Below are 57,671 nucleotides of genomic sequence, written 5' to 3'. Positions count from 1 at the left end.
CAAAGCGCACCGCTATCGATTCCGGCTGGAACACCAGACTGACCGCGTGCTGGAACACAACAGAGTCGGCCCAGGCTGCAAACGACGCGGTGATCATTTCCTGACCTTGCGGAAAGAACGCCGGTAAGGCTTTTTCCTGTTCCAGTCGCCGGGCAATCAATGCCGTATCGCAATAAATATCTGCACCGACCTGCAACACCGGTGTCTTGCGGTAGCCACCGGTCAACGCCGTAAGGTCCGGTTTGGGCATCACTGGCGAGATCTTCACCGAGCGCCATGACAAGCCCTTGAAGCCCAGCAGCAGGCGGGCCTTCTCGGCAAAGAGGGACGTCGGGTAATGATGCAGAATCAACTCGGACATGCTCGGCTCCGCCGCACAAATTAGGAATCCGCAGCTTAGCGCGCAATCGGTTGGCAGCCTACAGATGTGCCTGATGGGAGCCGATCAGCCAGATTGATAAGACGCGACCAGACATTCCTTGGCGCTTTTGCGCAGTTTCTTGATCAGCCGTTCCTGGCGCAGCGCATCGCTTTTGTCGCGACAAAGTTCGGTGTAGACCAGCGCCATGGCCGGGCTGGAAAGAAAGAACCGTGCCCCCTTGCCACTTTGATGCTTGGCGAAGCGGCGCACGGGATCATCGCTGACCCCGCAATACAGCGAACCATTGGCCGCGCGAACGAGGTAGACGAACCAGGGCTTGCTGACGGGAGACTCGCTTGGGGTGGTCACGGCACGATCAAGGCTTGAAAGGAAACAAGCCGCGATCTTATCAGCGACCGGCCTGAAATGCCTTCAGCCCCTTCAATGCCTGGGCGCGAACGGCGTTGCGCACCAGTGGCGTCCAGCCCAGCAGCAGACCTTTGAAACCCAATGCCTGACGTGACCAGGTCCACAGATCAAAGCTGTCGTGATGCTCGCAAATCCTGCCGTCACGGAAGATAAAACGCGCCTGGATATCATTGACCACGGTGTTGCCGGTCTGGCTGAACAGGTAGGTCGCCACCCAATGGGCGCCACCGGTGCGCCCGTCGGCGTGAACATGATCGAAAGTCAGGGAAAAATCCTTGGCCCGAGTCGTCAGCATGCGCCACATGTCACCGGCATCGCGACCGCGAAGCTCACCGAACGCCGGGTCACTGAACACCACGTCGTCGGTGTAGCAGGCAGCCATGGCTTCGGCATCCAGGCGCTGGAAAGCCTGGTAGAAACGGGTGATCAAGGCGCTATGGGCTTCACTCATCTGCGGGGTCCCCCGGGTTTGCATAATGATTTCGAAAGAGTGCCCGCACGATAGTCTGCAAATGCATCGAACACTATCGGCATTCACGATGAAAATAACGCGATGACTATTCAGGTCATTCCGCTGTCCCGAGCGTAGGAAAAAAGATCAACGTCCGTGGAAATACCTAACCGGAGCATAGCCATTTTCTTTTGCTTACTGATGGTCGACACGCTGCGATTGAAGTGAGCGGCGATTTCGCTGACGGTCATGCCACTGGCGAGCATTCGGACCACTTCGTGCTCCTTGGCTGACAAGGGTGATTCGTGAAACTGATCGCGGGTATTGGCCAACAGCGTGCGCAGGGACTTGCTGAGGTAACGGCGTCCTTCCTGCACCGCATTGATTGCCAGGGGCAACTCCGTCGCCGATGCGGTTTTGGCGACGATGCCCATTACCCCTTGCGCCAGCGCAGCCCTTGCCGTCACCACACTGGTAAACATCGTCACCAGGATGATTGGCAAGGTCGGGTAATGACGCTGAATCGTACTCAACATTTTCAAACCATCGGCCTGTAGCCCTCCCGGCATGGAGAAGTCGGTGATCAGCAGTTCGCAGGACGTACTTGAAAGCAGATTCATCAAGTTGTCGACACTGTCGGCCTCACCGACGATCACGCATCGTCGACTGGCGTTGATGAGAATGCGTAGGCCGACACGAACGACGGAATGGTCGTCAGCAATAACGACTCGCATTGTGGGATACCTCCTGCTGGTGGCGCAAAAGCGCGGAAAGTAGCGCCGTTCCTGCCCCCTCCACAACGCCTCGAAAAACCCTCTGACATCGCATCCCCAATGTATTCAATGAGCTAACTCTTTGCCCATCCAACAAATAGATGGTTCCTACATTGAGGCGCGCTGAAGACTACGCAGGAGGACTACAACTGAAAGAGTCCTCGTGAGAAAACGTTGCGTAGTCCGCAACACTCTTTCATACACGCCCGCTCTCTTTTCGTATTAGTTGCATACCACCCAGTGACTTCGACCGATAAATTGAATCCTGTCCGCACCACCCCCGGCATTTACTTTTTACGAAACGCTCAACGAGACACGTCATGACGATGTTTTCAACAATCGCACGCCACCTGCTCAATTCCGGCATCGGCACACTCTCTCTCCTGCTGACCGTACAGGCCCAGGCCGATGGCATGGTGCCGAATACTTCCGTTGTCATCGTCAACGAAGCTGATGGCGAAGCGTCCGTTTCAGTAACCAACACTGATTCCACACTGGCGTTGATGCACGTCACCATCGAAGACATCCCCGAAGACACCGAGCCCCTGGCATTTGTCACGCCACCGCTGGCGCGCGTCGAAGCGTCGAAAACGCAATTGGTTCGGTTCATTCTTCAAGCAGAAAAACCCCTGCTCACCCAGCGTCTGAAGCGGGTGATCTTCGAAGGCATTCCCCAAGGCAAACCCGCAGTCGAAGCCGGGCATGCCCGCGTGGGTGTGACAGTGCGCCAGAATCTGCCGCTGATCCTTCACCCCAAAGGCCTGGCGCCTAATCGCACGCCCTGGACCGACCTGCAATGGTCGTTGAAGGACGCGCAACTGACCGTGCGCAACGATACGCCCTACGTGGTACGTCTGGGCCAGGAAGTGACATTGTTACCTTCTGCCAGCAGCGTCCTGCTACCTAAAACCTATGTATTGCCCGGTGAACACATCAGTGTTCCGGTGCCAGCAGGTGCCGCCACGCAAGTGCGTTTTCAGCCGGCCACCGTCTACGGTTTCAGCGTGCCTCACCATGAGGCGCCCATCAAACCCTGAAATCACAACCACTCCACAGCGCCCTCTGAAGAACAGTGAGCGCTGATGTTTCAAGGCAACGGCCCTCTAGCCATTGCCAAGAGCGTGTCTGAAGCCAGAGCAAAACAGGCGAGCACGCCGACCTCACCCAAGCGAACCCAATGAACACAGCATTAATTTACCGTGATGGCGAAGCCGTGCCCGCCATTCAAGCCGCTGCTCACCCTCGTCTGTTATGGCGACCGGCCCCGCTGGCGCTGCTGCTGACCAATGCGTTGATGGTACTAAACGCCCAGGGAGATGTTTCCTTGCCTACTTCATTCGACAAAAGCACGTTGCTGCAGCGAGGCATTGACCCAGCGCTGGCCACGTCGCTGATGCAAGCGCCGCGATTCACGGCCGGAATGCACCCGGTCACCCTCACGGTCAATGGCCAGCGCCATGGTCGGGTAGACGTCAGATTCAACCGCGAGGGAGCGTTGTGCTTCGATCGCACCCTGCTTGATGCGGCCAGTCTGAATGTACCCAGTCAGATGCTGGGTGACAGCCAGTGCCACGATTTTCTCGGCACCTCGCCGCAGACCATCATCGAACAGGATCCGGCGAACCTTGCCTTGGCATTGATCGTGCCCACCGACGCAATACGTTCCACTGCCCGGGATTTTTCCGGCTATCGAACCGGCGGCTTCGCCGGCCTGCTCAATTACGACATCACCGGTCTGCACAGCCGTTTTGGCGATCGATCGAGTCGCTACGCAGCGGCCAACACCGAACTCGGTTTCAACGCCGGGGACTGGATCGTGCGCAGTCGCCAGGTGCAGAGCTGGCAGGACGACCGTTCTCGAACGACTCATATCGCGGCGTATGCCCAGCGCACGTTCGTCAGCCAGGAGGCCGTGCTGCAAGCGGGTCAGATCAACCTCTATAACCCGGTCCTCGCCGGCGCGCAGATCACCGGGGTGCAGATACTCAATGAGCACGCCTTGCAGGTGGAAGGACAAAACGCCGTCATCGAAGGCATTGCCCACAGCCAGGCGCAGGTCGAGATTCGGCAGAACGGCTCACTGATTCATTCGACGGTGGTTCCCGCCGGCCCGTTTGCCTTGAACAACGTGCGCCGCCTCAACAGCCGCTCCGATGTGCACGTCACGGTCAGGGAATCCGATGGCAGCGAGCGCAGCTTTACCATTTCCGCGGCAATGCTCGGCATCGACTTGCCGGCGCCCGGTTATTCACTGGCGGCTGGCCAGGTCCGCAGTACAGGCGCCCAACAGGGCGATGATCCCTGGGTGATCAGTGGCGGCTGGAGCGCTGCAATCGCTCCGCAAGCACTGTTCAGTGCAGGACTGACCGGCGCGGCCGACTACCGCGCGGCAGGTGTCGGCGTGGGTCTGCTGCCCTCGCCCGGCACCCAGGTTCAAGCCACACTGACAGCTGCTGACGCCACTGGCAGCAAAGCCAGTCAGGGACTTCAAGCCGACCTTAACGTCACCCACCGCTTGAGCGATCAATGGGCGCTCAATGGAGGAAGTGCCTACCGAACCTTTGGTTACCGTGAGCTGGAAGATGCGGTCTTCGACCGCACCTCCGACTTCAGTCAATCCCGTTACCGCGACCAACAAAGCGCCAGCCTCTCCTGGTCGCATCCCTGGCTCGGAGCCCTCAGCGGTGGTTTGAGCAGGTCAAGCACGTTTGACGGCCAAAGCAGCAGCCGCGCCATCGCCTCCTGGGGCACCCGCATTGCCAGTGTGTCGGTGTCGACGACCGCCGAATGGCAGATCAGTGGCATGAACCGCGCAGACAACAGTGTCTACCTGAATCTGAGCATCCCTTTGGGGGAGAACCGCCAGGTGAGTACCTGGGTGCGCAGTTCTGCTGGCGAATCCCGCAGCGGTGTGGGCTTGAGTGAGCAGATCAGCGATCAACTGGCGTATCGGGTCGGCGTCGAACGGGACACGCGCGACAGGCAGGTGGAATCCACCGCCGGTGTTTCGCTGCTGCCGCGCTACACCCAACTGGACCTGAATTACACCCGCGCCGATGCCGAGCGTTCCAGTTATCAGGCCAGCGCCCGAGGCGGTGCCGTGCTGCACGGCGGTGGCCTGACGCTGTCGCCTTACCCGGTGAGCGACACCTTTGCACTGCTCTCGGTCGGAGACATGGGCGCCATCAAGGTGACGACGCCCAGCGGCCCGGTCTGGACCGACTGGCAAGGTCAGGCAGTGATCCCGCAAGTGGCGGCTTACGGCCGCAGCAAGGTGGAAGTCGACCCCAAAAGCCTGCCGCGCAACGTCGACATCCACAACGGGCTGGCGATGATTACTGCCGGTCGCGGTGCCGTCGACAGCGTCGAGTTCGGCATCAGCCTTACCCGCCGGGCATTGCTCAAGGTCACCACCGCCAACGGCGTGCCCCTGCCGCGCGGCGCCGCGGTGAACACCGCGGATGGCGAATTCATCACCCTGGCGCAGGACGGCGGCCTGGTGTTCCTGCCCAACGCCCTTGACTCCCGCACGTTGTGGGTCACCGCGCCGGGGTTGGAGCGCTGCGAACTGAGCTTCGAATTGCCCCAGGACGTCGACCCCCAGGCGTACTACGAAACCGCCCCCGCCAAGTGCCAATCCCTATGAGGAGGACTTCATGAATCTATCCGGTTATTGGCTACCGACCCTCGCGTCCCTGGCAGCGAGCGGATTCACCTCGCTCGCCTCGGCGTCCGCTGACGACTGTCAATTCAACCTGAGCCAGCCCTTGCTCGATTACGGACTGATGAACCGGGCGCTTCGCCCCGATTCGGCACCGGAGCGAAACCTGGGCGAGCGTCAGCTGAGTCTGAGCCTGAACTGCTCACATCCCACCGACATGAGCCTGTTTTATCGAGCCCTGGCCGCGACTGCCGAACGTTTCCACTTTGCTGAACGCGGCAGCTATCAGATCCGTATTCGCGAAGCGGTGCTGGATGGTCAACCGGTAGCGATCGGGTTGATTGCCGGCGTCGGTCAATCACCCGCAGAAACGGCGTCGAGCCTGATTTGGCGACCGGCGCACGGGATCGTTCCCGTACTCGCAGGCATGCCATTACAGGGCCGTCAATTCTCGGCGCAGCTTGAGCTGACTGCGTGGGTTCAAGAGCGCGGGCTGCAAGTGCGCGACGCGGTCACCTGGCAGGCCTCCGGTGTATTTGATGCTGTGGCTATCGGGCGCACCCCGGAGATTACTTTGCGTGCCCGTTTCGCGCCGGCGGCTTGTGAGCCGACGCTGTCCGACGGTGGCGTGGTCGACTTCGGCACGCTGTCCAGAAACGACCTGAACACTGACACAAGCACTCGCCTGCCGCCCAAGTCCCTGACGTTGAGTGTCAATTGCGATGCGCCCACCGCATTCGCCCTGACCATGCACGACAACCGCTCAGGCTCGGCGACGGTCAGCAGCGAAAGTACCTACGGCCTGGGCACCGACTACCGCAACAACAAGATCGGCCTGTATTCAGTGAGCGTCGAACCCGCCGGCGCCAGGGCCGACAGTTTTGCCAGGCTCTTTCAAACCCACTCCACTACCGGTGGCGTGGCCTGGAATACGTCCAGCATCAACGCGCGCTCAATCGGAACAACCAGCTACCTGGGCTTTACCGACACTGTCGGCACTAGCTCGGGCCCGATCCCGATCCAGAACCTCAGCACCACCTTGACCGTCGACGCCGTCATTGCGCCGACCAGCAGCCTGGACTTGAGCAGCGCCATCGACCTCGATGGCGCGGGGACGATCGAGATTATCTATTTGTAACACCCAACCCAATCCTGCTGAAAACGGGGCGAAACAGGCCTCTCGGACTAGCCAGGAAAACAACCACAGAAGTGAGTAAAAAATGAAAAAGTACTTTGCAGCACTTTCAACCACCGCACTGATCTGCGTCGCACCGCATGCCCTTGCGGCGTCGAATACTCCCCTGAAAGTCACAGGCTTCATCACGCCGGCCGCTTGTGATATCAACTTGAGTCGTGGGGGGCTTGTCGACATCGGCAAGAAATCGGTGAATGACCTTCATCCCACCAGCAACACCTTGGTGGATACGACAAAGATTCAACTGACCATGGCGTGTAGTGAAACGATGCCATTCATGCTGAACCCCATCGATCACAGGCCAAATACTGCAGCAGGAGCAGGCGATTACTTTGGAGTGGGATTGACCCCTGACAATGAAAAACTCGGCTTCTTTGATATAGCGATCACAGCATCCACGGCAGATACAACCCCAGTACAGGCGATTGGCTCTTCTGATGGCGGGGCAACCTGGGCCAAGCAAGACCGCATCAAGTTAGGCAACCAGTCATCGGTTGCCGCTACTAGTGATCACGCCACGCGGATTGAGGTCAAGGATCTCACCATGGACCTGGAAATCAAAACCTACATTGCCGGTACCGACACCTTGACCATAGACAACGAAATCCCTATCGACGGCCTCGCAACGATTGAGGTTTGGTACAAGTAAAGTCATGACACTGAACCGCTCGCAGCGCAAGCGAACGTGAGCGGTTCAGCGCCTGCAGGGACAACCCGCTCAAACGAATGAGCATCCATGGATGAAAAATCACTTCGCAGCACTCTCGCTCACCGGGTTGATTGGCCTGGTGCCTCATGCCCTCGCCGCGTCGTCCGATGAATTGACCGTCAAAGGCCTCATCACCCCACTGGCCTGCACACCCAGCCTGTCCAACAGCGGCCTCGTGGAATTCGGAAAAATCCCCCGGCGGGATCTGAATGTCGATAAGCGCACGCGGCTGCGTGACCAGACACTCGACTTCAGCATCCAGTGCTCGGCCCCCGGCCGCTTCGCCCTGCTCATGCGTGACGACCGCGAGGGCTCGGCCATCGTCAACAGTCAGATTTATTACGGTCTGAACTACGACGGCAGCGGCAACAAAATCGGCTTGTACTCATTGAATTTCAATCCTGAAAATACGGTCGTGGACGACCTGTCGCAGGTCTTTAGCACCGATTCGACCACCGGTGGCGCGGCCTGGAGTACATCGAGCAACCGCGCCATACCCATTGCTGCCAGGAGCTATCTGGGCTTCACCGACAGAGCAGGAAGCAACGCCGGCCCGATCGCCATTCGCCATCTGACGAGCCGGGTCATCGTCGAAACCGTTATCGCGCCAACCTCCGAGCTGGACCTGAGCACCCTTGTACAACTCGATGGCTCGGCGACGCTGGAGATTGTTTACCTGTAGCGCCGTACTTCAGACTTTCTCGCTTTGTACTTGGACGTACAGCGAACGACCGGCACCCAGGCCGGCGATGATCGCACCCAGGCCGATGACGCCGAAGATCCAGCCCACCGCCGTCCAGCCACCGGTCCAGTCATGCACGATACCGACCGCGAACGGCCCCATGGACGCCAGGGTGTAACCAAAACCCTGGGCCATGCTCGACAGGTTCGCCGCCACATGGGAGTCCCGCGAGCGCAGCACGATCAGGGTCAAGGCCAGGCTGAACGTGGCGCCCTGCCCCAGCCCCAACACGATCGCCCAGCCCCACAAACCTTCGATCGGCGCATACAGACAACCGAACAGACCGCCGAGGGTCATAACCATCACGATCACGATCGCCAGGCGCTGGTCCTTGCCGCGAGTCGCCAGCCAGGGTGCCGCGAGGGAGCTGATCAGTTGCACGATCACCGAACCCGACAGCACCAGCCCGGCCTGGGTCGGGGTCAGGCCGCGCCCGATCAGGATCGACGGCAACCAGCCGAACACGATGTAGGCCAGAGACGATTGAAGGCCCATGTACAAGGTCACCTGCCAGGCCAGCGGATCGCGCAGCAAGCCTCGAACGCGGTAGGCAACGTTGTGCGCGCCGTGTTTCTGGCCGACTTGCGGCAACCAGAACAGCGCCGCGGCCAATGCCGGAATAACCCAGAAGCCGAGGCCCAGCGCCCAGCTGTTGTCGAAGTGCTCGCTCAGCGGCACGGTCGCACCCGCCGCCATCGCCGCGCCCAGGCACAGGGCCATGGTGTAGACGCCGGTCATGGTCCCGGCCTGTTTCGGGAAATCGCGCTTGACGATGCCTGGCAGCAACACACCGATCACGCCAATGCTGGCACCGGCCAGCACACTGCCGGCAAACAGGCCGATCCCACCGAATGAACTGCGCAGGATGATGCCGCCAGCCAAGGTCAGAAGAATGCCCAGCACCACCCGCTCAGCCCCAAAGCGTCTGGCCAGCAGTGGTGCCAGCGGCGCAAACAGGCCAAGGCAAAGCACCGGCAACGTGGTCAGCAATCCTGCCGCAGACGCCGACAAGCCGAGGGACTTCGAGACCTCGCTGAGCATCGGCGCCATGCTCGACAGCGCCGGGCGCAGGTTCAGCGCCACCAGAATCAGGCCCAGCAGCAACAGCCATGGCCGGCGCAGAACCGGGTGGGTTTGCTGAACCTGTTCGTCATCAGCCTCGGCGTCGATCAGCAGCTCTTCCAGCTCTGCCGAGCGTTTTGCGGCTGTGGATAAATCACTGCGCGGTATCGACTTCTCGGTTTCAAGGTTCATTGATCAACTGCCTCGACAAGGATTTGGCCCGCTCCGGATCGCGTTGTTCGACGGCATCGAGCAATTCGATATGCAGGTCGAACACTTCCTGGCGGCGCGGGACGATGCTCAGGGTCTGGCGCAACTGCGCGCCGACGATGCTGGAGAAATAGCGATACAACTCGCTGAGGGTCGGGTTATGCGCGGCGTCCACCAGACGGCGGTGGAACACCAGATCGCAGGCAATGTAGGTGTCGAGATCGCCATGGTAGTGACTGCCGCTGACACCCAGCGCCTCGCGCAATGCCACCAGGTCTTCATCGGTGCGGCGCATGGCTGCCAGGCCGATGGCCTCGACTTCAAGGATGTGCCGGGTTTCCCGAGCCTGCTCAAGGGAGCAACGGGACAGCGCCTTCAGGGTATCGAGCGGATCGACCACCGCCCGCAGGTAACTGCCGTCGCCCTGACGGATTTCGATCAACCCGGAAAACGCCAACACGCGCATGGCTTCGCGCACGGTGTTGCGGCTGATGCCCAGTTCCGCCGACAACTCGGGCTCGGTGGGCAAACGCTGGCCAACGACCCAGATGCCCTGGTTGATACGCTGGCGCAGTTGGTCCAGGGCCTGATCGACCAGGGATCGTTTTACCAATGGAGAGATTTCTGACATGGAATTCGCCCTCTCATCCAATCATAGGATGAATTTTCTGACATGTTAGTCAACATATTCCAAGAGGGCAACCGTTCAGAATTGGCGCGTAGCACACCCCCTGTGGGAGCGGGCTTGCTCGCGAAGGCGGCTTAACATTCAACTTGTATGTTGCCTGACACTCCGCTTTCGCGAGCAAGCCCGCTCCCACAGTTTTTTGCATTCGGACGTTAAATCGCGGGCAAAAAAAACCCGGAACATGTCCGGGTTTATTTCAGTGCCTGGGTTCGATCAATGCAGGATCTGGCTCAGGAACAGCTTGGTGCGATCATTCTGTGGGTGATCGAAGAAGTCGTTCGGCGCGGCCTGTTCGACGATTTCGCCCTTGTCCATGAAGATCACGCGGTTGGCCACGGTGCGGGCGAAGCCCATTTCGTGGGTCACGCAGAGCATGGTCATGCCGTCTTCGGCCAGGCCGATCATGGTGTCCAGTACCTCTTTCACCATCTCCGGGTCGAGTGCCGACGTCGGCTCGTCGAACAGCATGATTTTCGGTTTCATGCACAGCGCGCGGGCGATCGCCACACGCTGTTGCTGACCGCCGGACAACTGCCCCGGGTATTTATGCGCCTGCTCCGGAATGCGTACGCGTTCCAGGTAGTGCATGGCGATTTCCTCGGCCTTGCGCTTGGGCATCTTGCGCACCCACATCGGCGCCAACGTGCAGTTCTGCAGGATGGTCAGGTGCGGGAACAGGTTGAAATGCTGGAACACCATGCCGACTTCGCGGCGGATCGCTTCGATCTGCTTGAGGTCGTTGGTCAGTTCCACGCCATCGACCACGATGCGGCCCTGCTGGTGTTCTTCCAGGCGGTTGAGGCAACGGATGGTGGTGGACTTGCCGGAACCCGACGGGCCGCACAACACGATACGCTCGCCCTGCTTGACGTTGAGGTTGATGTCTTTCAGCACGTGGAACTGGCCGTACCACTTGTTCACGCCCTGCATCTGAATAATGCCTTCAGGGCTCACAGGCTTTTTATTTGCTTCGCTCATAAAAGAACTCCTAACGCTTGTGGCCTGTGTCGAGCTTGCGTTCCAGATGCATGGAATAGCGCGACATACCAAAACAGAAAATCCAGAACACCAGGGCGGCGAACACATAGCCTTCGGTGGCCATGCCCAGCCACTTCGGATCGGCGGCGGCTTGCTTGACGCTGTTGAGCAGGTCGAACAGGCCGATGATGATCACAAGGCTAGTGTCCTTGAACAGCGCGATGAAGGTGTTGACGATACCGGGGATCACCAGCTTCAGGGCTTGCGGCAAAATCACCAGGCCCATGCTGCGCCAGTAGCCCAGCCCCATCGCTGCAGCCGCTTCGTACTGCCCCTTGGGAATCGCTTGCAGGCCACCGCGCACCACCTCGGCCACATAGGCCGACTGGAACAGGATCACGCCGATCAGGGCCCGCAGCAGCTTGTCGAAGTTCATGCCTTCAGGCAGGAATAGCGGCAGCATCACCGAGGACATGAACAGCACCGTGATCAGCGGCACGCCGCGCCAGAACTCGATGAAGGTCACGCAGACCACCCGAATCGCCGGCATGTTCGAACGACGCCCCAGGGCCAGGACAATCCCCAGCGGCAGCGCACCGGCGATGCCGACAGTGGCGATCACCAGGGTCAGCATCAGGCCGCCCCACTGGCTGGTCGCTACCTGGGTCAGGCCGAAGATGCCGCCGTGCAACAGGAAGTAGGCAATGATCGGGTACAACACCAGGAAGCTCAGGCCATACACCGCTTTACGGTGAAAGCGCGAGATGAACAACGGTGCCACGCCGATGACCGCCAACCACACGGTCAGGTCCACGCGCCAGCGCAGTTCCGGCGGGTAGTAGCCGTACATGAATTGGCCGAAGCGCTGCTGGATGAACACCCAGCAGGCGCCCTCCTTGGTGCAGTCGGCGCGGGTCGTGCCCACCCAGTTGGCGTCGAGGATGGCCCACTGCAGGATCGGCGGCACCACCAGGTAGATGAGGTAGAACGCAAACAGGGTCAGCAGGGTATTGAGCCAGCTGGAGAACATGTTCGCGCGCATCCACGCCACCACACCGATACTGCTGCTCGGTGGGGGCATGTCGGGTTTGAAAGTATGAGTGCTCATGCGCTTTTCCTTACCGCTCGATCAGCGCAATGCGCTTGTTGTACCAGTTCATCAGCAGGGAAATGCTGATACTGATCGCCAGGTACACGCTCATGGTGATCGCAATCACCTCGATCGCCTGGCCGGTCTGGTTGAGCACGGTCCCGGCGAACAGCGAGACCATTTCCGGATAACCGATACCGGCCGCCAGCGAGGAGTTCTTCGCCAGGTTCAGGTATTGGCTGGTCAGCGGTGGAATGATCACGCGCAGGGCTTGCGGGATGATCACCTTGCGCAGGGTCGGGCCGTTACGCAGGCCGAGGGAATGCGCCGCTTCGGTCTGGCCGTGGCTGACCGACTTGATGCCCGAGCGCACGATCTCGGCGATGAACGCCGCGGTGTACACAGTCAGGGCCAGTGTCAGCGCCAGCAGTTCCGGGATCAGTACCCAGCCACCGACAAAGTTGAAGCCTTGCAGCTTCGGCATTTCCCAGTGCAGCGGCGCGCCGAAGATCAGTGCGCACAAGGCCGGGATCACCAGGAACAGTGCCAGGCCGGTCCAGAACTTGTGGAACGGCACGCCGGTTTCTTCGAAGCGCTTGGTGGCCCAACGACTCATCAGCACGATGGCGACGATGGCGACTACAACGCTGACCACAAACGGCCAGAAACCCTCTGCCATCAACGCCGCCGGCATGTTCAGGCCACGACTGCTGACAAAGAAGGTGTCGCCGAAATTGTGACTGTTGCGCGGCCCCGGCATGGTCAGGAACACCGCGAAGTACCAGAACAGGATCTGCAGCAGCGGCGGAATGTTGCGGAAAACTTCCACATACACCGTCGCCAGCTTGGCAATGATCCAGTTCTTCGACAGCCGCGCCACACCCACGATGAAACCCAGGATCGTCGCCAGGATCACGCCGATGAAAGTCACCAGCAGGGTGTTGAGCAGGCCGATGACAAACACCCGGGCGTATGTGTCCGCTTCGGTGTAGTCGATCAGGTGTTGAGCGATGCCGAAACCGGCACTGCGCTCCAGAAAGTCGAAACCGGAGGTAATGCCCCGGTGCTGCAGGTTGGTCTGGGTGTTATCGAACAGATACCAGCCCAGCGAGACCACCCCGATAACCGTGATGATCTGGAATACCCACGCACGCACTCGTGGATCGCTGAGGCTGAGCCTCTGCTTAGGTGCGCCGATTGAATTTTGCATGAAGTGCCCCGGAAATAATGGAACAGAACATCACCCGGTGGTTGGCCCACCGGGTGATAGAACCATCAGCGCACTGGTGGTGCGTATTGAATGCCGCCAGCGTTCCACAGAGCGTTCAGCCCGCGGTCGATTTCCAGCGGAGTGCTCTTGCCGAGGTTTTTCTCGAACACTTCGCCGTAGTTACCCACTTGCTTGACGATCTGCACGACCCAGTCTTTCTTCACTTTCAGGTCTTTGCCGTATTCACCGTCGGTACCCAGCAGACGGGCAACATCAGGGTTCTTGGTGCCCTTGGCTTCGGCTTCGACGTTCTTCGAAGTGATGCCGGCTTCTTCAGCGTTGAGCATGGCGTAGCCAGTCCAGCGCACGATGGCCAGCCACTCGTCGTCGCCATTACGCACGACCGGGCCCAGAGGTTCCTTGGAAATGGTTTCCGGCAGAACCACGTAGTCCTTCGGCGAAGCCAGCTTGCTGCGCTGGGCGAACAGCTGGGATTTGTCGGAGGTCAGTACGTCGCAACGACCGGATTCCAGCGACTTGGCGCTTTCGTCGGAGGTGTCGAAGGTGATCGGGGTGTATTTCAGGCCGTTGCCGCGGAAGTAGTCGGAAACGTTCAGCTCGGTGGTAGTACCGGCCTGGATGCAGATGGTTGCGCCGTCCAGCTCTTTAGCGCTTTTCACGCCCAGCTTGTTGTTTACCAGGAAGCCGATGCCGTCGTAGTAGGTGATGAAGCCTGGGAATTTCAGGCCCATGCCCGCGTCACGGGAACTGGTCATGGTGGTGTTGCGCGACAGAATGTCGATTTCGCCGGACTGCAGCGCGGTGAAGCGCTCCTTGGCGTTCAACTGGCTGAACTTGACCTTGGTCGCGTCGCCGAAGACAGCCGCCGCCACTGCACGGCAGTAGTCAGCATCGATACCGACGATCTTGCCGGTGGAATCCGGAACCGAGAAGCCTGGCAGGCCATCGCTGACGCCACACTGCACGAAACCTTTCTTCATCACTGCATCCAGGGTTGCACCCGCCTGGGCAAACCCGCTGACACCGAGTACCGCGGCTGCAGTCACGATAGCCAGGGTGGATTTCAACATCTTCATTCAAACCTCCAGTTTTGCTCTTGTTGTGTCGGAGCGTGAGTCCTGTCGCACCCTTTTGAGGCGTAGTCGACCCGTGTTGGCTTGTTTTTGGGTCAACCGACGTAAGACGTTAGCTATGAGTCTAGTAGGAGAAAATCCACATCATGGAAAACTCACCCTCACCAGTCGGCCGAACGGGCTGTAGCCCTTTCACGTTCGCGAAGCCCCGTAGCGGCCATTGGCGAACATCCATCACCGGATTCATTGCTATCCCACAGTCGGCAGTACACTGATAGTGTTACCGCTGGTCGTAGGATTTTTCATACAGCCTTCGACATAGCAAAGGCCGTACCACACAGCCCGCCAAAGCGGTTCAGCTGCGCGTCAATAGCAAAACTTGTACGCTTGCGACATCTTCTTAACAGATCAACCTGACGCGCTTTTGGGTCACGCACTTAATAGGCGCGCACGCACAACATTGGAGCAGACATGACCGCCCCCCTGATTCTTGAACCCGTCAAGCCCGCAGACGCCTGCGTCATCTGGCTCCACGGCCTGGGCGCCGATCGCTACGACTTCTTGCCCGTGGCCGAAGCGCTGCAGGAAACATCGCTGACCACCCGCTTCGTTCTCCCTCAGGCCCCCACCTGCGCCGTCACCATCAATGGCGGATACGAGATGCCGAGCTGGTACGACATCTTGGCCATGAGCCCCGCGCGCGCAATCAACCGCGAGCAACTGGAAGAGTCGTCGGAGCGGGTCATTAAATTGATCGACACCCAGCGAGCCATCGGAATAGACGCCTCGCGGATTTTTCTGGCTGGTTTCTCCCAGGGCGGTGCCGTGGTGTTCCACACCGCGTTTCTGAAGTGGCAGGGACCGCTGGGTGGCGTCGTTGCCCTTTCTACTTATGCACCGACCTTCAGTGACGATCTGGAACTGTCCGCCAGCCAGCAGCGCATTCCGGTACTGTCGATGCACGGCCAATACGACGATGTGGTGCAGAACTCGATGGGACGCAGCGCCTACGAGCACTTGAAGCATCGTGGTGTCACCGTGACATGGCAGGAATACCCAATGGGCCACGAAGTGTTACCCGAGGAAATTCGCGACATTGGCACCTGGCTCACCGAACGCTTGCGTTAACCCTTGAGGTTCCTTTCTTTGTTTAAAAGGCCCCTTTGATCCATCCCACTACGCCGCGCCCGATTCTTGCATTACACTGGCCGGCGTACATTCCTTAACCAATTGATGAGATGACCGTGCTCAAAGCACTCAAGAAAATGTTCGGTAAAAGCGAGACTGAGCAACTCGCGCCAGTCCCCAGCGCTCCGTCTCACGCTCCCAGCCACCGCACCGACGGTAATCAGCCTGAACGGGCCGTCACCACCGCGGCACCCAAGCATGAGCCGAAGTCCGCCCCCGCTGCCCAGCCTGTGGCAATAGCAGCCCCGGAACAGCCGCTCAGCGAAACGCCGAAACCCGCCAAACCGCGCCGCGAACCCAAGCCCAAGGCGCCGGTCATCCCATGGAAACTCGAAGACTTCGTTGTCGAGCCCCAGGAAGGTAAAACCCGCTTCCACGATTTCAAGCTGGCCCCTGAACTGATGCATGCCATCCAGGACCTGGGCTTCCCGTATTGCACGCCGATCCAGGCACAGGTGCTGGGTTTCACCCTCGCCGGCAAAGACGCCATCGGCCGCGCCCAGACCGGTACCGGCAAAACCGCTGCGTTCCTGATCTCGATCATCACCCAGTTGCTGCAAACCCCGCCGCCGAAAGAGCGCTACATGGGTGAGCCACGGGCGCTGATCATCGCGCCGACCCGCGAACTGGTGGTGCAGATCGCCAAGGACGCCGCCGACCTGACCAAGTACACCGGCCTCAACGTCATGACCTTCGTCGGCGGCATGGACTTCGACAAGCAGCTCAAGCACCTCGAAGCCCGCCACTGCGACATCCTGGTGGCCACACCGGGCCGCCTGCTGGACTTCAACCAGCGCGGCGACGTGCATCTGGACATGGTCGAAGTGATGGTGCTGGACGAAGCCGACCGCATGCTCGACATGGGCTTCATCCCGCAAGTGCGCCAGATCATTCGCCAGACGCCGCCCAAGGCCGAGCGCCAGACGCTGCTGTTCTCCGCGACCTTCACCGAAGACGTGATGAACCTGGCCAAGCAATGGACCACTGACCCTGCCATCGTCGAAATCGAAGTCACCAACGTGGCCAACGAAAACGTTGAGCAGCACATCTACGCCGTGGCCGCTGCCGACAAATACAAACTGCTCTACAACCTGGTCAACGACAATGGCTGGGAACGGGTGATCGTGTTCGCCAACCGCAAGGATGAAGTGCGGCGCATCGAAGAACGCCTGGTGCGCGACGGCATCAACGCCGCGCAACTGTCCGGTGACGTGCCGCAGCACAAGCGCATCAAGACCCTCGAAGGCTTCCGCGAAGGCAAGATCCGCGTCCTGGTCGCCACCGACGTGGCCGGTCGCGGTATCCACATCGACGGCATCAGCCACGTGATCAACTTCACCCTGCCGGAAGTGCCGGACGACTACGTGCACCGCATCGGACGGACCGGTCGTGCTGGCGCCGACGGTGTGTCCATCAGCTTTGCCGGTGAAGACGACTCCTACCAGTTACCGTCCATCGAGGAAAAACTGGGGCGCAAGATCAGTTGTGAAACACCACCGACGCATCTGTTGCGGGCGGTTGAGCGCAAGCGTCCGCACTAAACGACGCTGAAAAGACAAGCGCAGCCGGAAACGGACTGCGCTTTTTTTTCGCCCGGATATTGTGAGATAAAACTAAAAGTCCATAATGGACAAATTAGTTTACTTCCAGCTCCGGAGCCGACCATGTCCAATACGCCCCAAGTGATCAACCAACACCAGGCTCGCGAGTTGCTGGCGCAGGTCGACGTGCCGCAGATCCTGCGCAAAATGTTCCGCGACCTGGCGGCCGGGCAAGCCGTGCAACCGGCACAACAACTGGTGGAATTTCCCCGGGGCGCCGGCGACTTCATCAACTACCTGGGGGTATTGGCCGAAGACGGCGTGTACGGCATCAAGACTTCGCCGTACATCGTCCGTGAGCAGGGCCCCTTGGTGACCGCGTGGACTGTGCTGATGTCGATGCAGACCGGCCAGCCGCTGTTGCTGTGCGACGCGGGCGAACTGACCACCGCACGCACCGCCGCGACCACCGCCGTGGCGGTCGATGCCCTCGCGCCGCTGGCTGCCAAGCGCCTGGCCATCATCGGCAGCGGCAAGGTGGCCCAGGCGCACCTGCATTACGTGAAAAGCCTGCGCGAATGGCAGAGCATCAGCTTGTACGCGCCGAACCTGAACGTTGATGCTCAGACCATGAGCCTGCTGAAAAACATCGAGCCACGCCTGAACATCGTCGAGAGTCGCGAAGCAGCCGTGCAGGACGCCGACGTGATCATGCTCTGCACCTCATCCGCAGGTCCGGTGATCGATCCGTCGAGCTTGCGCAAACCGGCGCTGATCACCTCCATCAGCACCAACGCCCCGCGTGCCCACGAAGTGCCGCCGCAAAGCCTCAATGCCATGCAGGTGTTCTGCGACTATCGCCTGACCACCCCCGGCGCGGCTGGTGAAATGCTGATCGCCGGCGAACAACACGGCTGGGACAAGGGCGCGATTGTCGGCGACCTGCCCGACCTGCTCAGCGATAAAGTCCAGCGCCCCGGTTACGATCGACATGTGTTTTTCCGCTCCATCGGCCTGGGTCTGGAAGATATTGCGCTGGCCAATGCCATCTACCGCCTCACGCACTAACACCAACAGTCACCTGTGGGAGCGAGCTTGCTCGCGATAGCTATCTGTCATTCAGAAATGATGTTGACTGATACACCGCCATCGCGAGCAAGCTCGCTCCCACAAAGGCACCGACTTCATTGGCATTGGCGCTCTAAAGGAGACATTCATGAGCCAGGCAGATTTCATCATCATCGGCGGCGGTATCGCCGGCGCTTCCACCGGTTTCTGGCTGTCGCAGCATGGCCGTGTGATCGTACTCGAACGCGAATCCCATCCGGCCTACCATTCCACCGGACGTTCGGCGGCGCTGTACACCGCCGCCTACGGCACCCCGCAGGTTCGCGCATTGACCCTGGCCAGCCGGGACTTTTTCGACAATCCGCCCAGCGGCTTCTGCGAACACCCGCTGCTAACCCCACGCGGCGAAATGACCGTGGATTTCACCGGTGACCCGGACGAACTGAACAGGCAATACCTGAGCGCGAAGGCCACGGTGCCGGAGATGCAATTGCTCAGCACCGACGAGGCCTGCGCGCTGGTACCGATCCTGCGCCGGGAAAAAGTCCACGGTGCGATCTACGATCCGACCGCTACCGACATCGACACCGATGCCCTGCATCAGGGATACCTGCGCGGCATCCGCCGCAATCAGGGCGAAGTCCACACCGATGCCGAAGTCGTCAGCCTGAGCCGCGATGACCAGGGCACATGGCACGTCCAGACCGGCACCCAGACGTTCAGCGCTCCGGTCATCATCAACGCCGCCGGCGCCTGGGCCGACAAGATCGGCGAACTGGCCGGCGCCAGCCCCCTGGGCCTGCAACCTAAACGCCGTGCCGCGTTCATCTTCGCCGGCCCGGAGGGCGTGGACATCCATCATTGGCCAATGCTGGTCAGCCTCGACGAATCCTTCTACATGAAACCCGACGCCGGGATGTTCCTCGGTTCGCCGGCCAACGCCGACCCGGTGGAACCCCATGACGTACAGCCCGAAGAGCTGGACATCGCCATGGGCATCTACCAGATCGAAGAGGCCACGACCCTGACCATTCGCCGCCCGACCCGCACCTGGGCCGGCCTGCGCAGCTTCGTCAGCGACGGCGATTTGCTGTCCGGCTTCGATCCACAGGTGCCAGGGCTGTTCTGGGTCGCAGCGCAAGGCGGGTATGGCATCCAGACCTCGCCGGCCATGGGCCAGGCCAGCGCCGCACTGGTGCGCGGTGTCGCGCTGCCGGAGTCGCTCGGCCGTTTCGGCCTGAATGCCGACATGCTCTCCCCTGCCCGCCTCGGCTGAACCTGATCCTCAGGTGACGTGCCCACACGATTACGGCACACTTTCAGCGCCCCTTTGATGGGGCGCTGACGCTGCCTGGAGTTCCACTGTATGAACGCCCCCGAAAAAGACTCGGCCCTGGACGACACGTCCCTGGATAACTTCCACGCGATCGCCGACGCCATCGCCACGTTGTTTTTCCCCCACGCCGAAGTGGTGCTGCATGACCTGCGCACGCAAAAGGTCGACTACATCGCCAACAACCTGTCCAAGCGGGAAATCGGCGACGACTCGGCGCTGGAGGACATGCTCAGCGACGATGTCAGCGAACGAAACATCGGGCCGTACGAAAAGCTCAATTGGGATGGCCAGAAGATTCGCAGCCTCAGCACGGTACTGCGCGACAGCGAAGGTCATCCGCTGGCGGTGCTGTGCATCAACCTGAACATTTCGCTGTTCGAGAATGCCAAGGCCGCTTTGGACCTGTTCCTGTCGCCAACCAAGCTGATCCCGCAACCGGATGCACTGTTCCGCGATGACTGGCAGGAGCGGATCAACACCTTCCTCCACGCCTGGTTGCGCGAGCGTCAGTTGAGCCTGAACCTGCTGACCCGCGACCACAAGCGCGAGCTGGTGCTGGCGTTGCACGCCGAAGGCGCGTTCAAGGGCAAAAGCGCATCGAACTATGTGGCGAATGTGCTGAACATGGGGCGGGCGACGGTGTACAAGCATTTGAAGGAATTGAAGGGCTGAGCCCCAAGAGATGTATTGGCTGGCAGGGCCTCATCGCGAGCAAGCTCGCTCCCACAGTGTCCGAGTCGTGCGCAAGAGATATGTACACCACTGAACCTGTGGGAGCGAGCTTGCTCGCGATAGCGGACTATCAGTCGCCGTAGATATCCGACTTGAAATACTTCTCGGAAATCTTCTGGTACTCACCACTGGCACGAATGCCATCAATGGCCGTGTTCAGCTCGCTGACCAACTCGGTGTTGCCCTTGCGCACGGCAATCCCCGCCCCCTCGCCCACATACTTCGGATCTTTCAGCTCAGGCCCGACAAAGGCGTAACCCTTGCCACGCGGCATCGACAGGAAGTCATTCAATGGAATGGTGTCGGCAAAAATCGCGTCGAGGCGACCGGCTGCCAGGTCCATGTAGATTTCTTCGTTATTGCTGTAGCGCTTGACGTTGATGCCCTTGGGCTCGAACACCTCGGTGGCGTAACGGTCGGTGGTGGTGGCGCGCTGCACGCCGACGGTCTTGCCCTTGAGGCTGGCGTACTGGTCATCCACCACCGCGCCGTCCTTCATCACCAGGCGCGACGAGGTGAAATAGTACTTGTGGGTGAAGTCCACCGACTTCTTGCGGTCTTCGTTGATGGTCATGGACGACAGCGCCATGTCGATTTTCTTCACCTTCAGGGAAGGAATCAGACCGTCGAACTCGCCTTCGACCCACACACACTTGGCCTTCATCTGGGCGCACAGGGCATTGCCGATGTCATAGTCGAAACCGACGATCTCGCCTTTATCGGTTTTCGAAGCGAACGGTGGATACGCGGCTTCGATGCCGATGCGCAGGGTTTTCTCGGCGGCGAATACAGAACTGCACGCCAACAGGCTCAGGGCCAGACCGGTGATGAGGGGGAACTTCTTCATGTTCGTTTTCTCGCGGTTGTTGTTGGTTTGGCAAGACAGAAGAAAAAGCTGAAACGGGGTGGAAACCTTTTTTTGTACTTATAATTCCATCTTGGACTTTTATGTATTGGTCGTCAATCGGGCAAATGCAGACCGTGCCGGCCGATGGTCGGGTGGTGAATCCAGGAGTGATTGGTTGAATCGAAAGGCCTCATCGCGAGCAAGCTCGCTCCCACAGGTTCTTCGTCGTACACAAAATTCATGTTCGACCAGATCCACTGTGGGAGCGAGCTTGCTCGCGATGACTGACTAAAGAACGCAGAAGGAACTACTGCTTCCAGCGATCTGCCGCCGCATGGTCACTGTCACGCCCCTCGACCCAACGCGGCCCGTCGCTGGTGTTTTCTTTCTTCCAGAACGGCGCGCGGGTTTTCAGGTAATCCATGACAAAGGCGCAGGCGTCGAATGCCGCCTGGCGATGAGCGCTGGCCGCGCCGACGAAGACAATCGGCTCGCCCGGTTCCAGGGCGCCGATGCGGTGCAGCACTTCCAGCTTGAGCAGCGGCCAGCGCTGCTCGGCCTCGACGGCGATCTTGCCCAGGGCCTTTTCAGTCATGCCGGGATAGTGTTCGAGGAACATCCCGGCGACGTCCAGGCCATCATTGAAGTCGCGCACATAGCCGACAAAGCTCACCACCGCCCCCACACCGACATTGGCGTCGTGCATGGCGTTGACCTCGGCGCCCGGATCGAACGGCGTGGACTGCACGCGAATGGCCATGGTTCAGCCTCCGGTCACAGTCGGAAAGAACGCCACTTCATCGCCCTCGCTGACCGGCTCGTCGAGCTGGCAGAGGTCTTCGTTGCGGGCGCACATCAGGTTCTGCTCGCTCAATACCTCGGCACCGTCACGTTGGGCCAACAGCGCGCGGACATCGTCGACGGTGGCGAAGTTGCCTTCAACCTTCATCGAGTCCAGCCCCAGCGCTTCACGATAACGGGCGAAAAACTTCACGGTCACGTTCATGGCTGCTCCGCCTGGAAATGCCCGCTCTTGCCGCCGACCTTCTCCAGCAGACGCACGCTTTCGATGGTCATGCCACGGTCCACGGCCTTGCACATGTCGTAGATGGTCAACGCGGCGACACTGGCGGCGGTCAGGGCCTCCATCTCGACGCCGGTCTGCCCGGACAGCTTGCAGCGCGCCACGATGCGTACCGAATCGTCGCCTTCGGCACTGAGCTCGACCTTGACGCCGGTCAGCATCAGCGGATGGCACAGGGGAATCAGATCACTGGTTTTCTTCGCCGCCTGAATGCCGGCAATGCGCGCCACGGCAAACACATCCCCCTTGGGGTGGCCGCCGCTGACGATCATCTGCAGGGTCTCGGGCAGCATGCGCACCAGCGCTTGGGCCGTCGCCTCACGGAACGTCACGGCTTTTTCAGTGACGTCGACCATGTTGGCGCGGCCTTGGGAATCGAGATGAGTCAGCACGGGATTACTCCTGATCAGGAGCGTCGATTGTAAACCTGTGGGTCAATTTTTCGCACGCACGATTATCGGTCCACACATCCCCCTGTAGGAGCGAGCCTGCTCGCGAAAAACGCAAGGACAACGCGGTCATTCAGGCAACACGCATTATCGTTCACGTCCATCGCGAGCAGGCTCGCTCCTACAGGGGTTATGTGTCGGGCATAAAAAACCGGGCGGCTTTTGAGGCCGCCCGGTTTCGATGAAGCGATTACAAGTGCGATTCGGCGTATTCGGCCAGGATCGAACGTGGTACCCCTTGCAAGGTGATGTGCACCCCGTTCGGGAAGTCCTTGAAGCGTTCAGTGAGGTAGGTCAGCCCGGAGCTGGTCGCGGACAGGTAAGGGGTGTCGATCTGTGCCAGGTTGCCCAGGCACACCACTTTGGAACCGGCGCCGGCACGGGTGATGATGGTTTTCATCTGGTGCGGCGTGAGGTTCTGGCATTCGTCGATCAGGATCAGGCTCTGCTGGAAGCTGCGGCCCCGGATGTAGTTGAGGGATTTGAACTGCAACGGCACTTTGCTGAGGATGTAGTCGACGCTGCCATGGGTGCTTTCGTCATCCATGTGCAAGGCTTCGAGGTTGTCGGTGATGGCGCCCAGCCACGGCTCCATTTTTTCCGCCTCGGTGCCGGGCAGGAAGCCGATTTCCTGGTCCAGGCCCTGCACGCTGCGGGTGGCGATGATGCGGCGATAACGTTTGCTGACCATGGTCTGCTCGATCGCAGCGGCCAGCGCCAGGATGGTTTTACCCGAGCCCGCGGCACCCGACAGGTTGACCAGGTGGATGTCCGGATCGAGCAAGGCGTACAACGCCAGGCTCTGATAGATATCACGCGGCTTCAGGCCCCAGGCCTCCTGGTGCAGCAGCGGTTCCTGGTGCAGGTCGAGGATCAGCAAGCGGTCCTCTTCGATCTCCTTGATCCAGCCGACAAAGCCCTGTTCATCAATGATGAATTCATTGATGTGCACCGCCGGCAGGTTGTCGATCAACTGCACCTGATGCCAGGTGCGGCCGTGGTCCTGACGGGTTTCGACCTTGCTCACGCGGTCCCAGAAAGAGCCGGTCATGTTGTGGTAGCCGTTGGGCAGCAGGGACACGTCATCGACCAGTTGGTCGGTGCTGTAATCCTCGGCCGCGATCCCGCAGGCGCGCGCCTTGAGGCGCATGTTGATGTCTTTGGTGACCAGCACCACGGGCTTTTTCGGGTCGCGTGTGTGCAGATCGATCAGTTGATTGATGATTTTGTTGTCATTCAGGTGCTCGGGCAGAATCAGGTTCGGCTCGGCATGCTTGCTCATCAGAATTGACAGCAAACCCTTGGGTCCGCTTTTGCCACGCTGGATCGGCACACCCTGCTCGACGTCCTCGGGTGAGGCATCGCCCAGGGTCTTGTCGATCAGGCGGATGGCCTGGCGGCATTCAGCGGCAACGCTGTGATGCCCGCTCTTGAGCTTGTCGAGCTCTTCTAGCACGGTCATCGGGATTGCGACGTGGTGTTCTTCGAAGTTGAGCAGGGCGTTTGGATCGTGAATCAATACGTTGGTATCGAGTACATAAAGGATTGGCTGGTTGGAAGAAGAGCTACGTCCGTGATCATCCATACTCGGTCACCTTTGTGGGAGCCATTCGACGCAATACCCTGACGGTGCTGCGCCTCGAAGTGACTGCCGAATACACCTGCGGGGACTCAAGTGTTTTGCCTGCATAGCGGGGTCTTGGGAGACGCCACCTGTGTTGCAGGTTTCGGCGGTCTGTCTTCGTAATACTCCAAAACGTGTGACAGAAAAAAGTACTTTGACGCTTTTTTGAAGTTTATTTTTCAGAGTGACCAATAACACTTGGCGGACTGCCATCACCCGTTTACAGTCGGAAGTCAACCTGCAACGAATTCTCCTGCAAATTCGCAAAAAACCCAATGTTTACTGGATTTGGCCGTTTCAGCGAAACGCATCCTGGCAATCCTCCCAACCGATCCCGACCGGCGCCGTTTGCGTGACCAGCCACGGCAACGCCGTTTTCACCCCATCCTGCTTCACATTGAAATTGATGACCCCGTGCCGCCACAGCAGCATCAGGGTCAGCACCCGTTGCGCACTCGGGTTGCCCTTGAGTTTGCCGGCGCCGTCCTGGGCGTCGATGTCCCACAGCGCTACCTGCAAACCCTGAGCCTTGAAGAAACCTTCGGCATCGGAACGGCGCTGGCCATCGGGCGGACGGAACAGTGGCACGAAGTTCTCCGGCAGCTTGCTTTTGACCAGTTCGGCACTGCGGCGCACCGAGTCCTGCCAGTCCTGCCAGTGACTGTGGGAGCGAAACTCCCAGCCTTGCACGCCGATGCACTGGGTCGAGTAGGTCGCTTGCAGGTGACTCACCGATTGCTCGACCAAACGGGACTGGATGTCCTTGCCGAGGACGAAGAACGTCCCGCTCATGTTCGACTTGCGCAGGTACTCGGTGACCCAGGCGGTATTGTCCGGCGCGGCGTTGGCAGCACTGTCGAAGGTCAGCAGAAACAGCCGGTCGTGCATCCCGTCGCCGGAGCGCTCATAGTCGCCAAAATGATCGACTTCACTGCTGGTTTGCGGGAACAGCGCGGCCTTGCGCAATTGTTCGTCCAGGTACTGGGTGTGGAACACACGACTCGGTTCGGCCCACTTGATGTAGTAGCTGTCTGCACTGACCTGGAACTTGGCGGCTTGTTCGCGCAGGGTGGGCATGTCTTCGACCAGAAAACAGAACGAGGCATCCTGGTCGCAACTCTGTTGGGCGTAGTTATAGTTGGCCAGCAGCCGCTGCCACATACGTTGGCGAACCCGGTTGACCGACTCCAGGTTGATGGTGCGCAAGCCCAGGCGCTGGGCCAGGGCGGGTTCGTCCAGCGCTTCACTGGCCAACAGCACACTGGAAAACATCAGGATCTCGGCCCTCGACGCTACGTCGAACAGCGTTGGACTGACGAGTTTTTCTGGCCAGGTGCTGCGATCAAGCGTCGCCACATCGCCGGGTGCCGCGAGGGCAGCGACGCTCAGTAGCCAGATCGAGATGAGAAAAGCGATACGCAATGGGATGTCTCCATAACAAAACCCGCGCGGCACTATAGCTGATAGCGGCCCTCATTCCCGCAGCAACCCCAATCTCCTGTGGGAGCGAGCTTGCTCGCGATGACGGTGCATCAGCCAACATCTTTTCCGAATGTCAGACCGCTATCGCGAGCAAGCTCGCTCCCACAGGGTTTGGTGCAAGGCCACCGGCCATCACCTATTACCCCGATAGCTGGAGTCAAGGCCGACAACCCCCTAGAATCGCGGCCACGATTAAAGGAGACGACTTCATGCTGATGGTGATTTCACCCGCCAAGACCCTCGATTATGAAACACCGCCGGCGACCCAGCGCTTCACCCAGCCGCAGTACCTCGACCACTCCCAGGAGCTGATCCTGCAGTTGCGCGAGTTGTCCCCTGCACAGATCAGCGAATTGATGCACGTTTCCGACAAGATCGGCGGGCTCAACGCCGCGCGTTTCGGCAGCTGGACGCCAGCCTTCACCCCGGAAAACGCCAAGCAGGCGCTGCTGGCCTTCAAGGGCGATGTGTACACAGGCCTGAATGCACAAACCTTCAGCGAAGCCGATTTCGACTATGCCCAGCAGCATCTGCGCATGTTGTCCGGCCTGTACGGCCTGCTGCGACCACTGGACCTGATGCAACCCTATCGCCTGGAAATGGGCACCCGGCTGGCCAACGCCCGGGGCAAGGACCTGTATGCCTTCTGGGGTACACGCATCAGCGAATGGCTGAACGAAGCTCTGGTCGATCAAGGCGATGACGTGCTGCTCAACCTGGCTTCCAACGAGTACTTCTCGGCGGTCAAGCGCAGCGCCTTGAACGCACGCATCATCAATACCGAATTCAAGGACCTGAAGAACGGCCAGTACAAGATCATCAGCTTCTACGCGAAAAAGGCTCGCGGCTTGATGAGCCGCTTCGTCATCGAAGAACGCATCAACGATCCGGCCACCCTCAAGCAATTCGACGTTCAAGGCTATCGCTACAGCGCTGAACAGTCCAAACCGGACAACCTGGTGTTTCTGCGCGATCACGCACCAGAGTGATGCAGCCGGTCGGCGCATGAGCGAACAACCCCTCATGCGCTGCCCATTGATCGTCCGACAATTCCCCCTCTGATCGCCAACCTATTGGCGTCAAAAAACCATTGATCGTTTTCCTAACTTTAGTTTCACTCGACTTCAATGATTTTTTTGCGTAGTGGCACTGACTTTTTTTAACAGTAGTGGCAAAAAACTATCCGCCCCAATTATACGCCTATATATAAAGGGCCAAACGGCAAGTGCTATCAATATGAGAGCAGTGCCATCTTTCTCAATATTTCAAGAAATTTCAGATTTCACGATGAGCGGACTGGAACTATGTCCAAACGCGCCGTTCATACCACTGGCAACGATTCTCGCCGAGCCTGTACGAGATAACTTACGCAGATAAGCGATTCTTGTAGCGAAGTTGCAATATTAACTTGCGCTGGCTAATCACTGATTTGAACAACGGCAAGCGGACAGGAGATAACGCAGTATGACTATCCCCTACAAGGCCACGGCTGCGCCCCTATAAACGTGCTCACCCGAGCACCCAACCGCTTGATCTACGGGCTTCCGGCCTGAGATCAAGCGTGCAAGGCCGTTGCACCTGCATCCTTCGAAAGGAGGATCGGCTGCATAACAGGGCAAATCATAACAACAAGGCCTAGTTGCGCACCCCTTGAGTGCATTTATTTAGACACTCGTAACTTATATGCCAGCACACGGCATTGCTGCGCCTGCAAGGCGCACTTGCGAGTGCACTAAAACACGCTGAAAACCATTAACTCCGGCCATCTAATGGCTTGATCAATACAGAGGTAATTGCGATGCGCATCAGCATATTTGGTTTGGGTTACGTTGGCGCAGTATGTGCCGGTTGCCTGTCTGCACGGGGTCATGACGTCGTTGGCGTCGATGTGGCAAAAGACAAGATCGATATGATCAATGCCGGCAAATCGCCGATTGTTGAACCAGGCCTGGGCGAACTTCTGGCCCAGGGCATCCAGACCGGCCGCCTGCGTGGCACCACCAACTTCGCCGAGGCGATTCGCGACACTGACCTGTCGATGATCTGCGTGGGCACGCCGAGCAAAAAGAACGGCGACCTGGAACTGAACTACATCGAGGCAGTGTGCCGCGAAATCGGTTTTGTCCTGCGTGACAAGACCACCCGCCACACCATCGTCGTGCGCAGCACCGTGTTGCCGGGCACCGTGGCCAACGTGGTCATCCCGATTCTCGAAGACTGCTCCGGCAAGAAGGCCGGTGTTGATTTCGGCGTGGCCGTGAACCCTGAGTTCCTGCGCGAAAGCACCGCGATCGCCGACTACGACCAGCCGCCAATGACCGTCATCGGCGAGTTCGACAAAGCGTCCGGTGACGTTCTGCAATCGCTGTACGAAGAGCTCGACGCGCCGATCATCCGCAAGGACATCGCGGTCGCCGAGATGATCAAGTACACCTGCAACGTGTGGCACGCCACCAAGGTCACCTTCGCCAACGAAATCGGCAACATCGCCAAGGCGGTCGGCGTTGACGGTCGCGAAGTGATGGACGTGGTCTGCCAGGACAAGACCCTCAACCTGTCCCAGTACTACATGCGCCCGGGCTTCGCCTTCGGCGGCTCGTGCCTGCCAAAGGACGTGCGCGCACTGACCTACCGCGCCGGCTCCCTGGACGTGGAAGCACCGTTGCTCAACTCGCTGATGCGCAGCAACGAATCCCAGGTGCAGAACGCTTTCGACATCGTCTCCAGCCACGACAAACGCAAAGTCGCCCTGCTGGGCCTGAGCTTCAAGGCCGGTACCGACGACCTGCGCGAAAGTCCGCTGGTTGACCTGGCGGAAATGCTGATCGGCAAGGGCTACGACCTGAGCATCTACGACAGCAACGTCGAGTACGCCCGCGTTCACGGCGCGAACAAGGACTACATCGAGTCGAAGATCCCGCACGTCTCGTCCCTGCTCAACGCCGACTTCGACGCGGTGATCAACAACTCCGACGTGATCATCCTCGGCAACCGTGACGAGAAATTCCGTGCCCTGGTGCAGGACGTTCCACACGGCAAGCAGGTGATCGACCTGGTGGGCTTCATGTCCAAGGCCACCAGCGTCAAAGGTCGCACCGAAGGCATCTGCTGGTAAGCCCCCTGTAGGAGCGAGCTTGCTCGCGATGCACCTGAGAACACCGCTGGGTATCAGATACCCAGCGTCATCGTTGGCGACCATCGCGAGCAAGCTCGCTCCTACAGGTTTGTACGCCTGCGTTAACCCGAGATCTAGACGGATGCAGATTATGCACAGGCTAAAGCACGGCCTACTCCAGGCCGCCGGTTGGCTGTTCTACCTGAGTTTACTGATGGGCCTCGCCATGGCGCTGCCCGTGTCCACGTTCGACTCCGAGTCGAAGGACTTCATTTTCCTGATTGGCGCCGTGGGTATCTGGCGTTACTCGATGGGTGCCACGCATTTTGTGCGCGGCATGATTTTTCTGTACATCGTCTACCCGCACCTGCGGCGCAAAGTGCGCAAGCTGGGCAAAGCGGCTGACCCGTCCCACGTGTTCCTGATGGTCACCAGCTTTCGTATCGATGCGCTGACCACTGCGCAGGTCTACAGCTCGGTGATCCGCGAAGCCATCGACTGCGACCTGCCGACCACCGTGGTCTGCTCCATCGTGGAAATGTCCGATGAGCTGCTGGTCAAAAGCCTGTGGAACCGGATGAATCCACCGGCCCGGGTCAAGCTCGACTTCGTGCGCATTCCCGGCACCGGCAAGCGCGATGGCCTGGCCTACGGCTTCCGCGCCATCTCCCGACACCTGCCGGACGATCGCGCCGTGGTTGCGGTGATCGATGGCGACACCGTGCTCGGCGAAGGCGTGGTGCGCAAGACCGTGCCGTGGTTCCAGTTATTCGGCAATGTCGGTGGCCTGACCACCAATGAATTCTGCGAAGTGCGCGGCGGCTACATCATGAGCGAATGGCACAAGCTCCGTTTCGCCCAGCGTCACATCAACATGTGCTCGATGGCCCTGTCCAAGCGAGTGCTGACCATGACCGGGCGCATGTCGGTGTTCCGTGCCACCGTGGTCACCAACCCGGAATTCATCGCCGATGTGGAAAGCGACTCGCTGCAACACTGGCGCCTGGGTCGCTTCAAGTTCCTTACCGGCGACGACAAGTCGAGCTGGTTCAGCCTGATGCGCCTGGGCTACGACACCTTCTACGTGCCCGACGCGGCGATCAACACCGTTGAACACCCGCCGGAAAAGAGCTTCATCAAGGCCAGCCGCAAACTGATGTTCCGCTGGTACGGCAACAACCTGCGGCAGAACTCCCGTGCCCTGGGCCTGGGGATCAAACGCCTCGGCGTGTTCACCTCGGTGGTGCTGTTCGACCAGCGCGTGTCGATGTGGACCTCGCTGCTGGGCCTGACCGTCGCGCTGATCGCCAGCTTCAAGTACGGCACCGCGTTCATCCTGGTGTACCTGCTCTGGATCGGCATCACCCGGTTCATCCTGACCTTGTTGCTGTCGTGCTCCGGACACCGGATCGGCCCGGCCTACCCGGCAATTCTCTATTACAACCAGATCGTCGGCGCGCTGGTGAAGATCTACGTGTTCTTCCGCCTCGACCAACAGTCCTGGACTCGCCAACCCACTTCTCTGACCCGTGATCTCGCCAGCTTTCAACGTTGGTTCAACACCTGGTCGTCTCGGACCATGACCTTCTCTGCCGGCAGCATTTTTGTCGCCGTGCTGCTGTTGATGGTCTGACCGCCCCCTTATTGAATTAACCAGGAAATCGCCCTTATGAATACCGCCGTCAACGCCAACGTAGTGCACGAATCCGAAGCCCAGCGCCAACACGCCCGCGTGAAAATCCCGGCCAAGTTGCGTTTCTTCGGCCCTGACCGGACGCCGGTCGAAGCCCGGGTGATCGACCTGTCCGCCGGTGGCCTGGCGTTCAACGCCGGTCAGTTGCCGCTGAAAACTGGCGATGTGTACAAGGCCCGCCTGCAGTTCGTCATCGACAACCTCGGCCTGGCCATGGACGTCGAGTTGCAGGTCCGCTCCTTCGACCGCGAGACGGGACGCGCCGGCTGCCAGTTCCAGAACCTGGAACCACGGGACATCTCGACCCTGCGCCACCTGATCACTTCGCACCTGGCTGGCGACATCGTCAGCGTGGGTGAAATGCTGGCGACCCTGCAGCGCGACAACTTCACCAAGGCGCGCAAGATGAAGGACGGCGGCCACGGCATGACCGCCTTCGGACGCCTGAAAGCCGTGACCTTCAGCCTGGGGGTCTTTGTGGTGGGTGTTGCCGCCTTCGGCTTCGTTTTCAAATCGGTGTATGGCATGTACTTCGTCAGTCACGCCCAGGCCGGTCTGGTCAGCGTGCCGGGCGTGAACATCACCATGCCCCGCGACGGTACCGTACAGAGCCTGGTGAAAGCCGACGGCGTGGCCGCCAAAGGCGCACCGCTGGCGACCTTCAGCACCAGCATGCTCGACGTGCTCAAGGGCCATCTGGACGAAGACCAACTGCAGCCGGCCAAGGTTGAAGAACTGTTCGGCAAGCAGATGACCGGCACCCTGACCTCGCCTTGCGATTGCACCGTGGCCCAGCAAATGGTCGCCAACGGTCAGTACGCCAGCAAGGGCGACGTGATCTTCCAACTGGTCCCGCGCAACAGCGAAGCCAATGTTGAAGCGCGCTTCTCCTATCGCCAGTTCGGCGACGTACGCCCGGGTACTTCGGTGCGCTTCCAGATCGCCGGCGAGGACAAGAGCCGCACCGGCAAGATCGTCAGCAGCACCAGCCTGAAAAGCGCCGACCTGTCGTCGGACATCCGCGTGCTGATCCAGCCGGACGAAACCCTGGACAGCTCCCTCGCCGGCCGCCCGGTGGAAGTGAACAGCGACCGTGGCCCGAACCTGAACTGGCTGATCGACAAAGCCATGGCTGTCGGTCTTTAAGTCGAGGACATGCCTGTGACTACTCCAACCCTCAACACGCCGCCGACCCTGTGGGAGCGAGCTTGCTCGCGATGGGATCGACGCGGTTTGTCTGATGCACCGAGCCAGCCGCATCGCGAGCAAGCTCGCTCCCACAGGGGATTTGCGTTCTGTTCGCTAGCCCTGGCAGTCAGCCTCAGCGGTTGCGCCGGCCTCCCCGACCAGCGCCTGGCCAACGAAGCGCTCAAGCGCGGCGATACCGCCACCGCTGCGGCGAACTACCGGCAACTGGCAGACCTGGGCTACAGCGAAGCACAGGTCGGCCTGGCCGATATCCAGGTCGACAGCCATGACCCGGCGCAGATGAAACAGGCCGAGGCGACTTACCGCGCCGCGGCCAGCGTTTCGCCGCGCGCCCAGGCACGCCTCGGTCGCCTGCTGGTGGCCAAGCCCGGTTCCACCGAAGCCGAGCAGCACGAAGCCGAAACCCTGTTGAAAAAAGCCGCCGCCGCAGGCGAAGGCAACACGCTGATTCCGCTGGCGATGCTGTACCTGCAATACCCGCACAGCTTTCCCAACGTGAATGCCCAACAGCAGATCAGCCAATGGCGTGCCGAGAACAAGCCGGAAGCCGGCTTGGCGCAAGTGCTGCTCTATCGCACCCAGGGCACCTACGACCAGCATCTGGATGACGTGGAGAAGATCTGCAAGGCCGCGCTCAACACCAGCGACATCTGCTACGTAGAACTGGCCACGGTCTACCAGAAACAGGCCAAGCCAGAACAACAGGCCGAGCTGATCAAACAGATGCAAGCGGCTCACGCTCGCGGCAGCGTTTCGGCGCAGCGCGTCGACAGCGTCGCCCGTGTGCTCGCCGATGCGACCCTGGGCAAGACCGACGAGAAGACCGCGCAATCGCTGCTCGAACCGATCGCCCCGGGCTACCCGGCATCGTGGGTCACCCTCGCGCAGTTGATCTACGACTTCCCGGAACTCGGCGACGTCGACCAGATGATGAAGTACCTGGACAACGGCCGCGCCGCCGACCAGCCACGCGCCGAACTGTTGCTGGGCAAACTCTACTTCGAAGGCAAACTGGTGCCCGCCGACGCCAAGGTCGCCGAGGAGCATTTCCAGAAAGCCGTCGGCCGTGAAGTCGCCGCCGATTACTACCTCGGCCAGATCTATCGCCGTGGCTACCTGGGCAAGGTCTATCCGCAGAAGGCTCTCGACCATCTGTTGACCGCTGCGCGCAACGGCCAGAACAGCGCCGACTTCGCCATCGCCCAACTGTTTTCCCAAGGCAAGGGCACCAAGCCTGATCCGCTGAACGCCTACGTCTTCAGCCAACTGGCCCTGGCCCAGAACACGCCGCAGGCCACCGAGCTTGCGCAAACAATCCAAACGCAATTGCCGCCCGACCGGCTGGCCGAAGCCCAACGCCTGTTGAAACAAGAACAGGCCGTGCGCGGTGCCCTGAGCCCGAACACGCCGGAACTGCATACCCTGCAAGAAGAAGTCAGCGAGGAAACCCAATGAAGTTGAATCCATTCATGAAGGCCGGCATCGGCCTGACATTCGCGCTGATCTGGTCTTGCCCGACGCTTGCTGCGATGACTGAAGAAACCAAGAACTTCGGCCTGGACATGAAGATCACCGGCCAGTCCGAAGACGACCGAGACCTCGGCACCCAGCGCGGCGGCGACGTCAACGGCGTCGGCCTCGACCTGCGCCCGTGGGTGTATGGCGAAAGCGGCGCGTGGAGCGCTTACGCCATGGGTCAGGCGGTGACGTCCACCGACATCATCGAGACCGACACACTGCAAGAGTCCGAAGGCACCGAGAACACCAGCAACAATGACCGCCAGACCAAGAAGAACTACCTGGCGATGCGCGAATTCTGGGTCGGCTACAGCGGTTTCACGCCCTACCCCGGCGAGATCCTGAAACTCGGTCGTCAGCGTCTGCACAACGACGACGGTCAATGGCGCGATACCAACATCGAAGCCCTGAACTGGACCTTCGACACCACCTTGTTGCGCGCCAACGCGGGTATCGCCGAGCGCTTCAGCGAGTACCGCACTGACCTGAAAGAACTGTCCCCCAAGGACAAGGATCGCCTGCACGCCTACGCCGATGCCGAATACCAATGGACACCGGGTCACTGGGCCGGCATTCGCGGTCACCACACTCACGATGACGGCAAGCTCGACTATCCGGAACCGGGCGTACCTTCCGATTCGCTGGACAAAAAACAGAATGGCGACATCAGCTGGCTGGGCTTGCAGGCCAACAGCGATGCCTACAACTGGCGCAACACCAATACCTTCAACTACTGGGGCAGCATCACCGGCATGAGTGGCGACCGCGACACGGTCAACCCGCTGAACGCTGATGGCACCGCTCCCGCACAACCCAAGAGCAGCGGCAACGTCGATGGCTGGGCCACCGACCTGGGCGTGCGCCTGCGCCTCGATCCGCAATGGCAAGTCGGTGCGGCCTACGCCCGGGCCAGCGCCGATTACGAACAGAACGGCCTGGAAAGCAACCGCTCGAACTACACCGGTACACGTTCACGCGTGCACCGTTTCGGCGAAGCCTTCCGTGGCGAAATGAACAACATGCAATCGGCCACGCTGTTCGGTTCGTGGATGCTCAACGACGAATACGACGCCAGCCTGATCTACCACAAATTCTGGCGCGTCGACGGCAACAAGCCGATCACCAGCGACGGCATCGACGCCGTGCAGAACAACACCGACGACGTGACCGGCGCCGTGTTGTCCAGCACCTCCCTGCCGCTGAACGATGGCGAAAAAGACCTCGGCCAGGAAATGGATCTGGTCGTCACCAAGTACTTCAAGCAAGGCCTGTTGCCAGCGGCGTTGAGCCAGAAAATCGATGAACCTTCGGCCCTGGTGCGGTTCCGTGGCGGTGTGTTCAAGCCCGGCGACGCCTATGGCAAAGAAGTCGATTCGTACATGCATCGCGCGTTCATCGACGTGGTCTGGAAATTCTGATGCAGAGCGCGAAGGGAGTCCCCGACATGAACAGTGCCAAGAAAGGTTCCTTGACCTTGCTGGCCGGCGCGATGCTACTGGCAAGTGCGGCTGCCTTCGCGACTGTGGAGCCCGCTGCGCCCGCCAAGCCGGCCACTGTTGCCAAGGAACTGCAACAAGCCAAGACCTACACCGTCAGCAGCGCGCCGACCGCGCCGCTGGAACTGGCCAAGCCGACGCTGCCGGACGTCTCGGGCTACACCGCCGAGGCCATCGCGAAAAAAATCGTGCGCAGCAAGGTCGGCAAAGTCAGCGTGCGCCGGATGATGCAGGAAGACGCACTGAAGGACTTCATCGGCGGGGACAACAAGATGGCCGAATGGGTGGTGCGTCAGCACGGCATCCCGCAGGCGATCTTCGTCGACGACGGCTACATGAACCTCAAGGACGTGGCGAAGAAACTGCCGAAGTACGTCATCGAAACGTCACCGGGCGTGTACCTCGCCAGGCTGCCGATCGTGGTCGGTCGTCACGGCATCCTCGAAATCGACAAGCAGACCCAGGAACTGCGCTTGTCCCAGGAGGCTGGTGCGTTCCTGGTCAACGACGGCCAGTTGTTCGTGCGTGACACCAAAATCACTGGCTGGCGGGAGAAGGACAACGGTCCGGCGACGTTCAATTCGCCGAAGGAATTCCGTCCGTTCCTGCTGGCCTGGGGTGGTACCGAGACCTACATCGCCAACAGCAAGATTGCCAGCTTCGGCTACGCCAACAGTAAGTCCTACGGCGTGAGTATTTCCCAGTACACGCCGAACATGGCCAAGGTGCTCAAGCGTCCTGAGCCGACCGGCTGGATCGTCGGCTCCGAGTTCTCGGACATGTGGTACGGCTTCTACTGCTATGAGACCCGCGACTTCGTGGTCAAGGGCAACACCTACAAAGACAACATCGTCTACGGCATCGACCCGCACGACCGTTCCCACGGTCTGATCATTGCCGACAACACGGTGTACGGGACCAAGAAGAAGCACGGGATCATTATTTCCCGTGAGGTCAACGACAGCTTCATCTTCAACAACCGCAGCTACGACAACAAGTTGTCGGGCCTGGTGATCGACCGTAACAGCGTGAACAACCTGATTGCCCACAACGAGATCTACCAGAACCACACCGACGGCATCACCCTCTACGAGAGTGCCGACAACCTGCTGTGGGGCAATCGTGTGTTGAGCAACCGGCGCCACGGCATCCGCATTCGTAACAGCGTGAACATTCGCCTGTACGAAAACGTCGCCATGGCCAACGGCCTCACCGGCGTCTACGGCCATATCAAGGACCTGAGCAACACCGACCGTGACATCAAGCTCGACCCGTTCGACGCCCAGGTGTCGCTGATCGTGGTCGGCGGTGAGCTGGCGGCCAACGGCAGCGGCCCGCTGTCCATCGACTCGCCGCTGAGTGTCGAGTTGTATCGCGTGTCGATGCTCGCACCGACCAAGTCCAGCGGCATCAGCTTCACCGGCATCCTTGGCGAGCGCCAGGATGAAATTCTCGACCTGCTGGTGCGCCAGCAGAAAGCCGTGCTGATCGACCCCGTCGAACGCCAGACCGAAATGCGGGACTGAGGATAATCTTATGCACCCACACTTGATCAAATTACTCAGCCTGTCGGCCCTGACCGCCGGCATTCTCGCGGCCAGCACCGGCGCGCGTGCCGATGAAGTTCAAGCGCCCAAGTTCAGCGCCGAACCGTGCTGCAGCCTGTGCCCGGCCGCCCACGATGCGAAGAACTACACCACCCGTTATCAGCAGAACTTCACCACGCTGGTGCAGGCCCAGGGCGACTGGCTGTTCCGTACGCAGGAAGACTTGCGCACCGAATTCGACACCACGCCCGCCGGCTACAAACGCATGAAGCAACTGCACGATGCGTTCAAGAGCAAAGGCGTGGAGCTGGTTGTCGTGTACCAGCCGACCCGTGGTCTGGTGAACCGCAACAAGCTCAACCCGGCGGAGAAAGCCAGCTTCGACTTCGACAAGGCGCTGAGAAACTACAAGACCATGCTCGGCCGTTTCGCGCAGATGGGCTACGTCGTTCCGGACCTGTCGCCGCTGACCAACGAGTCGTTGCCAGACACCCTGCCCGCCCACGATTTCTACTTCCGTGGCGACCAGCACTGGACCCCGTACGGTGCCCAGCGCACGGCGAAAATCGTCGCCGAGAAGGTCAAGCAATTGCCTGAATTCGCCGACATTCCCAAGCGTGAATTCGAGACCAAAAAGTCGGGGCGCATGGGCAAGACCGGAACATTGCACAACATGGCCGGTCAACTCTGTGGTACCAGCTACGCGATCCAGTACATGGACCAGTTCACCACCGAGCCGAAGGGCGAAGCGGGCGATGGCGACCTGTTCGGCGATTCCGGCAACCCGCAAATCACCCTCGTGGGTACCTCCCACAGTGGCAAGAACTACAACTTCGCCGGTTTCCTCGAAGAGGCCATCGGCGCCGACATTCTCAACGTGGCGTTCCCCGGCGGCGGCCTGGAAGGTTCGATGCTGCAGTACCTGGGCAGCGACGAATTCCAGAAGAACCCGCCGAAGATTCTCATCTGGGAATTCTCGCCGCTGTACCGCCTCGACCAGGAAACCATCTACCGCCAGATGATGGCGCTGCTGGACAACGGTTGCGAAGGCAAGGATGCACAGATGTCCGGCAGCGCCACGCTCAAGCCGGGCAAAAACGAGTTGATGGTCAACAGCAAGAACATGGACCTGCGCAACAGCAGCCACCAGGTCGACATCCGCTTCGCCGACACCTCGGTGAAAACCCTGCAAGCCACCCTCTGGTACATGAACGGCCGCCACGAGGACATCAAGATCGACAAACCGGAAACCTCCGAGACTGACGGGCGTTTCGCTTTCGAGTTGCGCACGGACGAAGACTGGGCCTCGCAAAACCTGCTGGCCGTTGAAGTCCAGGGCCCCGAAGCCGGTGCCGCGCCTCAGAAAGTCGAAGCGAAAATTTGCAAACGCAACGTATTCCCGGGTGCCGAGCAGCGTACTGCTTCGGTCGGGCAATGAGGTCTGCCATGCGCAATCCGAAATTATCAACACTGTTGGCACCGACGCTCCTGAGCCTGGCGATGTTCGCCGGGGCCACGCAAGCGGCGGCGCCACTGCGTCCACCCCAGGGCTATTTTGCGCCTGTGGATAAATTCAAGACGGGCGACAAGAGCGAAGGCTGCGATGCGATGCCGACGCCTTACACCGGCTCTTTGCAATTTCGCAGCAAGTACGAAGGTTCGGACAAGGCCCGCGCGACCCTGAACGTGCAGTCGGAAAAAGCCTTCCGCGACAGCACCGCCGACATCACCAAGATCGAGCGCGGCACCAGCAAGCGCGTGATGCAGTTCATGCGTGACGGTCGCCCGGAACAACTGGAATGCACGCTCAACTGGTTGACCGCCTGGGCCCAGGCCGACGCGTTGATGTCCAAGGACTTCAACCACACCGGCAAGTCGATGCGCAAATGGGCCCTGGGCAGCATGGCTTCGGCCTATATCCGCCTGAAGTTTTCCGACTCCCACCCGCTGGCCACCCATCAACAGCAAGCGCAGTTGATCGAAGCCTGGTTCAGCAAGATGGCCGACCAGGTGGTCAGCGACTGGGACAACCTGCCGCTCGAGCAGACCAACAACCACTCGTACTGGGCCGCCTGGTCGGTGATGGCCACGTCCGTCGCCACCAACCGCCGCGACCTGTTCGACTGGGCGGTGAAGGAATACAAGGTCGGCGCCAACCAGATCGACGCCGACGGCTACCTGCCCAACGAACTCAAGCGTCAGCAACGGGCCCTGGCCTACCACAACTACGCCCTGCCGCCGCTGGCGATGATCGCCAGTTTCGCCCAGGTCAACGGAGTGGACTTGCGTCAGGAAAACAACGGCGCACTCAAACGCCTGGGCGACCGCGTGCTGTCCGGGGTGAAAGACCCGGATGAGTTCGAGAAAAAGAACGGCAAGGAACAGGACATGACCGACCTCAAAGAGGACATGAAGTTCGCCTGGCTCGAACCGTACTGCTCGCTCTACACCTGCTCGCCCGAGGTGCTGGCGAAGAAACACAAGATGCAACCGTTCAAGACCTTCCGCCTCGGCGGCGACCTGACCAAGGTCTACGACCCGGCCAATGAAAAGGGCAATAAGGGATCCTAGACCAGACACAACCCCCTGTAGGAGCTGCCGAAGGCTGCGATCTTTTGATCTTGCTTTTAAAGATCAAGATCAAAAGATCGCAGCCTTCGGCAGCTCCTACAGAGTCAGCGTCTGGTGTGAGTTTTTTGTGTGTTGCCCTCCAGGTTTTCTTGGGGGGTTTGGGGGGGCCGTTGGCCCTTGACTGTTGGTTCAAACAAGGAGAGATCGGGATGGTTTTTTCGTCCAACGTGTTCCTGTTTTTGTTCTTGCCGATCTTCCTCGGCTTGTACTACCTGAGCGGGCAACGCTATCGCAATCTGCTGCTGCTGATTGCCAGTTACGTGTTCTACGCCTGGTGGCGTGTGGACTTCCTCGCACTGTTCGCCGGCGTCACGCTGTGGAACTACTGGATCGGCCTGAAAGTCGGTGCCGCCGGGGTCAAGACCAAACCGGCGCAGCGCTGGCTGCTGCTCGGTGTGGCCGTCGACCTGTGCATCCTCGGCTACTTCAAGTACGCCAACTTCGGCGTCGACAGCATCAACGCGATGATGACGTCGGTGGGCCTGGAGCCTTTCATCCTGACCCACGTGCTGCTGCCGATCGGGATCTCGTTCTACGTCTTCGAGTCCATCAGCTACATCATCGACGTCTACCGTGGCGACACTCCGGCGACCCGCAACCTGATCGACTTCGCGGCGTTCGTGGCGATCTTCCCGCACTTGATCGCCGGTCCCGTGTTGCGTTTTCGCGACCTGGCCGACCAGTTCAACAACCGCACCCACACCCTCGACAAGTTCTCCGAGGGCTGCACGCGGTTCATGCAGGGTTTCATCAAGAAAGTCTTCATCGCCGACACCCTCGCGGTGGTGGCCGACCATTGCTTCGCCCTGCAAAACCCGACCACGGGCGATGCCTGGCTCGGCGCCCTGGCGTACACCGCACAGCTGTATTTCGACTTCTCCGGCTACAGCGACATGGCCATCGGCCTGGGCTTGATGATGGGTTTCCGCTTCATGGAAAACTTCAAGCAGCCGTATGTCAGCCAGTCGATCACCGAGTTCTGGCGGCGCTGGCACATCAGCCTGTCGACCTGGCTGCGTGACTATCTGTACATCACCCTGGGCGGCAACCGCAAAGGCACGCTGATGACCTATCGCAACCTGTTCCTGACCATGCTGCTCGGTGGTCTGTGGCACGGCGCGAACATCACCTACATCGTCTGGGGTGCATGGCACGGCATGTGGCTGGCGATTGAAAAAGCCATCGGCCTGAATACTTCGCCACGCAGCTTCAACCCGATCCGCTGGGTGCTGACCTTCCTGCTGGTGGTGATGGGCTGGGTGATCTTCCGTGCGGAAAACCTGCATGTCGCCGGGCGCATGTACGGCGCGATGTTCAGCTTCAGCGACTGGTCGCTGTCGGAACTCAACCAGGCCAGCCTCACCGGCCTGCAAGTGGCGACGCTGATCGTGGCCTACGTGACCCTGGCGTTTTTCGGCCTGCGCGACTTCTACACCAATCAGCCTCCGGTGAAGACCAAGCCAGCTGTGAACGTCGACACCGACGGCCCGGCCGCTGCGACACCGGGAACCATCAAGGCCGTGCCTGGGGATAACCCGGCGAGCATCCACCAGCCTGGCTACACCGTCGGCGTCGAAGCCCAGGTGCAACCGGCCTACTGGACCGCTGACTGGTCGCGCTACGTGATGCGTGCGCTGGTGCTGCTGCTGTTCATCGCCTCGATTCTCAAACTCTCGGCGCAAAGCTTCTCGCCGTTCCTTTACTTCCAGTTCTGAGGGATCTGACCATGACCCGCTCATTACGCATCTTCTACATCGCGCTGTTCCTGGTGACCCTGCTGGTGCTCGGTCTGTGGTCGGTGCGCAGTTTCTTCGGCTTCAGCACCAACGCCGATGCGACGGTGCTCAACGGTCGCTGGACCAAGGCCGTGGAAACCCACTACGACGACGAGTTCCCGATCAAGCGCCTGGGCACCAATCTATGGGCCGCGCTGGATTTCAAACTGTTCAACGAAGGTCGTCCGGGCGTGGTGCTCGGTCGCGACCAGTGGTTGTACAGCGATGAAGAATTCCACCCGGTGGTCAACGAAGAGCTGAACCTGCAAGGCAACTACGCGCTGGTCGAAGGCGTGCGCCAGACCTTGAAAGAGAAAGGCGTGCAACTGGTGATGGCAGTGGTGCCAGCCAAGGTGCGCCTGTACCCGGAACATCTGGGTGAGGTGAAACCGGCGAGCATCCACGCCAACCTCTACAAGGACTTCCACCAGCGCCTGGCCGCCGACCGGATTCCGGCCCCAGACCTGCTCGGCCCGCTGCAACAGGCCAAGCAGAACGGCCAGCAAGTGTTCCTGCGCACCGACACCCACTGGACCCCGGAAGGCGCCGAGATCGCCGCCAACCGACTGGCCAGGACCATTGCCGACAAGTACCCGCTGAGCGGCGAACCGCAGCGCTTCGTCACCGAACCGGCCGAAACCGTCACCCACAAGGGCGACCTGCGTCTGTTCCTGCCACTGGACCCGCTGTTCGAAAACCTGATGCCAAAACAGGAGCAATTGCAAAAGCGCAATACGGTCGCCGCTGAAGATCAGCCCGCCGGCGGCGACGCGCTGTTCGCCAACACCGAAGTGCCGGTAGCCCTGATCGGTACCAGCTACAGCGCCAACCCCAACTGGAACTTCGTCGGAGCGCTCAAGCAGGCGCTGCACAGCGACGTGGTCAATTACGCCGAAGACGGCCACGGCCCGATTCTGCCGATGCTCAGCTACCTGAAAAGCGATGCCTTCAAGAACAGCCCGCCACAGGTGCTGATCTGGGAGTTCCCTGAACGATATCTGCCTGTGAACAACGAAATCGGCGACGCCGACCCGCAGTGGGTCGCAGAGCTTAAACAAGCCGGCGCCCGCCAACAAAACGTAGCTGCAAACACTAAATCCGAGACGCCCGATCGGGCGCAAAACTGAAAGAGAGGTACACCATGACTTTCACTACAACTCCTCGTCGTCTCGCTAAAAGCTTTGCTCTGGTTGCCGGCCTCAGCGTGCTGTCGGTACAGGCTTTCGCCGCTGGCGACGCCGCCCTGTACGGCCCGACCGCACCGAAAGGCTCGACCTTCGTGCGTATCTACAACGCCAGCAACGCCGAAGTCAGCGCCACCGTCGGCAGCACCAACCTGAGCGATGTCGCGCCACTGTCGAGCAGTGACTTCAGCTTCATGCCGGGCGGCGACTACAGCGCCAAGGTCGGCAGCCAAAGCCTGCCGGTGAAACTGGCCGGCGACCACTATTACACCCTGGTCAACAACGCCAGCGGCGCACCGCAACTGATCGAAGAGCCGCCGTTCAAGAACAAGCAGAAGTCCCTGGTCCGCGTACAAAACCTCAGCGACAAGGCGCTGACCCTGAAAACCGCCGATGGCAAGACCGACGTGGTCCCGAACGTTGCGCCCAAGGGTCGCGGCGAACGTGAAATCAACCCGGTGAAAGTCAGCCTGGCGCTTTATGACGGCACCACCAAAGTCGGCGACGTGAAACCGGTCGCCCTGGAACGCGGTGAAGCCGCGGTGCTGTACGTCACCGGCAGCGGCAGCAGCCTGTCGCCGGTCTGGGTGAAACGCCCGGTGTCGACGCGCTAAACAATTTGCCTGACTGACGCATCCCCCTGTGGGAGCGGGCTTGCTCGCGAAAGCGGTCTGACATTCAACATCAATGTCGACTGATCCATCGCCTTCGCGAGCAAGCCCGCTCCCACAAAGTATCTAGGCGTCAATCGGGCTACGAAACAAAAACAAGAGTGAAACGACAGAACGCAGTAGCTCTAACCAATCGATATTCCAGGAGTAACAACATGATTCCAGTGATCTTGTCAGGTGGTAGTGGCTCACGTCTTTGGCCGCTTTCCCGCAAACAATTCCCTAAACAGTTCCTGGCCCTGACCGGCGAACACACCCTGTTCCAGCAAACCCTGGAACGCCTGGTGTTCGAAGGCATGGACACGCCCATCGTGGTCTGCAACAAGGACCACCGCTTCATCGTCAACGAGCAATTAGCGGCGCGCAAACTGGAATCCCAGCGCATCCTGATGGAGCCGTTCGGTCGCAACACCGCGCCGGCCGTGGCCCTGACCGCGATGATGCTGGTCAATGAAGGTCGCGACGAACTGATGCTGGTATTGCCGGCCGACCACGTCCTGGAAGACCAGAAAGCCCTGCAACGCGCCCTGGCCCTGGCCACAGTCGCTGCCGAAAACGGTGAAATGGTGCTGTTCGGCGTACCGGCGACCAAGCCGGAAACCGGTTATGGCTACATCAAGTCGACCAACGACTCGCTGCTGCCCGAAGGCGTCAGCCGCGTCTCGCACTTTGTCGAAAAACCCGACGTGAAGCGCGCCACCGAGTTCGTCCAGTCCGGCGGTTACTTCTGGAACAGCGGCATGTTCCTGTTCCGCGCCAGCCGCTTCCTCGAAGAGCTGAAAAAGCACGATCCGGACATCTACGACACCTGCCTGCTGACCCTGGAGCGCAGCCACCAGGACGCCGACACCATCACCCTCGACGAAGCCACCTTCGCCTGCTGCCCGGACAATTCCATCGACTACTCGGTGATGGAAAAAACCCAACGCGCCTGCGTCGTGCCGCTGACCGCCGGCTGGAGCGATGTCGGTTGCTGGTCGTCGCTGTGGGAAGTCAATGCAAAAGACGCCAACGGCAACGTCACCAAAGGCGACGTGGTGATCCAGGACAGCAAAAACTGCATGATCCACGGCAACGGCAAACTGGTGTCAGTGATCGGCCTGGAAAACATCGTCGTGGTCGAAACCAAGGACGCCATGATGATCGTCCACAAGGACAAGGTCCAAGGCGTGAAACAGATGGTCAACACCCTCAACGAACAGGGCCGCAGCGAAACCCAGAACCACTTAGAAGTCTACCGTCCGTGGGGCTCCTACGACTCGGTGGACATGGGCGGCCGCTTCCAGGTCAAGCACATCTCGGTCAAACCGGGCGCTTGCCTGTCGCTGCAGATGCATCACCACCGTGCTGAACACTGGATCGTGGTCAGCGGCACCGCCGAGGTGACCTGTGACGAGAACGTGTTCCTGCTGACCGAGAACCAGTCGACTTACATTCCGATTGCTTCGGTGCATCGCCTGCGTAACCCGGGGAAGATTCCGTTGGAGATCATTGAGGTTCAATCCGGCAGCTATCTGGGTGAAGACGATATCGAGCGGTTTGAAGATATCTACGGGCGCTCGACGCCGGTTGAGCGTGGGGTTGCGGTGAAGACGATCGCGCAGTAACGCTCAGTAAAACAAGAAGCCCTCGTCCAGCCTGCTGCGTTCCCTATCCGCAGCGGGTGGTTCGGGGGCTTTTTTTGTACTGGTTTTTTGTAGTGCCTCGACTGGCCTCTTCGCGGGCAAGCCCGCTCCCACAGTGGACCGGGTGGAACACAACATTCGTGAACAACCAAAAAACCTGTGGGAGAGGGCTTGCCCGCGAAGGGGCCCCCACAGTCACCGCGAAAATCTCTCCCATCGCCAATCGCACCTACGCTTAGGTAGGATGCACTTCTCTGCTCCCGAGGTTTGCGCGTCATGTTCATCGGCGTCCTGCTGGTCATCACCTGGCTGATCCTGTTGCTGCGCTATCCGGCCAAGGCCTTGCCCGTATCCGTGGCCGCCGCCGTGGGGCTGGGGATCGTCGCGACCTGGGTCATCTGGATGGACCACCGCGAACTCAAGCAACTGCAACGCCTGGAGTTGCGCATCAGCTATGCGCCCGAGCACTGCCCGGCCGACCGACCGCTGAAACTGACGATGAACAATGGCAATGACGTGCCGCTGACCGAGCTGCGCTGGCGGATTGCGGCCTATGCTCCGGGCGATACGGTGAACCTGGCCGACAACCAATACACCGCCCCGCGTTATCGCGGCCCCGGCGAATTGCAGGCCGGTGGCAACTGGGAAGATTGCTTGCCGCTGCCGCCGTTGCGCCCTGGCTACCGGCCGGAAACCCTGGAGTTTCGCGCCGAGCGATTGCAGGGTAGTTTTTCCGACTGATCCCTCCCCCATTTTTTGCACAAGGAATGCGCCATGCCCGTTGCGTTGATTACCGGTTGCTCCAGCGGCATTGGCCGTGCCCTTGCCGATGCGTTCAAGGTCGCCGGCTATGAAGTCTGGGCCAGTGCCCGCAGGGCCGAAGATGTCGCGGCACTCACCGCTGCGGGTTTCACCGCCGTGCAACTGGATGTCAACGATGCCGTGGCACTCGAAACCTTGAGCGAGCGAATCAACCAGCAAACCGGCGGCCTCGATGTGCTGATCAACAATGCGGGTTATGGCGCCATGGGGCCGTTGCTCGATGGCGGCGTACCGGCCATGCAGCGCCAGTTCGAGACCAATGTGTTCGCCATCGTCGGCGTTACCCGCGCCTTGTTCCCGGTGCTGCGTCGGGCCAAGGGGCTGGTGGTGAATATCGGTAGCGTGTCCGGCGTACTGGTGACGCCATTCGCCGGCGCCTACTGCGCTTCGAAAGCTGCCGTACATGCCTTGAGCGACGCTTTGCGCATGGAACTGGCGCCATTCGGCGTGCGGGTCTTGGAGGTGCAGCCGGGGGCCATCGCTTCCAGCTTCGCCAAGAATGCCGGGCACGAAGCCGAGCAACTGATCAGTGAACAATCGCCGTGGTTTCCGTTGCGTGAAGGCATACGCGCCCGGGCCAGGGCTTCCCAGGACAGGCCGACCCCGGCCAGTGAGTTTGCCGCCGGATTGCTCAAGGCCGTGCAGCAAGCCAAACCGCCACGGCTGATCCGCCTGGGCAATGGCAGCCGCGCGTTGCCGCTGATGGCCAGTTTGCTGCCCAAGGGTTTGCTCGAGTCCGGGCTGATGAAGCGGTTCGGGTTGCGTGGGCAGCTCTGAGACCGCGTCGCCGCTATCGCGAGCAGGCTCGCTCCCACATTTGAAATGCGTTCCCCTGTGGGAGCGAGCCTGCTCGCGATGGCGCCGGAACAGACACTGCAAATTTCAGGAATGAGTTGATGACCGACTACACCGAATACTTCGACGAAGTGATCCAGGCCCACGTGGCCATCGAACAATGGCTGGCCGAGGAACGCGACGCGTCCGATCTCGAAAAACTGCTGACGCGTTTTTCGCCGCAGTTCTCCATGGTCTCGCCGCTCGGTCGGGTGCTGGATTTTGACGCGCTGAACGAACTGTTCACGCTGGCGGGCGGCAAGAAACTCGGGGTCCGCATTGAGCTCAGCGAGTTGCGTGGCATTGCGTTATACGACGGTGGCGCAACCGTGAGCTACCGCGAGCAACAGACCGATGCGACCGGGTTGCACTCGGATCGTCGTTCCACGGTTGTGTTCGAGAAGTTAGATGACAGGATTCTTTGGCGGCATTTGCAAGAGACCTTCTGCTGAACACGACGACGATCAACTGTAGGAGCGAGCCTGCTCGCGATGGACGTCAACGATAACGCGTGCATTCTGAATAAACGCGGCGTGCTCTGGTTCATCGCGAGCAGGCTCGCTCCTACAAGGTTTAAGCACCCTCGCCTTGCTTCACCACCACCGTACAGGTAATCCCCGCCGCCAACACCACACCCTCCGGCACTTCATCAATGTGAATGCGCACCGGTACCCGTTGCGCCAGGCGTACCCAGTTGAAGGTCGGGTTGACGTCGGCGATCAGTTCGCGGCTCTCCGGGTTGTCGCGGTCGTAGATGCCGCGCGAGATACTTTCCACGTGGCCCTTGAGCACTTCGCCGCTCATCAGTTGCATGTCGGCCTTATCACCGACGCGTACGTGGGGCAGCTTGGTTTCTTCGAAGAAGCCGTAGACCCAGAACGAGTTCATGTCGACCACAGCCATTTTCGCCTCGCCGATGCGCGCGTAGTCGCCGCGATGCACGTTGAGGTTGGTCACGTAGCCGTCTACCGCGGCGCGCACTTCAGTGCGTTTGAGGTTGAGTTCGGCGGCTTCCAGTTGCGCCTGGGCCTGCTGGTAATCAGCCAGGGCCGAGTCGGCGAGGTTACTGGCGTCGTCGCGGTTTTCCCGGGAGATCACCAGGTTGTCCATATCGGCGCGACGATGGGCGTTGACCTTGCGCATCTCCCAGGTCGCCTTGCGCGATGCCACCAGACTCTGCGCTTGCTTGACCGCCAGACGGTAGTGCTCGGGGTCGATCTGCATCAGCAAATCGCCTTTTTTCACCAGCTGGTTGTCGCGCACCGGCACGTCCACCACTTCGCCGGTGACGTCGGCGGCAACGTTGATGATGTCGGCACGCACGCGGCCGTCACGGGTCCACGGCGTGTTCATGTAGTGCTCCCACAGGGAGCGGCCGATCCACAACGCGAGGGCCAGCACCAGCAGGGTCGCGAGCAGGCTGAAAAACTTTTTCATCGGGGCATTCTCAGTGATAGAGAGTCAACGGTAGACAGTCAGCGCCATGGCGCCGAACAGACAGGTAAACAAACTCAGACGCAGCAGCGCCGGGTGCCAGAAGAAGCGGTACAGGTCGAACCCGGACAGAAACCGGTCCAGCGCCCAGGCCAGGGCCGCCGCGATGAAAAACATCAGGGTCATGGTCGGCATGTACACGCCGTGGAAGGCGATTTCACGAGACATGTTCTAGTCCTTTTGGCTGGCTGCTTGTGAAGGCCGCGAGCGGTGATTGCGGATCGAGCAGCGAGGTGCGGATGAAGTGCAGGTAGCTCTTCACCCGGCGCAACGCCGAGGTATCGAAATGCGGGGCGAAAGGTTCGTCGGTGGACTGCACACGACTGATCGCGTGATCGACCGCGATCAGCGCGCGTTCGAGGTTGCTGCTGTTCGGTTGCAAAAACAGCCGCACCAGCGCACGCCCCATCACCCGGATCGCCTGGCGCCATGGCTGGGATTCGGCATAGGCCGGGTGCACCGGCAGAATCGCCTGTTCCTTGCGCAATTCGATGATCGCGTGGCCGACTTCCAGCACCACGAACATCCAGCGCAGCAAGTCCCGCTGCACCTGCGGTTGGCCCGCCGCGAAGCCGTAGGCCTGATGCACCAGGTCGCGGGTGCGGCTTTCGAAACTCGACGCCAGGCCCTTGAGCTTGCCGCTGATGGCGTATACCACCTGACCGCGCAGGTCCTGCTCCAGGCGACGCCACAACCAGCGGCTGTTGGGCGGCAGAATGATCGCCCCGGCCGCTGCGCACACCAGCATGCCCAGCACCATGGCGATGTAGTCGTTGATGAAGGTGTAGGGGTTGTAGACCGTGAGGTTGTCCGGCACTGAACCTGTGCTGAAGAAGATCAGCAAGCCCAGGCCGACGCCCACGTATTGCGGCCGCGAGGTGAGGAACGAGCCGAGTACGATCACCGGTGCGAGCATCACGCACAGCAACGGAAATCCGTCGATCCACGGAAAAATGAAAAACATCTCGACAAAGCCAATCAGCGCCCCGAGCAATGTCCCGCACGCCATCTGAAAGGCCATGCGCTTGGGGTTCGGGGTGGCGGCGGACAGGCCCACGGTCGCGGCGGCAATCAGGGTCATGGTCGCACCGCTCGGCCAGGCGGTTGCCACCCAAAAGCTGCCCAATACCACCAGAATGAATGCCGCGCGTATCCCCGATGCCGCCGCTGCCATCCAGTTGGTTTGCGGGGTGAACGGCTCGTCCCAGCGCTCCCGTTCGTGACTGTGATCAGCCAGCGACGCGTGGGTCTGTGCATAACTGTGCAAGTCGTCGACAAAGCGATAGAGCAGTTCGTAGGCGGTGTGGAAATCCAGTTGCCCGGCCTCGCTCGGGTTGTTCTGCTGGAACGTCGCCCGCAAACAGCGCACCCGCGCCGGCAACCCTTCCTTGTAGGCGCTCAGCACCGTGACCAGACGCGCTGCATCGGCGCTGGTCAGGGCACGCCCACTGAAGCCGTCGAGCAGCTCGGCGAGGTCCTGCAAGCCGGGTTTGATCGCCTCCACCACCTGGTCTGCCGCGCTGCTGCGCAGGCGTTCGAGCAACTGGTGCAAGGCGTTGAAGCGCGTGGTAATGCCCATGAATTCGCTGTTCAGGCGACTGAGCCGGCCATTGCGTCGACGCATGTGCGGGTCTTCGAAAACAGTGACGCTACGCAAACCTTCCAGACCCACGGCTTCGGCGATGAAACGCACGTTGCCGGCCTCGAACGCCTCGCGCTGACTGCGACCGCGCAAGCCGTCGGTGACGAACAGGGCGAACACGCCGAAGCGCTGGTACAAGGCATTGCGCATCGCCGCGCTGGCCGATTGCGGCAGGATCGCCGCACTGACCAGGGTCGAACAGAGAATGCCCAACGAGATCTCCAGCACTCGCCAGACCGCCGCCATGAACGCGCCATCCGGATGGGCCAGCGCGGGCAAGCCGACCATCGCGGCGGTGTACCCGGCGAGGACAAATCCATAGGCGCGAAAGTTGCGGCAGCGCGCGGCACCGGCCGTGCAGATACCGACCCAGATCGCCAGCGAACCGAGGAACAGCTCAGTGTTCTGCGCAAACAGGGCGATCAGCGCGACCATCACCGCCGACCCGGCCAGGGTGCCGAGAAACCGATAGAAACTCTTGGCGAACACCTGGCCGCTCTGCGGCTGCATGACGATGAACACGGTGATCATCGCCGTGCGCGGTTGCGGCAGCTCCAGGCGCATGGCCAGCCAAAGCGTCAGGAATGCCGCGAACAGCACCTTGAAGATGTAGACCCAGGTCACGCCATCGCTGCGTGCCCAGTCGAAGAAACCCCGGCGCCATTCAAGGGAGTACAGCCAGCGCAAGGGTGCGGGCAAGGGAGTCATCAAATCCTGCTCAATAAATTCCAGTGAAAACCGGAACCTGTGGGAGCGAGCCTGCTCGCGAAGAGGGAGTGTCAGGCAGCATAAATGTCGTCTGAAACTCCGCCTTCGCGAGCAAGCCCGCTCCCACAGGTTTTGTGTTCAACGCAAAAGGCTCGGGGTTTTCGGCACTTGAGTCTGTTCGGCATTCGGCACGTCGCTGCCGGCACCGAGACCACCGCCCAACGCCGTCACCAATTGCGCATGGGCACTCAATCGCGCTGCCTGGACCTGCTGCTGCACTTGCTGCTGCTTGAACAGCAGAGTCTGGGCGTTGAGCACGTTGAGGTAGTCGGTCAGGCCACGCTGGTAGGCGATCATCGCGATGTCGTAGGTCTTCTGCGCGGTGGCCACCGACTCGGCGGCGAACGCCTGCTGCTTGTCCATGGACTCGCGGCGGATCAACTGGTCGGAGATGTTTTTCAGGGCATTGACCAGCGTCTGGTTGTACTTGGCCACGGCGATGTCATACCCGGCCGAGGCTTCGCCCAACTCGGCACGCAAACGCCCGCCATCGAAAATCGGCAACGAAATCGCCGGACCCACGCTGTAGTTGAGCTTCTTGCCGGTCAGGAACTCCAGGGCCCCGCCGCCGGTGGCCATATAGCCGAGGCTGCCGACCAGGTCGACGTTGGGATAAAACCCGGCATGGGCGACATCGATGCCCCGCGCCTGCGCCGCCACTTGCCAGCGACTGGCGACCACGTCCGGGCGCTGGCCGAGCAATTGCGCCGGCAGCGACGACGGCAATTTCAGTGGCGCCCCCAGCGACAGCGTTGGCCGCTGCAGCTGCGCGCCGTCACCCGGACCCTTGCCGGCGAGGGCGGCGAGCTGGTTGCGACTCAAGGCGATTTCTTCGTCGAGGGCATCGAGCTGGCGATGGGTTTCCGGCAACGGCGTCTCGGCCTGGCTGACTTCGAAATGGGTGCCGATGCCGCCCTTCAAACGCTTCTGCGCCAGCTCAAGAATCTGCTGTTGCTGCCTCAAGGTCGCATCAACGATGTCCCGTTGCGCGTAATGCAGCGAGAGTTCGATGTAGACGCGCACGATGTTGTCCTGCAACTCGAGCTGGGCCTGTCGCGCTTCGGCGACGGTCATGTGCGCCATGTCCACGGCGCGCTCGGTGGCATTGCTTTCACGGCCCCAGAGGTCGAGGGCATAACTGAAACCCAGGGCCGCGTTGTTGTCCCAAGTGGTGCTGTTGGCCAGCTCGCCGGGGCCATAGAACGGGTCGGTAGGCCAGTTGTGGCGCTTGAGGGTGGACTCGCCATTGATCTGCAGCGACTCGGCTGCTTCGGCCACACCAGCCATGGACTTGGCCTGACGCACCCGCGCGGCGGCCATGGCCAGGCTCGGGCTGCCTTGCAGGGCGAGGTCGATCCAGCGGTTCAGTTGGGGGTCGCCATAGGCTTGCCACCATTGCGTGGTGGGCCAATTCGCATCTTGTGCGGCGCTCTGGATTGCTTCGTCGGTGGCCAGTGAATTGGCCTCCAGCGCCTCGCCCTGCGGGGTAATACCTCCGGTTCCGATGCAGCCGCTGATTGCCAGGGTTAAAGCCAAAAAACTGAGCGGCTTAAGCGCTCTGCTGATGCGACGCGGCACTGCTGCGATTTCCTGAAAATAGGGGGAGGCATGAGATTTTCTGGAAACCGGAGATCCGCTTTTGTGGGAGCGGGCTTGCTCGCGAAAGCGGTCTGTCAGTCAACATCTCTGTTGAATGTGATGCCCTCTTCGCGAGCAAGCCCGCTCCCACAGGTTGTGCGGTGGGTCCAGCTCCGGTTGCCCAGTTGCGCAATTCTAGGGGGCGGCCTGAATGGCGATAAGCTGGGATTCCTGTGAATCTTTGTTACCGTTAACGAGATAATCCGCAAGTCGATCTTTAGTCGCCTGTAAATAAACAGAAACTTCGTGTCACAATTTGTCATTCGACGAGAGAGCACCCCATGGACACTTTGCAAAACATGCGCGCCTTCAGTTACGTGGCCGAAGCCGGCAGCTTCACCGCCGCCGCCGTGCAACTGGACACCACCACGGCCAACGTCTCGCGCGCGGTCTCCAACCTGGAAGCCCACCTGCAAACCCGCCTGCTCAACCGAACGACCCGCCGCATCGCCCTGACCGAAGCCGGCAAGCGTTACCTGTTGCGCTGCGAACAGATCCTGGCCTACGTCGAAGAAGCCGAAGCCGAGGCCAGCGACGCCCACGCCCGCCCGGCCGGGCAACTGAAAGTGCACACCATGACCGGCATCGGCCAGCACTTCGTGATCGACGCCATTGCCCGCTACCGCAAGACCCACCCGGACGTAACCTTCGACCTGACCATGGCCAACCGCGTGCCGGACCTGCTCGACGAGGGTTACGACGTGTCCATCGTCCTCGCCCGCGAACTGCCGGATTCGGGTTTCGTCTCCCAGCGCCTGGGCATCACCTACAGCATCGTTTGCGCCTCGCCGGCCTACGTCAAAGCCAACGGCTGCGCACAGAAACCCAGCGACCTGCTCAACCACGCCTGCCTGCGCCTGGTCAGCCCGGTGATCCCGCTGGAAAAATGGGCCTTCGACGGTCCTGACGGCCAGGAAATGGTGACCATCAACAGCTCACCGTTTCTGGTGAATTCCGCCGACGCGATGAAATCCGCGATCATCAGCGGCATGGGCGTTGGCGTCCTGCCGCTGTACGCCGCCATTGAAGGCCTGCGCAACGGCACGCTGGTGCGGGTGATGCCCAAATACCGCTCGCAGGAACTGAACTTGTATGCGATCTACCCTTCGCGCCAGTACCTGGATGCGAAGATCAAGACCTGGGTCGAGTATTTGCGCGGATCGTTGCCGGAGTTGCTGGCAGCGCATCAGGCGGAACTGGCGGCTTATGAATTGAGCGGGAGTCTGGGTGGGGTCCGGGTGGCGAACTGAGCCACGGTTTTATGCTGTAGGCGCTGCATACATCCGAAAGTGATGGGGCGGTTGGCAGGACGCCTTCGCGGGCAAGCCCGCTCCCACAGGGATCAAGTACATCTACAAAAGCCAGGTCGGCTGTCAGGCCGCCAAGTCCCCCCAAACTGACAGTGCCGTCAGTTAGCCGTCACCCTCCTGACCGCCAAACAGGTTTATAAAGGAAACTACCCTTCGACCAAAAACCCAGCCCCGGCGCCCCACTCGCATGCGAACCCAGAAAAAACCCGCCCTGCTCGTCGCCCTTCTGATCGTCCTGGCAGCGCTGGGCCTGTGGTATGCCACCCAACCGGTCAAGACCAAACTCGCCACCCCCACCGCCATCCCGGTGCGCGTGGTCGCCGTCGTCGAAAAAGACGTGCCACGCTACGTCAGCGGCATCGGTTCGGTGCTGTCCCTGCACAGCGTCGTGGTCCGCCCGCAAATCGACGGCATCCTCACCAAAATCATGGTCAAGGAAGGCCAACTGGTGAAAAAAGACGACCTGCTGGCCACCATCGACGACCGCTCGATCCGCGCCAGCCTCGACCAGGCCCGGGCACAGCTGGGCGAAAGCCAGGCGCAGCTGCAAGTGGCACTGGTCAACCTTAAGCGCTACAAACTGCTGAGCGTTGACGACGGCGTTTCCAAGCAGACCTACGACCAGCAACAGGCGCTGGTGAACCAACTCAAAGCCACCGCCCAAGGCAATCAGGCGTCAATCGACGCAGCTCAGGTACAACTTTCCTACACACAGATTCGCTCCCCAGTGACCGGTCGCGTCGGCATTCGCACCGTGGATGAAGGCAACTTCCTGCGCATGACCGACACCCAGGGCCTGTTCACCGTGACCCAGATCGACCCGATCGCCGTGGAGTTCTCCTTGCCGCAGCAAATGCTGCCGACCTTGCAGGGCCTGATCAACGACCCACAGCACGCCCGGGTCAAGGCCTACATCGGAGCTGACACCGACGGTGAAACCGGCAACCTGCTCGGCGAAGGTCACCTGACCCTGATCGACAACCAGATCAATGCCAACACTGGCACCATCCGCGCCAAGGCCGAGTTCGACAATCCGGGGCAGAAGCTGTGGCCGGGTCTGCTGGTGACGGTAAAGATTCAGACAGCCCTGGATAAGGATGCACTGGTGGTGCCGCCGACGGTCGTACAACGCGGCCTCGACCAACACTTCGTGTACCGGGTCAATGGCGACAAGGTCGAAGCCGTCCAGGTGCAAATGGTCTATCAAGGCAGCGGCCAGGACATCATCAAGGGTGTGAAACCGGGGGATGTACTGGTCAGCGATGGTCAGTCGCGGCTCAAACCGGGGTCGACGGTGCAGCTGATGACCGAGCCGCCGCAAGTGGTGCAATCGGAGGCGGCACAATGAAGGGTCACGGTTCGGTATCCGCCTGGTGCATCGACCACCCGGTGGCCACGGTCCTGCTGACGTTCGCCCTGGTGCTGCTCGGCGTCATCGCGTTTCCGCGCCTGCCGGTAGCGCCGTTGCCGGAGGCAGAATTCCCGACCATCCAGGTGGCCGCGCAATTGCCCGGCGCCAGCCCGGAAACCATGGCGTCCTCGGTGGCCACGCCCCTTGAGGTGCAATTCAGTGCCATTCCCGGCGTGACCCAGATGACCTCGAGCAGTGCACTGGGCTCGACCATCCTGACCCTGCAATTCACCCTCGACAAGAGCATCGACACCGCCGCCCAGGAAGTGCAGGCGGCGATCAATACGGCCGCGGGCAAGCTGCCCAAGGACATGCCGAACCTGCCGACCTGGCGCAAGGTCAACCCGGCCGACAGTCCGGTGCTGATCCTCAGCGTCAACTCCTCGCTGATGCCCGGCCCGGAGCTCAGCGACCTGACGGAAACCCTGTTGTCCCGTCAGCTCAGTCAGGTCGACGGCGTAGGCCAGGTCGCCATCACCGGTCAGCAGCGTCCGGCGATTCGCGTCCAGGTTTCGGCGGACAAACTCGCCGCCATCGGCCTGACCCTTGCCGACATCCGCCTGGCGATCCAGCAGACCAGCCTCAACCTGGCCAAGGGTGCGCTGTACGGGGAGTCGAGCATCTCGACCCTGTCCACCAACGACCAGTTGTTCCACCCGGAGGACTACAGCCAGCTGATTGTTTCCTACAAGGACGGCGCGCCGGTTCATCTGCGCGATGTCGCCAAAGTCGTCAACGGTTCGGAAGATGCCTACGTCCAGGCTTGGGCGGGTTCGCAACCGGGGATGAACCTGGTGATTTTCCGTCAACCGGGGGCCAACATCGTCGAAACCGTGGACCGCATCCAGGCCGCCTTGCCAGCGCTGGAAGCGATGCTCCCCGCCTCGGTGCAGGTCAAGGTGCTGATCGACCGGACCCAGACCATTCGCGCGTCTCTGCATGAAGTGGAAATCACCCTGCTGATCGCGATCATGCTGGTGGTGGCGGTGATGGCGCTGTTCCTGCGCCAGTTGTCGGCGACCCTGATTGTGTCGGCGGTGCTGGGGGTTTCGCTGGTCGCCAGTTTTGCGCTGATGTACGTCATGGGCTTCAGCCTGAACAACCTGACGCTGGTGGCGATCGTGGTGGCCGTGGGCTTTGTGGTCGACGATGCGATCGTGGTGGTGGAAAACATTCACCGGCACCTGGAGGCCGGCGACGGCATGCGCGAAGCGGCGATCAAGGGCGCGGGCGAGATTGGTTTCACCGTGGTGTCGATCAGCTTTTCGCTGGTGGCAGCGTTCATTCCGTTGCTGTTCATGGGAGGCGTGGTCGGGCGACTGTTCAAGGAGTTCGCCCTGACCGCCACCTCGACCATCTTGATTTCGGTGGTGGTGTCGCTGACCCTGGCGCCAACCCTGGCCGCGCTGTTCATGCGCGCACCAGTGCATCATGCCCACGACAAACCGGGCTTTGGTGAGCGTCTGTTGGCCTGGTACGAAAAAGGCCTGCGCCGCGCCCTCGCCCATCAGCGCTTGATGATCGGCGTATTCTGCCTGTCACTGGGTCTGGCCGTGGCCGGTTACATCTTCATTCCTAAAGGCTTCTTCCCGATCCAGGACACCGGCTTCGTCCTCGGCACCACCGAAGCCGCTGCTGACATTTCCTACGGCGACATGGTGAAAAAACACCTCGCCATGGCAGAAATCGTCGCCGCCGACCCTGCCGTGGAAACGTTCTCGCATTCGGTCGGTGTCTCCGGCAGCAACCAGACCATCGCCAACGGCCGGTTCTGGATCACCCTGAAAAAACGCAGCGACCGCGATGTCTCGGCCAGTCAGTTCATCGACCGGATTCGTCCGCAACTGATGAAAGTGCCGGGCATCGTCCTGTACCTGCGCGCCGGCCAGGACATCAACCTCAGTTCAGGCCCGAGCCGCGCCCAGTATCAATATGTGCTCAAGAGCAACGATGGTCCGACCCTGAGCACCTGGACCCAGCGCCTGACGGAAAAACTGCGCGCCAACCCGGCCTTCCGCGATATTTCCAACGATTTGCAACTGGGTGGCAGCATCACCCACATCAGCATCGACCGCAGCGCCGCAGCGCGTTTCGGCCTGACCGCCAGCGACGTCGACGAAGCCCTGTACGATGCCTTCGGCCAGCGCCAGATCAATGAATTCCAGACCCAGGTCAACCAGTACAACGTGATCCTGGAGCTGGACACCCAGCAACGCGGCAAGGCCGAAAGCCTCAACTATTTCTACCTGCGCTCGCCCCTGAGCGGGGAAATGGTACCGCTGTCGGCCCTGGCCAGGTTCGATGCGCCCACCATCGGCCCACTGTCCATCGCCCATGACGGCATGTTCCCGGCCGCCAACCTGTCGTTCAACCTGGCACCCGGCGTGGCGTTGGGCGATGCGGTGATCATGCTCGACCAGGCCAAGGCCGACATCGGCATGCCAACCGCCATCAGCGGTAATTTCCAGGGCGCGGCCCAGGCGTTCCAGAGTTCGCTGGCCAGCCAGCCGTGGCTGATCCTGGCAGCGTTGGTGGCGGTGTACATCATTCTCGGCGTGCTCTACGAGAGCTTCGTGCACCCGCTGACGATCATTTCGACCTTGCCTTCGGCGGGCCTCGGCGCAGTGATCATGCTGTGGATCTGCGGTCAGGACTTTTCGATCATGGCCTTGATCGGCCTGGTGCTGCTGATCGGTATCGTCAAGAAAAACGGCATCCTGATGATCGACTTCGCCCTCGAAGCGCAGCGCAATGGCGGACTGTCGCCTGAAGAAGCGATCTTCAAGGCCTGCATCACGCGGTTCCGGCCGATCATCATGACCACCCTCGCCGCGCTGCTCGGCGCCCTGCCGCTGATGCTTGGCTACGGCACCGGCGCCGAGTTGCGCCAACCTCTGGGGATCGCGGTAGTCGGCGGCTTGCTGGTGAGCCAGGCGCTGACGTTGTTCACCACGCCGGTCATATACTTGTGGCTGGAGCGGTTATTTCATAGGGCTAAACCTTCGCCAGTACCCGCGCTGGCGACCACAGACTGAGGCGGGGTCATGCGCGTCCTGATTATCGAAGACGAAGAGAAAACCGCGGACTATCTGCACCGCGGCCTGACGGAACAGGGTTACACCGTGGACCTGGCGCGGGATGGGGTCGAAGGCCTGCATCTGGCGCTGGAGAGCGACTACGCCGTGATCGTCCTCGACGTGATGTTGCCGGGCCTCGACGGCTTCGGCGTGTTGCGCGCCTTGCGTGCGCGCAAGCAGACCCCGGTGATCATGCTCACCGCCCGC

The 57,671-nt window shown here is 60.5% G+C and carries 50 protein-coding genes (2 of these 50 cut by a window edge); 30 read left to right on the top strand and 20 right to left on the bottom strand.

The window, feature by feature from the left end; all coding sequences use genetic code 11:
- From PMI26_RS20750 to PMI26_RS20765, 4 genes are all read right to left on the bottom strand, one after another.
- Positions 1-361, bottom strand: the start of a protein-coding gene (locus tag PMI26_RS20750; RefSeq protein WP_007972704.1) for a glutathione S-transferase family protein. Its footprint begins 575 nt before the window's first position; 361 of the gene's 936 nt are visible here — the first part of the coding sequence; its start codon is at positions 359-361; its stop codon lies beyond the left edge, outside the window.
- An 84-nt stretch (positions 362-445) separates the two neighbouring features.
- Positions 446-730, bottom strand: coding sequence for a GIY-YIG nuclease family protein (locus PMI26_RS20755; protein ID WP_007972703.1), 285 nt, complete (start codon positions 728-730; stop codon positions 446-448).
- 40 nt (positions 731-770) lie between these two features.
- Positions 771-1,241 (bottom strand): nuclear transport factor 2 family protein, encoded by a 471-nt coding sequence (locus PMI26_RS20760; protein WP_007972702.1) that lies wholly within the window; start codon positions 1,239-1,241, stop codon positions 771-773.
- Positions 1,242-1,351: 110 nt separating this feature from the next.
- Positions 1,352-1,975 carry a response regulator gene (locus tag PMI26_RS20765; RefSeq protein ID WP_007972700.1) on the bottom strand — a complete coding sequence of 208 codons (624 nt, stop codon included), beginning with the start codon at positions 1,973-1,975 and terminating at the stop codon, positions 1,352-1,354.
- 359 nt (positions 1,976-2,334) lie between these two features.
- Here PMI26_RS20765 and PMI26_RS20770 point away from each other — a divergent pair, with 359 nt between their 5' ends.
- From PMI26_RS20770 to PMI26_RS20790, 5 genes are all read left to right on the top strand, one after another.
- On the top strand, positions 2,335-3,051 hold the full coding sequence (locus PMI26_RS20770) for a fimbria/pilus chaperone family protein (protein ID WP_007972698.1): 717 nt from the start codon (positions 2,335-2,337) through the stop codon (positions 3,049-3,051).
- 140 nt (positions 3,052-3,191) lie between these two features.
- The gene (locus PMI26_RS20775; protein WP_007972696.1) at positions 3,192-5,660 is read left to right on the top strand and encodes a fimbria/pilus outer membrane usher protein; all 2,469 of its coding nucleotides are present in this window, start codon (positions 3,192-3,194) and stop codon (positions 5,658-5,660) included.
- Between the two features lie 10 nt (positions 5,661-5,670).
- Positions 5,671-6,813 carry a DUF1120 domain-containing protein gene (locus PMI26_RS20780; RefSeq protein ID WP_007972694.1) on the top strand — a complete coding sequence of 381 codons (1,143 nt, stop codon included), beginning with the start codon at positions 5,671-5,673 and terminating at the stop codon, positions 6,811-6,813.
- A gap of 82 nt (positions 6,814-6,895) precedes the next feature.
- On the top strand, positions 6,896-7,519 hold the full coding sequence (locus PMI26_RS20785; RefSeq protein ID WP_007972693.1) for a DUF1120 domain-containing protein: 624 nt from the start codon (positions 6,896-6,898) through the stop codon (positions 7,517-7,519).
- Between the two features lie 91 nt (positions 7,520-7,610).
- Positions 7,611-8,261: a DUF1120 domain-containing protein gene (locus PMI26_RS20790; protein WP_007972691.1), complete on the top strand. Its 651-nt coding sequence runs from the start codon at positions 7,611-7,613 to the stop codon at positions 8,259-8,261.
- A 9-nt stretch (positions 8,262-8,270) separates the two neighbouring features.
- Here the strand turns inward: PMI26_RS20790 and PMI26_RS20795 are convergent, their stop codons facing one another.
- The 6 genes from PMI26_RS20795 to PMI26_RS20820 all read right to left on the bottom strand — a co-directional run bounded on the left by PMI26_RS20795 (position 8,271) and on the right by PMI26_RS20820 (position 14,656).
- Positions 8,271-9,575, bottom strand: a complete 1,305-nt coding sequence (locus PMI26_RS20795; RefSeq protein WP_007972688.1) for a CynX/NimT family MFS transporter — start codon at positions 9,573-9,575, stop codon at positions 8,271-8,273.
- Positions 9,565-10,224, bottom strand: a complete 660-nt coding sequence (locus tag PMI26_RS20800; protein WP_007972687.1) for a FadR/GntR family transcriptional regulator — start codon at positions 10,222-10,224, stop codon at positions 9,565-9,567. Before PMI26_RS20800 ends, PMI26_RS20795 begins: the two co-directional genes overlap by 11 nt.
- Positions 10,225-10,494: 270 nt before the next feature.
- Positions 10,495-11,259, bottom strand: a complete 765-nt coding sequence (locus PMI26_RS20805; protein ID WP_007972685.1) for an amino acid ABC transporter ATP-binding protein — start codon at positions 11,257-11,259, stop codon at positions 10,495-10,497.
- A gap of 10 nt (positions 11,260-11,269) precedes the next feature.
- Positions 11,270-12,367: an amino acid ABC transporter permease gene (locus PMI26_RS20810; RefSeq protein WP_007972684.1), complete on the bottom strand. Its 1,098-nt coding sequence runs from the start codon at positions 12,365-12,367 to the stop codon at positions 11,270-11,272.
- Positions 12,368-12,377: 10 nt separating this feature from the next.
- Positions 12,378-13,559, bottom strand: a complete 1,182-nt coding sequence (locus PMI26_RS20815) for an amino acid ABC transporter permease (RefSeq protein ID WP_007972682.1) — start codon at positions 13,557-13,559, stop codon at positions 12,378-12,380.
- A 65-nt stretch (positions 13,560-13,624) separates the two neighbouring features.
- Positions 13,625-14,656 (bottom strand): amino acid ABC transporter substrate-binding protein, encoded by a 1,032-nt coding sequence (locus tag PMI26_RS20820; RefSeq protein WP_007972676.1) that lies wholly within the window; start codon positions 14,654-14,656, stop codon positions 13,625-13,627.
- 468 nt (positions 14,657-15,124) lie between these two features.
- Here PMI26_RS20820 and PMI26_RS20825 point away from each other — a divergent pair, with 468 nt between their 5' ends.
- The 5 genes from PMI26_RS20825 to PMI26_RS20845 all read left to right on the top strand — a co-directional run bounded on the left by PMI26_RS20825 (position 15,125) and on the right by PMI26_RS20845 (position 20,458).
- Positions 15,125-15,781, top strand: coding sequence for an alpha/beta hydrolase (locus PMI26_RS20825; RefSeq protein WP_007972674.1), 657 nt, complete (start codon positions 15,125-15,127; stop codon positions 15,779-15,781).
- 110 nt (positions 15,782-15,891) lie between these two features.
- On the top strand, positions 15,892-17,382 hold the full coding sequence (gene rhlB / locus PMI26_RS20830; protein ID WP_007972672.1) for an ATP-dependent RNA helicase RhlB: 1,491 nt from the start codon (positions 15,892-15,894) through the stop codon (positions 17,380-17,382).
- Between the two features lie 123 nt (positions 17,383-17,505).
- The gene (locus PMI26_RS20835; RefSeq protein WP_007972671.1) at positions 17,506-18,450 is read left to right on the top strand and encodes an ornithine cyclodeaminase family protein; all 945 of its coding nucleotides are present in this window, start codon (positions 17,506-17,508) and stop codon (positions 18,448-18,450) included.
- A gap of 148 nt (positions 18,451-18,598) precedes the next feature.
- A complete protein-coding gene (locus tag PMI26_RS20840; RefSeq protein ID WP_007972670.1) occupies positions 18,599-19,726 on the top strand; it encodes an NAD(P)/FAD-dependent oxidoreductase in 1,128 nt (375 codons plus the stop codon).
- A 90-nt stretch (positions 19,727-19,816) separates the two neighbouring features.
- Positions 19,817-20,458 (top strand): helix-turn-helix transcriptional regulator, encoded by a 642-nt coding sequence (locus PMI26_RS20845; protein ID WP_007972668.1) that lies wholly within the window; start codon positions 19,817-19,819, stop codon positions 20,456-20,458.
- Positions 20,459-20,588: 130 nt separating this feature from the next.
- On the opposite strand, the gene PMI26_RS20850 is transcribed toward PMI26_RS20845, so the two are convergent.
- From PMI26_RS20850 to PMI26_RS20875, 6 genes are all read right to left on the bottom strand, one after another.
- Complete coding sequence (locus PMI26_RS20850) at positions 20,589-21,365, bottom strand: ABC transporter substrate-binding protein (protein ID WP_007972666.1); 777 nt, start codon at positions 21,363-21,365, stop codon at positions 20,589-20,591.
- 307 nt (positions 21,366-21,672) lie between these two features.
- Positions 21,673-22,125, bottom strand: a complete 453-nt coding sequence (moaE, locus tag PMI26_RS20855; RefSeq protein ID WP_007972664.1) for a molybdopterin synthase catalytic subunit MoaE — start codon at positions 22,123-22,125, stop codon at positions 21,673-21,675.
- Between the two features lie 3 nt (positions 22,126-22,128).
- Complete coding sequence (gene moaD / locus PMI26_RS20860) at positions 22,129-22,371, bottom strand: molybdopterin converting factor subunit 1 (protein ID WP_007972662.1); 243 nt, start codon at positions 22,369-22,371, stop codon at positions 22,129-22,131.
- Entirely contained in the window at positions 22,368-22,841 is a 474-nt protein-coding gene (gene moaC, locus PMI26_RS20865) for a cyclic pyranopterin monophosphate synthase MoaC (RefSeq protein WP_007972660.1), read from the bottom strand. The genes moaD and moaC overlap by 4 nt, the downstream gene beginning before the upstream one ends.
- 247 nt (positions 22,842-23,088) lie before the next feature.
- Positions 23,089-24,483, bottom strand: a complete 1,395-nt coding sequence (locus PMI26_RS20870) for a PhoH family protein (protein WP_007972659.1) — start codon at positions 24,481-24,483, stop codon at positions 23,089-23,091.
- Between the two features lie 336 nt (positions 24,484-24,819).
- Positions 24,820-25,944, bottom strand: a complete 1,125-nt coding sequence (locus PMI26_RS20875; protein WP_007972658.1) for a polysaccharide deacetylase family protein — start codon at positions 25,942-25,944, stop codon at positions 24,820-24,822.
- 269 nt (positions 25,945-26,213) lie between these two features.
- Between PMI26_RS20875 and yaaA the strand changes: the two genes are divergently transcribed.
- The 16 genes from yaaA to PMI26_RS20955 all read left to right on the top strand — a co-directional run bounded on the left by yaaA (position 26,214) and on the right by PMI26_RS20955 (position 46,576).
- A complete protein-coding gene (gene yaaA / locus PMI26_RS20880) occupies positions 26,214-26,993 on the top strand; it encodes a peroxide stress protein YaaA (protein WP_007972655.1) in 780 nt (259 codons plus the stop codon).
- An 809-nt stretch (positions 26,994-27,802) separates the two neighbouring features.
- Positions 27,803-29,119 (top strand): nucleotide sugar dehydrogenase, encoded by a 1,317-nt coding sequence (locus PMI26_RS20885; RefSeq protein WP_007972653.1) that lies wholly within the window; start codon positions 27,803-27,805, stop codon positions 29,117-29,119.
- Positions 29,120-29,270: 151 nt separating this feature from the next.
- Entirely contained in the window at positions 29,271-30,752 is a 1,482-nt protein-coding gene (gene alg8, locus PMI26_RS20890; protein ID WP_371319511.1) for a mannuronan synthase, read from the top strand.
- A 36-nt stretch (positions 30,753-30,788) separates the two neighbouring features.
- Positions 30,789-31,958 (top strand): alginate biosynthesis protein Alg44, encoded by a 1,170-nt coding sequence (locus PMI26_RS20895; protein ID WP_007972650.1) that lies wholly within the window; start codon positions 30,789-30,791, stop codon positions 31,956-31,958.
- 15 nt (positions 31,959-31,973) lie between these two features.
- A complete protein-coding gene (gene algK / locus PMI26_RS20900; protein WP_007972648.1) occupies positions 31,974-33,476 on the top strand; it encodes an alginate biosynthesis TPR repeat lipoprotein AlgK in 1,503 nt (500 codons plus the stop codon).
- Entirely contained in the window at positions 33,473-34,957 is a 1,485-nt protein-coding gene (locus PMI26_RS20905) for an alginate export family protein (protein ID WP_007972646.1), read from the top strand. The genes algK and PMI26_RS20905 overlap by 4 nt, the downstream gene beginning before the upstream one ends.
- A 26-nt stretch (positions 34,958-34,983) precedes the next feature.
- Entirely contained in the window at positions 34,984-36,561 is a 1,578-nt protein-coding gene (algG, locus tag PMI26_RS20910; RefSeq protein ID WP_007972644.1) for a mannuronan 5-epimerase AlgG, read from the top strand.
- Between the two features lie 10 nt (positions 36,562-36,571).
- A complete protein-coding gene (locus tag PMI26_RS20915; protein ID WP_007972642.1) occupies positions 36,572-38,020 on the top strand; it encodes an alginate O-acetyltransferase in 1,449 nt (482 codons plus the stop codon).
- 8 nt (positions 38,021-38,028) lie between these two features.
- Entirely contained in the window at positions 38,029-39,153 is a 1,125-nt protein-coding gene (locus PMI26_RS20920; RefSeq protein WP_007972641.1) for a mannuronate-specific alginate lyase, read from the top strand.
- A gap of 209 nt (positions 39,154-39,362) precedes the next feature.
- Complete coding sequence (locus PMI26_RS20925; protein WP_007972639.1) at positions 39,363-40,928, top strand: MBOAT family O-acyltransferase; 1,566 nt, start codon at positions 39,363-39,365, stop codon at positions 40,926-40,928.
- 11 nt (positions 40,929-40,939) lie between these two features.
- Complete coding sequence (locus PMI26_RS20930) at positions 40,940-42,115, top strand: alginate O-acetyltransferase (protein WP_007972637.1); 1,176 nt, start codon at positions 40,940-40,942, stop codon at positions 42,113-42,115.
- A 14-nt stretch (positions 42,116-42,129) separates the two neighbouring features.
- Positions 42,130-42,786, top strand: coding sequence for an alginate O-acetyltransferase AlgF (locus PMI26_RS20935; protein ID WP_007972635.1), 657 nt, complete (start codon positions 42,130-42,132; stop codon positions 42,784-42,786).
- Positions 42,787-42,998: 212 nt separating this feature from the next.
- Positions 42,999-44,450 (top strand): mannose-1-phosphate guanylyltransferase/mannose-6-phosphate isomerase, encoded by a 1,452-nt coding sequence (locus tag PMI26_RS20940; RefSeq protein WP_007972633.1) that lies wholly within the window; start codon positions 42,999-43,001, stop codon positions 44,448-44,450.
- Positions 44,451-44,744: 294 nt separating this feature from the next.
- Positions 44,745-45,209, top strand: a complete 465-nt coding sequence (locus PMI26_RS20945) for a hypothetical protein (RefSeq protein WP_007972632.1) — start codon at positions 44,745-44,747, stop codon at positions 45,207-45,209.
- A gap of 33 nt (positions 45,210-45,242) precedes the next feature.
- Complete coding sequence (locus PMI26_RS20950; protein WP_007972631.1) at positions 45,243-46,067, top strand: SDR family oxidoreductase; 825 nt, start codon at positions 45,243-45,245, stop codon at positions 46,065-46,067.
- Positions 46,068-46,186: 119 nt separating this feature from the next.
- Complete coding sequence (locus tag PMI26_RS20955; protein WP_007972630.1) at positions 46,187-46,576, top strand: DUF4440 domain-containing protein; 390 nt, start codon at positions 46,187-46,189, stop codon at positions 46,574-46,576.
- Between the two features lie 121 nt (positions 46,577-46,697).
- Here the strand turns inward: PMI26_RS20955 and PMI26_RS20960 are convergent, their stop codons facing one another.
- The 4 genes from PMI26_RS20960 to PMI26_RS20975 form a co-directional block, all read right to left on the bottom strand.
- A complete protein-coding gene (locus PMI26_RS20960) occupies positions 46,698-47,561 on the bottom strand; it encodes an efflux RND transporter periplasmic adaptor subunit (RefSeq protein ID WP_007972629.1) in 864 nt (287 codons plus the stop codon).
- Between the two features lie 24 nt (positions 47,562-47,585).
- Complete coding sequence (locus tag PMI26_RS20965; RefSeq protein WP_007972628.1) at positions 47,586-47,786, bottom strand: DUF1656 domain-containing protein; 201 nt, start codon at positions 47,784-47,786, stop codon at positions 47,586-47,588.
- Positions 47,776-49,968, bottom strand: coding sequence for an FUSC family protein (locus PMI26_RS20970; RefSeq protein ID WP_007972627.1), 2,193 nt, complete (start codon positions 49,966-49,968; stop codon positions 47,776-47,778). The genes PMI26_RS20965 and PMI26_RS20970 overlap by 11 nt, the downstream gene beginning before the upstream one ends.
- Before the next feature lie 138 nt (positions 49,969-50,106).
- Entirely contained in the window at positions 50,107-51,606 is a 1,500-nt protein-coding gene (locus tag PMI26_RS20975; protein ID WP_007972626.1) for an efflux transporter outer membrane subunit, read from the bottom strand.
- Between the two features lie 341 nt (positions 51,607-51,947).
- Here PMI26_RS20975 and PMI26_RS20980 point away from each other — a divergent pair, with 341 nt between their 5' ends.
- The 4 genes from PMI26_RS20980 to PMI26_RS20995 form a co-directional block, all read left to right on the top strand.
- Entirely contained in the window at positions 51,948-52,916 is a 969-nt protein-coding gene (locus PMI26_RS20980) for a LysR family transcriptional regulator (protein WP_007972623.1), read from the top strand.
- Positions 52,917-53,163: 247 nt separating this feature from the next.
- The gene (locus PMI26_RS20985) at positions 53,164-54,324 is read left to right on the top strand and encodes an efflux RND transporter periplasmic adaptor subunit (RefSeq protein ID WP_007972622.1); all 1,161 of its coding nucleotides are present in this window, start codon (positions 53,164-53,166) and stop codon (positions 54,322-54,324) included.
- Positions 54,321-57,422 carry a multidrug efflux RND transporter permease subunit gene (locus PMI26_RS20990; RefSeq protein WP_007972620.1) on the top strand — a complete coding sequence of 1,034 codons (3,102 nt, stop codon included), beginning with the start codon at positions 54,321-54,323 and terminating at the stop codon, positions 57,420-57,422. The genes PMI26_RS20985 and PMI26_RS20990 overlap by 4 nt, the downstream gene beginning before the upstream one ends.
- A gap of 9 nt (positions 57,423-57,431) precedes the next feature.
- Positions 57,432-57,671: the start of a heavy metal response regulator transcription factor gene (locus PMI26_RS20995; RefSeq protein WP_007972618.1), read on the top strand. 438 nt of this gene lie beyond the right edge of the window; the window shows 240 of its 678 coding nt (coding positions 1-240); its start codon is at positions 57,432-57,434; its stop codon lies off the right edge, out of view.

Origin of the sequence: Pseudomonas sp. GM33, from assembly GCF_000282295.1 — a bacterium.
Lineage (GTDB): Bacteria > Pseudomonadota > Gammaproteobacteria > Pseudomonadales > Pseudomonadaceae > Aquipseudomonas > Aquipseudomonas laurylsulfatiphila.
The sequence above is the reverse complement of the archived record's forward strand: the minus strand, read 5'-3'. Positions and strand labels throughout refer to the sequence as shown.

What these genes read in the sequence shown, in the direction of transcription:
- PMI26_RS20760 (WP_007972702.1), bottom strand. Translation starts at nt 1,241, where the DNA reads ATGAGTGAAGCCCATAGCGCCTTGATCACCCGTTTCTACCAGGCTTTC.
- PMI26_RS20765 (WP_007972700.1), bottom strand. Translation starts at nt 1,975, where the DNA reads ATGCGAGTCGTTATTGCTGACGACCATTCCGTCGTTCGTGTCGGCCTA.
- PMI26_RS20770 (WP_007972698.1), top strand. Translation starts at nt 2,335, where the DNA reads ATGACGATGTTTTCAACAATCGCACGCCACCTGCTCAATTCCGGCATC.
- PMI26_RS20775 (WP_007972696.1), top strand. Translation starts at nt 3,192, where the DNA reads ATGAACACAGCATTAATTTACCGTGATGGCGAAGCCGTGCCCGCCATT.
- PMI26_RS20780 (WP_007972694.1), top strand. Translation starts at nt 5,671, where the DNA reads ATGAATCTATCCGGTTATTGGCTACCGACCCTCGCGTCCCTGGCAGCG.
- PMI26_RS20785 (WP_007972693.1), top strand. Translation starts at nt 6,896, where the DNA reads ATGAAAAAGTACTTTGCAGCACTTTCAACCACCGCACTGATCTGCGTC.
- PMI26_RS20790 (WP_007972691.1), top strand. Translation starts at nt 7,611, where the DNA reads ATGAAAAATCACTTCGCAGCACTCTCGCTCACCGGGTTGATTGGCCTG.
- PMI26_RS20795 (WP_007972688.1), bottom strand. Translation starts at nt 9,575, where the DNA reads ATGAACCTTGAAACCGAGAAGTCGATACCGCGCAGTGATTTATCCACA.
- PMI26_RS20800 (WP_007972687.1), bottom strand. Translation starts at nt 10,224, where the DNA reads ATGTCAGAAATCTCTCCATTGGTAAAACGATCCCTGGTCGATCAGGCC.
- PMI26_RS20805 (WP_007972685.1), bottom strand. Translation starts at nt 11,259, where the DNA reads ATGAGCGAAGCAAATAAAAAGCCTGTGAGCCCTGAAGGCATTATTCAG.
- PMI26_RS20810 (WP_007972684.1), bottom strand. Translation starts at nt 12,367, where the DNA reads ATGAGCACTCATACTTTCAAACCCGACATGCCCCCACCGAGCAGCAGT.
- PMI26_RS20815 (WP_007972682.1), bottom strand. Translation starts at nt 13,559, where the DNA reads ATGCAAAATTCAATCGGCGCACCTAAGCAGAGGCTCAGCCTCAGCGAT.
- PMI26_RS20820 (WP_007972676.1), bottom strand. Translation starts at nt 14,656, where the DNA reads ATGAAGATGTTGAAATCCACCCTGGCTATCGTGACTGCAGCCGCGGTA.
- PMI26_RS20825 (WP_007972674.1), top strand. Translation starts at nt 15,125, where the DNA reads ATGACCGCCCCCCTGATTCTTGAACCCGTCAAGCCCGCAGACGCCTGC.
- rhlB (WP_007972672.1), top strand. Translation starts at nt 15,892, where the DNA reads ATGACCGTGCTCAAAGCACTCAAGAAAATGTTCGGTAAAAGCGAGACT.
- PMI26_RS20835 (WP_007972671.1), top strand. Translation starts at nt 17,506, where the DNA reads ATGTCCAATACGCCCCAAGTGATCAACCAACACCAGGCTCGCGAGTTG.
- PMI26_RS20840 (WP_007972670.1), top strand. Translation starts at nt 18,599, where the DNA reads ATGAGCCAGGCAGATTTCATCATCATCGGCGGCGGTATCGCCGGCGCT.
- PMI26_RS20845 (WP_007972668.1), top strand. Translation starts at nt 19,817, where the DNA reads ATGAACGCCCCCGAAAAAGACTCGGCCCTGGACGACACGTCCCTGGAT.
- PMI26_RS20850 (WP_007972666.1), bottom strand. Translation starts at nt 21,365, where the DNA reads ATGAAGAAGTTCCCCCTCATCACCGGTCTGGCCCTGAGCCTGTTGGCG.
- moaE (WP_007972664.1), bottom strand. Translation starts at nt 22,125, where the DNA reads ATGGCCATTCGCGTGCAGTCCACGCCGTTCGATCCGGGCGCCGAGGTC.
- moaD (WP_007972662.1), bottom strand. Translation starts at nt 22,371, where the DNA reads ATGAACGTGACCGTGAAGTTTTTCGCCCGTTATCGTGAAGCGCTGGGG.
- PMI26_RS20870 (WP_007972659.1), bottom strand. Translation starts at nt 24,483, where the DNA reads ATGGATGATCACGGACGTAGCTCTTCTTCCAACCAGCCAATCCTTTAT.
- yaaA (WP_007972655.1), top strand. Translation starts at nt 26,214, where the DNA reads ATGCTGATGGTGATTTCACCCGCCAAGACCCTCGATTATGAAACACCG.
- PMI26_RS20885 (WP_007972653.1), top strand. Translation starts at nt 27,803, where the DNA reads ATGCGCATCAGCATATTTGGTTTGGGTTACGTTGGCGCAGTATGTGCC.
- alg8 (WP_371319511.1), top strand. Translation starts at nt 29,271, where the DNA reads ATGCACAGGCTAAAGCACGGCCTACTCCAGGCCGCCGGTTGGCTGTTC.
- PMI26_RS20895 (WP_007972650.1), top strand. Translation starts at nt 30,789, where the DNA reads ATGAATACCGCCGTCAACGCCAACGTAGTGCACGAATCCGAAGCCCAG.
- PMI26_RS20905 (WP_007972646.1), top strand. Translation starts at nt 33,473, where the DNA reads ATGAAGTTGAATCCATTCATGAAGGCCGGCATCGGCCTGACATTCGCG.
- algG (WP_007972644.1), top strand. Translation starts at nt 34,984, where the DNA reads ATGAACAGTGCCAAGAAAGGTTCCTTGACCTTGCTGGCCGGCGCGATG.
- PMI26_RS20915 (WP_007972642.1), top strand. Translation starts at nt 36,572, where the DNA reads ATGCACCCACACTTGATCAAATTACTCAGCCTGTCGGCCCTGACCGCC.
- PMI26_RS20920 (WP_007972641.1), top strand. Translation starts at nt 38,029, where the DNA reads ATGCGCAATCCGAAATTATCAACACTGTTGGCACCGACGCTCCTGAGC.
- PMI26_RS20925 (WP_007972639.1), top strand. Translation starts at nt 39,363, where the DNA reads ATGGTTTTTTCGTCCAACGTGTTCCTGTTTTTGTTCTTGCCGATCTTC.
- PMI26_RS20930 (WP_007972637.1), top strand. Translation starts at nt 40,940, where the DNA reads ATGACCCGCTCATTACGCATCTTCTACATCGCGCTGTTCCTGGTGACC.
- PMI26_RS20935 (WP_007972635.1), top strand. Translation starts at nt 42,130, where the DNA reads ATGACTTTCACTACAACTCCTCGTCGTCTCGCTAAAAGCTTTGCTCTG.
- PMI26_RS20940 (WP_007972633.1), top strand. Translation starts at nt 42,999, where the DNA reads ATGATTCCAGTGATCTTGTCAGGTGGTAGTGGCTCACGTCTTTGGCCG.
- PMI26_RS20945 (WP_007972632.1), top strand. Translation starts at nt 44,745, where the DNA reads ATGTTCATCGGCGTCCTGCTGGTCATCACCTGGCTGATCCTGTTGCTG.
- PMI26_RS20950 (WP_007972631.1), top strand. Translation starts at nt 45,243, where the DNA reads ATGCCCGTTGCGTTGATTACCGGTTGCTCCAGCGGCATTGGCCGTGCC.
- PMI26_RS20955 (WP_007972630.1), top strand. Translation starts at nt 46,187, where the DNA reads ATGACCGACTACACCGAATACTTCGACGAAGTGATCCAGGCCCACGTG.
- PMI26_RS20960 (WP_007972629.1), bottom strand. Translation starts at nt 47,561, where the DNA reads ATGAAAAAGTTTTTCAGCCTGCTCGCGACCCTGCTGGTGCTGGCCCTC.
- PMI26_RS20965 (WP_007972628.1), bottom strand. Translation starts at nt 47,786, where the DNA reads ATGTCTCGTGAAATCGCCTTCCACGGCGTGTACATGCCGACCATGACC.
- PMI26_RS20970 (WP_007972627.1), bottom strand. Translation starts at nt 49,968, where the DNA reads ATGACTCCCTTGCCCGCACCCTTGCGCTGGCTGTACTCCCTTGAATGG.
- PMI26_RS20980 (WP_007972623.1), top strand. Translation starts at nt 51,948, where the DNA reads ATGGACACTTTGCAAAACATGCGCGCCTTCAGTTACGTGGCCGAAGCC.
- PMI26_RS20985 (WP_007972622.1), top strand. Translation starts at nt 53,164, where the DNA reads ATGCGAACCCAGAAAAAACCCGCCCTGCTCGTCGCCCTTCTGATCGTC.
- PMI26_RS20990 (WP_007972620.1), top strand. Translation starts at nt 54,321, where the DNA reads ATGAAGGGTCACGGTTCGGTATCCGCCTGGTGCATCGACCACCCGGTG.